The organism is Sporosarcina jeotgali (assembly GCF_033304595.1).
Taxonomy (GTDB): Bacteria; Bacillota; Bacilli; order Bacillales_A; family Planococcaceae; genus Sporosarcina; species Sporosarcina jeotgali.
Map to the genome: position 1 here is coordinate 278,014 of NZ_CP116341.1, position 57,671 is coordinate 335,684.

Below are 57,671 nucleotides of genomic sequence, written 5' to 3' on the forward strand. Positions count from 1 at the left end.
ACGGGGCAACAACTCGAATGACGAACAGAAACTGAAAGAAATCGAGAAATTACTGAAAGAGTTAAAAGCATCGGACAAGGAAAGTGCAGTTACGGTGGAAGAAGCCTATGGCCGCCCCAGAAAGAAGCGCAGAAGTTTATGGAACATTCTTACACTGTTCTTTTCACTTTGGCGCAAATCCTTTCTTATTATCGCGTTAATCGTGATCCTGCTCGTCGCTTCACTGCCGTTCATTGCGTTCTATCTATTGAAGCAAGGAAGCACATATACGGAACAGAAAACTAGTTTCCTTGAGCAAATCCAGGATTTGAACGAAATGGCAACTGCGGAAGCGTACACGAAAGTTATTATCGAACGCCAGGATAACCAGTTGTTTGGACAAAGCATCGGCCTCAATCTGCCGGGTACTAAGCGCCAGCTGCTCGTCGTCATTCCGGGAGCTATCAAAGCCGGCGTGGATTTATCGACACTAAGCAAGAAAGACCTGGATATTAATGAGGCCAATAAAACTGCAACGCTTACTTTGCCGAAACCGGAATTCCTGGGCGGTGCTGAAATCTTCTTTGACCAAGTAAAAGTATATTCGTTTGAAGGGGTATTCAGAGAGAAAGCCGATATCGAAGAAGCATACGACCTCGCAGAAGAAGCGAAGAAACTAATTCGTGAAGAAAGCGCAGGGCAAGGTGTATTGGAAACCGCAGAAAAAAATGCAGAACAGACGCTGCGTGAAATGTTTTCACTGGCAGGATACGATGTGACCATCCAGTTTGAGGAGTGATAAGTTGAAACCGCAGTTTGGAAGTCAATGGGATGAAGTGCTTCAGGACGCATTTAAAGCGCCATCCTATGTGCAATTACGTGAATTCTTAAAGAAAGAATACGGCGAGCAGGTCATTTATCCTAAAATGGATTATATATGGAATGCTTTTAGACAGACCCCTTATGAATCGGTGAAAGTGGTGATTTTAGGCCAAGACCCTTACCACGGTCCTGGACAAGCCCATGGATTGAGTTTCTCGGTTCAACCAGGAGTGAAAATACCGCCGAGTCTGCGGAACATATTTAAAGAACTTGTCAGTGATATCGGCTGTTCTATTCCTGAATCAGGCTCATTGCTGGGCTGGGCAGAGCAGGGCGTGCTTCTGATGAACACCGTGTTGACGGTTCGTGAGGGAGAAGCGCACTCTCATCGCAAGCAAGGATGGGAGACGTTCACAGATGAAGTGATTCGCAAGCTTTCAGACCGCGACGAGCCGATTGTGTTCATTCTCTGGGGGCGTCCGGCACAGGAGAAAAAGCGACTCATCGATTTGACAAAGCATGTTACCATTGAGTCAGTGCATCCAAGTCCGCTCAGTGCAAATCGCGGATTCTTCGGCTCGCGTCCGTTTTCGAAGACGAACGAACAGCTATTATCTTGGGGAGAATCTGAAATTGACTGGTGCAAGACCGGACAGCAGGGATTAAGTTAACATTAAATGAAGGAAGGTGGCCGCTGTTATGGCTGTGAATTGTTTTCAATGCTGTCATTTCTACGTGACGTGGGATCCAAAGCATCCGCGTGGCTGCAAAGCGTACGGATTTAAAACGCGTGAGCTGCCTTCTGCAGTGGTTTTACGTTCTTCAGGTATGGAATGCATGAAGTTCGAACCGAAGAAAGGAAGCGGTGGCGCATGATTACAACGAATCGTGTTCTGGAAGAAATGCAACGGCAGCTGACAAATGCGATAACGACATCAGATGAAGCGAAGATGCGCGAGTCCATTTCAGCTATGCAGTCGCTGTGCGGGTTAATTCTCGAAGAGACGCCCCAGCAGGTGCCATCTTCTGAAGGCAAGCTGCAGTTCTTGTCTGGAAATTCAGCAGTAACGGCAGCTTCTCCAATGGAACTGTCTCCAGCGAAAGAAACATTTTCCACTCCAGTTCAAACTGGGCTTGAAGGCAAGGTATTAGATGAAAAAGATGCAAATGGCGGTTCGCTGTTTGACTTTTAATGTAAATCACTCGGAAAGAAGGAAGAAAACATGCCATTTTTCATTATCGCAGGTGCAGTAAACGGTGCGATTGCGGTCGCGCTTGGAGCTTTCGGCGCGCACGCGTTAGCTGACAGATTATCTGCACATTACTTAGACATTTGGGAGAAGGCTGTTCACTATCAGATGTTCCATGCGGTTGCATTACTCGCAATCGGAATTTTGATGAGTCCTGCACTCTTTGGCTCATCGACAGCCTTATCATGGGCAGGCTATCTCTTGTTAGCGGGAATCATCATTTTCTCCGGCAGTCTGTATGTGTTGAGCTTATCTGGAATCGGAATATTGGGTGCAATCACACCGATTGGCGGCGTTGCATTCATCGCTGGGTGGATTATGCTCATTGTAGCGGCTTCGAAGTTTGGGAATTAATCAACTAAAAACAGCTGCACCGTCTCTCAAATAGAGGCGGTGCAGCTGTTTTTTTCACGGGCGCTGCGGGAAGTAATTGAGCTCTTCGTTGAACTCGGCATAATCAAAGTAAATCATTGGGAAGAGGAACCGTTTTCCAGTACTTTGCTCACTCAAAATCACATGGTCACGACCGGCAGCTTCGACCATGCCTGTTACAGCTTTTACATTCGTGCCGGCCTCCATTGCATTTTCAAACGAAAAGTGGAACGTCCCGACTTTCCCGCGGTTAAGCCGTAAAATATTCTCGATGTAGGATTCTTCACGAAATGCGCCAGCGGGTGCACGCCCGCTCGGAATGGTGACTGGGGGCGGAACGTTTTGTTGTTGTTGCTGAGGTGGAAAGGCAAATTGCGGTTGCTGCTGGTAGTTCGGTGACCATTGATATTGAACCATGCTGTCATCCTTTCAAAGTTAGATGGTTGGGCAGTCTTGTTCGGTTGGCGAGAAGAAACAGTGTGATTTGTAACGTCCGGTATTGTATTGACCGTACCATTGCTCCGGACAATCCCCGGCAGGCATGAAAAACCAGAGAGACCGTTCGGCGGGGCTGAACCGTTCGCCGTTTACCGCGCGCCGTGCCAATTTGCGATCAACTTCGCGTGCGCGTTGATAAAAGTAGCCTTTCGTCGTCGCTTCAAAGCCGCCGGGACGTTGAAATACCATATCGTCCAAGTTTCGAATATCCGTAAAATCAAGGCAGTCCGCTCGCACTCGATTCACGCCGACATTGCCGACCATCAGCATACCGAGCTGACCTTCGCCTTCCGCTTCCGCGCGCATCAAGCGCGCCAGCAAATCGATATGCTTATTCGTCGTCTTAATCACCGCCACACGATAACCCCCTCACACGTATCCTATGAACGAGCAGAAGGAAACATACCAAGTCTTGTGAGAGGGGAGTGAATATCTTAGAGCTGCTTACTGCTCCTGTGGATCGCTCATAAAGTGTGGAAAAGTGATCATAACCCAGGGGAAGCGCTCATAAAGTGTGGAAAGTGATCATAACCCAGGAGAAGCGCTCATAAAGTGTGGAAAGTGATCATAACCCAGGGGAAGCGCTCATAAAGTGTGGAAAGTGATCATAACCCAGGGAAAGCGCTCATAAAGTGAGGAAAGTGATCATAACCCTGGAGAAGCGCTCATAAAGTGAGGAAAGTGATCATAACCCAGGGAAAGCGCTCATAAAGTGTGGAAAATGATCATAACCCAGGGGAAGCGCTCATAAAGTGTGGAAAGTGATCATAACCCAGGGGAAGCGCTCATAAAGTGTGGAAAGTGATCATAACCCAGGGGAAGCGCTCATAAAGTGTGGAAAGTGATCATAACCCAGGGGAAGCGCTCATAAAGTGTGGAAAGTGATCATAACCCAGGGAAAGCGCTCATAAAGTGTGGAAAGTGATCATAACCCTGGAGAAGCGCTCATAAAGTGTGGAAAGTGATCATAACCCAGGGGAAGCGCTCATAAAGTGAGGAAAGTGATCATAACCCAGGGAAAGCGCTCATAAAGTGAGAAAAATAATCATAAATCACAAAAAGTCCTCAAAATAAACCACCTATTTCTCAGACATGAACCCATTCCAACAAGACCCAGCAAAAAATAAGCGAAGCGCCAACAAATCAAGCCCTTACAAGGTTTCAAGCACAACGCATTATAGTTTACAAAAGCTGTGAAGCAGGAAATGTGCCAATCAAACTTCAAGTTTGCCCCATGAAAATAGCCCAAAATGCGAACTTGGCAAAATCTATTCCAATTACTATGTAAACTAGCTATACTCAATGAAAATGAAGGGAAGGTTGCCAATGCTTTATAAACAACGGACAAAACCGAAGCAGTTAGAGGGACTTCAATCACTCGCAAGGAGATTGTCTCCCGCGCACGAAAAGTATCGATTCATCCAAGAAGAATTATATAAAATACGTGCTGGATTCGGGGGCGAACAGGAATACGACCGCTGCATGAAAGAAGTCCATACCGACTTCCCGCATGCAATCCTGCATGACATCAGTCTTCAGCAAAATGGAGTGCAATTTCAAATTGATTCATTATTCATTGCTCCCGATCGAATCATTATTACTGAAGTTAAGAATGTTGCGGATAAAATCATAGTCAAAGCGAATCCGACACAATTTCTAAAAGAATCGCAAACGGGCTCGCGTGCTGTTTTTAGAAATCCAATTGCCGAAGTTGAACGCAAAATCCATTTTTTAAAAGGTTGGTTACACGAAAAGAACATTCAATTACCAGTAACTGGACTCATCACATTTGCCCACAACAACGAAATCCTCATTGAAGAACCACTAACAATGCCAATCCTGCCGAATTACGAAGCACCTGCCTTTTTCAGGGAATTACCTCTTGAGTCACCCATACTATCCAAACAAGATATCTACAAACTTGCACACACATTCCTATCCAGTCATCAAGAATACAATCCATTTCCATTAACTTCACGGTATGGAATTCATCCAGCTGAATTAAAAAATGGAGTCTTATGTGACAATTGCTCCAATGAACAGGCAATCGTGCGTGAAGGAAACACATGGAGCTGTCCTTTTTGCGGACATAGAAGCCGGGCACCTTATGAGCAAGCCATTAAGGAGTATTTCATGCTGATCGGGAAATCGCTGACCAATCGCGAGTTTTGCGGATTTACGGGGTTGACGTGCCGCCATACAGCAAAACGGCTGCTGTCCAGTCCGATACTTCAGAAGGCAGGGACACGAAAAGCAACAACTTATACGCTCGCCAGGGAAAACCAAGATTGATTTGCTGCGCTTCGCATTGCGAAGCGTTTTTTGGTGCGGTTACTTGCTTGAATGTAGAGTTTGTATGGATAAATCTATGTGTCTGTTGGTGGCTTTATTGCAGTGGGAGTCGATAGTGATCATAAATCCCAGAATGTGATCATAACCATGAGGAAGCGCTCATAACACAGGAAAAACGATCATAACCCAAGCAAATCGCTCATAACTCAGGAAAAGTGATCATAACCCAAGCAAATCGCTCATAACTCAGGAAAAGTGATCATAACCCAAGCCACCCGCTCCCTCATAACTCACGAAAAAGTGATTCTACTCCCAGCAACCCCTCCACAAATCACCAAACTACTCCAAAACACAAAAAAGCCGCACCCAGGATCACTCCCGGGTACAGCTAAAACGAACTTCTGCATCACACCGTGAAGAAATCGGCGCGTGTCTCGTCCTGTAAAATGGTTCCTACGAAGAACTCGCCAAACTCGCTGTAGCGCGCGCTCACTTCGTCAAAACGCATTTCATAGATTAACTTCTTGAACTGAAGCACGTCATCTGCGAACAGAGTAACGCCCCATTCGTGGTCGTCGAAACCGACTGAACCAGAGATGATTTGCTTCACTTTTCCAGCATAGCTGCGGCCGATTAAACCGTGGCTGCGCATCATTTCTTTACGTACATCCATGTCGAGCATGTACCAGTTGACATCGCCTTCGCGCTTCTTGTCCATAGGGTAGAAGCAAACGTATTGGCTGCGTGGAAGTTCAGGATACAAACGTCCGCGAACGTATGGGTTTTGATATGGATCTTCATCTGAATCCCCACCCGCCAAGTAGTTGGAAAGTTCCACTACTGATACGTAAGAATACGCAGGAAGCGTGAAGTCTGCGATCGAAAGTTTGTTGAATTCCGCTTCAAGCTGTTGCAATTCGTCCATCGTTGGACGCAACGTCATGAGCATGAAATCCGCCTTTTGACCGACGATTGTATAAAATGCATGGCTGCCTGTTTTGTTTTCATCCGCTTTATTCAGCTTATCTAGGAACGCGACGAACTCGTCAACCGCGTGCTGGCGCTCTTCTTTGGAAATGAGTTTCCAAGAGGTCCAGTCCATTGTGCGGAAGTCGTGTAATACATACCAGCCATCCAGCGTCTGTGCTGCTTCAATCATGTGAAATCGAACTCCTTTAAATTGAGATTCGTACGGGTGGACGAAGAATTATCTCCGAGGCAGCCGTTCTTTTCTCAGTGTACCATAATGGACAACTTCAATTCAGCCGTGACACCGGTTGTCACGAATTCGACACCCGGAAGCGAGTGGAAGAGGAACGGCTTGTAGTGTAAACTGAGTGTAATCAAACCTAAAACTTTTACACACAGGAGTCTGCTTATGTCAGCAATTGAATCGTATTTATCCATCCCGACTTGGCGTTATATAGATGAATCCCTATCGGGCAAAAGTCGTTCCGCATTAGAATCCTTCGCAGCAGACGATACCCTTTGTCAGCTGGTCGGCCAGCAGCAAAGTGCTCCTGCTGTCAGAACATGGGTCCACGACAACACCATCGTACTCGGTGTCCAGGATCATCGGCTTCCGCATTTAGAACGTGCCTTACCGGCAATTCACAATGCAGGATACAAAACCATCGTCCGAAATTCGGGCGGGCTTGCCGTCGTACTCGACAGCGGAGTGCTCAATATTTCTATCGTATTATCCGAACAGAGCGGTTCCATCGATATCTCCGTCGGGTATGACGTCATGCTGGAATTTATCCGCATGCTGTTTCCTGAAGCCGGTGACCGTATCGAAGCCTACGAAATCGCAGGATCGTATTGTCCGGGAAGCTATGATCTTAGCATCGGCGGGAAAAAGTTCGCGGGCATTTCCCAGCGCAGATTAAGACAAGGCGTCGCCGTGCAAGTCTATCTATGTATCGAAGGCAGCGGCAGCGAACGGGCAGCACTCGTCCAAGGCTTATATGAAACGGGCCTTGGCGGAGAGGCAACGAAATTTGCTTATCCTGTCATTCAACCAGAAACGATGGCTTCCTTATCCGAACTGCTCGACCATCCGCTTACTGTCCAAGACGTCAATCTCCGGATCCAAAAGCAATTGCACGTACTTGCAGAAAATGTGCAGTCTGGCGGCTTCCGCGAAGAGGAAATGGAACTTTATGCGTTCTATTTAAATCGTGTGGTTGAACGGAATGCGAAAATGATAGTTAAAGTGTAATGAAAACATAAAAAAGCCGCCTATTAGTGAATAGGCGGTTCTTTTGAGATTAAATTTCCGTTTTGCTCCATTTTGAAAGCCGGTGCAGTATGCTTGCCCTCTTCGTTTAATGTGACCAAGCGGCGTGCGCGGTTCATGATTTCAACAAATTGCTCATAATCATCCCGGATTGTCCTGTTATCTTTTTTCAGACGCTCTATCATATTTTCAAGCTCAGCCACGCGGGCTTGGGCAGTTTTTGCGGTTTGCTGCCAACGAAGCGCATCATTATTTGTACCGCCTGAGTGATGCATGCGAATGAGGAATGCGATCACCGTGTCCATGGAAAGGGCAGACAGCGGGACGGATGCTGCGCGTTGTTCTTCTTCATTCGTCTGGACGGAATAAAGCGGAGTCGCACGACGTTTGAAATCTGAACCTAGCACTCGCAATGCTTGTTTGCGTTCTTTCTTCGCTTGTGATAATTCTTTCTCGTAGTCTTGTCTTACCACAGCGTTCCAGCGAAACCCGCATGCCGCTGCAGTTCGATTCAGCGCATCTCCAACTTCTTCAAATGCACTCAACTGTGTGCTGCCCTCACGAACGTGACGGAGTACCGTCTCTGCCAATAGTGTATCGTTTTCTTCTAACCATGCATCTTGTCTAATTTTAACCATCTCCAATGCCTCCCATAATTCGTTCTCTCTTTCTACTGACATTATGGACAGCTCGTAAGATTTTTATACAGAACAAAAGATTGATACTTTCATTCTTTTTTTGAATGTGCCATTTGCCGCTGTCGAACGTGCTGATTTTTGGTATACTGGAGAAACGTTGAACGGAGGTGCGATATGCCGTACGAGCATGAGAAACTGACAGAAGAAAAGGTGTTTAAAGACCCGGTACACCGCTATATTCACGTGAGAGATCGCGTCATCTGGGATGTCATCGGCACCCGGGAATTTCAGCGGCTGCGCAGAATCCGGCAGCTCGGCACAACGTATCTCGTATTTCACGGAGCGGAGCACAGCCGATTCCAGCACTCGCTCGGCGTCTATGAAATTGTCCGCCGCATCATCGACAGCGGTTTCGGAGGGCGTCCTGAATGGAATGAGGATGAACGACTGGTTGCGCTGTGCGCAGCACTCCTTCATGACCTCGGCCATGGACCGTTTTCACATGCATTTGAGAAAGTTTTCGACTTGGACCACGAAAAGTTCACCCAAGCGATTTTATTAGGAGACACGGAAGTGAATGCCGTGCTCAGCCGCGTAAGCCCGGAGTTTCCGCAGCGTGTCGCGGATGTCGTAGGCAAAACATACAAGGACAAGCTCGTGATCAGCCTGATCTCCAGCCAAATTGACGCAGACCGTATGGATTACTTACAGCGAGACGCTTATTATACAGGCGTTCAGTACGGTCACTTCGACATGGAGCGGATTTTGCGCGTCATGCGTCCTGCTGAAGAACAAGTCGTCATCAAGTCGAGCGGCATGCACGCCGTCGAAGACTACATCATGAGCCGCTACCAAATGTACTGGCAAGTGTATTTCCACCCCGTTTCGCGCAGTGCAGAAGTGATCCTCATCAAGATCCTGCATCGCGCAAAAGCACTGTATAAGGATGGCTATCGCTTCCAGCAAGAACCTGTACCATTCAGTTCTTTTTTCGATAAAACCATCACGCTTGAAGACTATATTTCTCTAGACGAAGGCGTCCTATTTACATATTTCCAGCTTTGGATGAAAGAGAAGGACCCGATTCTATCTGATTTATGCCGCCGGTTCATTAATCGTAAGCTATTTCAATATGCCGAGTTCGATCCTGCGAAAGAGTATCGTAAAATCGGACAGCTCGATGCATTGTTCAAAGAAGCAGGCATTGATCCCGAGTATTATTTAGTCACGGACTCTTCTTCCGATTTGCCGTACGATTTTTATCGTCCGGGAGAAGAAAACGAACGCGTTCCAATCTATTTACAACTTCCAAATGGGGAGTTGAGCGAACTGTCCCGGTCATCCGATATCGTCGATGCCATTTCCGGCAAACGCCGTACGGACCACAAAATCTATTTCCCTGAAGACATACTTGAAGCAGGACAAAAGGACAATCCTCTATATAAAGAAATTTTACAGCTGGTAAGAGGCTAGAAAGGAGCGTGCGCAATGCTTGCGGAACACGCGAAAATCGTTCAAATGATTTCCCTGGCGGATGAAGTGAATGGCAGAAAAAAGCTGCAGAAGATGGTCTATATATTAAAAAAGATGGCATTTCCTTTCGTAGAAAAATACGAACTGCACATGTACGGCCCCTATTCAGAGGAGCTGACGCTGCGCGTTGAAGAGCTGTGTGAAATGGGCTTTTTGGATGAAACCTGCACGGACAAAGGGTCATACGTCCAATATACGTACCACGCAACCGAAGACGGGCTTAAGTTTTCAGAGACAGGGGATGCCCCTAAGCAATCACTTGCACCATGCATCAGCAAGTTAAACGGCCAGAGTTCACGCTTTTTGGAACTCGTATCCACGTTACTCTATTTCGACCATTTAGAGCGTGCCGAACAAATTGAAAAGGTGCGCATCGTTAAAAATAAATTGAACTTTTCGGATGAAGAGATGGATGCTGCCTTTGAATTCATCACAGAAATGGCAGCGTGTGCTGCCGCATAATCCATTCCGCAAAAAAGCCGGATGCACAAGGGAATTCCTTGATGCATCCGGCTTATTGTTATTGATCGCTTAATCGTTTTCCGCCCACCGCGTAATGATTCTTCGGCATTTCTTCAATGAACACAACAATGTTTTCCCGAGGTGCATTCGCTGTTTCCATAACAGCTTCCGTCACTTTTTCGACCATCGCACGCTTTTGTTCTTCCGTGCGCCCCTCCAGCATTTTAACAGTTACATACGGCATACAATTTCCACCTTTCGAATAACTTCGGTATAGTAGATATACTACCAGATAGAAAGGGGTTTGCGGAAATGCCAGACGAACAGCAACCGAAACCAAAGCAAAAGTTAGGGTTTACCATTATAAAGAATGATCCAACGGACGGGCACAAAGGATTCGGCATCGGATCATTATCTTTGGAAAACATTACACCTGTCATGGTGGACACGGAAGAAGGACTGGCGTCTATCGAAATTGGCGCCATGCATGCGAAAAGCGACATCGAGCGGGGCATCAAGTTCACAACAAACCGTGAAGACTCCGAGGGCGGCAAGCTGTATTGGCTCGTATGGGTTACGATTGATTTCAACCAAAACGGACCGTACTATGCAGGAGTCACGTCATGCGAAATGATCGTCAATCGCGAAAAAAGACGCGGCTACAAGCTGCTCGCAGATCACGTGAATTTGATGGACAAATCCATGAAGCGCCGCATTATCGTCGACAATATGGATGAAAAATCGAAAAAGATTTTAGCGGATTTCCTGAAAGAGCACAATGAAGAAATGTGGAACAACAGCGAACCCAAACTGCACATCGATCTCAGTGAATCATCCCCGCATTTATGAAATGATTCGAAAAATCACGGAAAGTCGACAATCGATGGTTGTATGTCGCGACAAAACGAAGTAAACTAAGGATAGCTTGCAATTGCTAAGCTAGGACACTCGGGCTCGCCCGACACAAAAAGCTTCCCGCCCGTTAGACCCAACAGGCAGGAAGCTTTTTTGTTGTAATAAAATCTGCTGGGCAACCCGCTCGTTTGGGCGCTGACCCGCCCGTTCCGTCACTGAACCCGCTCGTTCTGGCGCTCGACCCGCTCATTCTGGCGCTGAACCCGCTCGTTCCGCCATCCGACCCGCTCATTCCGGCGCTGAACCCGCCCGTTCCGCCATCCGACCCGCTCATTCCGACTCAGAACCCGCTCGTTTCGCCGTCCGACCCGCTCGTTACCACGCCCAAACCGCTCATTCCAGCCAAAAACCCGCTCCATCCCGAAATCCAACCTGCCAGCCTCACTCAAAAAACGAAAATGGGAACAACTCGAACTCCTTTTCCTTCTTCGAACCTTTCAATCGCGACTCGCGCAGCGTCTTATCCGTGCACAGCTGCTTCGGAACGTCCTTCTCTTTCAGATATACAAGCCGCTGCTTGCTGCAGCCTTCAACTGCTAATCCGCCCGTCTCGATATCCACCGTTACGCCTTTCACGCCCTTTGGCGGCAGGAACGGCTCAGGACTCAACCCTTCATGCGCTCCTTCCATGAATTCAATCCAAATTTGCTTCGACACCGATTTATCGATTGCATTTTCCAGCTGTTTCCCGACGTCATAGCCTGTCCAAATACCCGCAGTCAGCGTCGGGGAGTAGCCAATCAAATATTGATCGGAAATCGTCGTTCCGGACTTCGCTGCATATGGACGCGACTGTTTCGCGCGCATCGAAATGCCTGTCGAAGTTAAATAATCATTGAATACAGGGTCAAACATGCCAGTCAATAAATGCGTTAACACAGAAGCATTCTGCTCCGTCATTGCGCGTTTCTTGGTTTGCTCGGGATGCTCATACACAAGCTTTCCTCGAGAATCCTCAATGGATAAAATCATCACAGGTTCAATTTTCTTCCCGCCGGACGCAATCCGATTATACGCACTCGTCATTTCAAAGAGTGTCACGGAAGACGTCCCAAGTGCAACCGCTGGAGACTCTGGGAATTTCACGTTGATCCCCAACTTTTCGGCCATCGCATTATACTTTTTATAGCCAACCTCCTCCAGCGTTTTCACCGCGTAAATGTTATCCGACACGGCAACTGCCTGCGCAAGTGAAATTGGGTGGTCCCCGAATTTCCCATTCACATTACTCGGTTCATACGAAGAACGACCATCGTCGTACGTGAAAATCGTCTGCTCCGTCGAAATATAAGTGAGTGGATTAAACCCGTCCTCTAACGCCGCTGCATACAAAATGGGTTTCATCGCAGAACCAGGCTGACGTTTTGCCTGGGTCACCCGGTTGAACGGACTGCCTGCATAACTGCGCCCGCCGACCATTGCCGTCACTTCACCGGTCTCAGGTTTCATCGCAACGAACCCAAGCTGCAGTTCATTTTTCGGCATCCGGTCCGCAATCACATCTTCTGCCGTCTTTTGGTGCTTCAAGTCGAGCGTCGTCTTAATGGTCCAGCCGCCTTCAGCAGGGTATCGGCCTTTATCCGTCAAAATCTTTTCAGCCTCCTGCCACACCTCATTTAAAAAATAGGGAGCGACATCTTTAGTGCTGGACCAATCCTCAGTTTTCAATGCGATCGTCTGCTCAGCCGCACGTTCTTTCTGCTCGGAGGATATGAAACCTTGTTCTTCCATCAGCCGCAGCACGATTTTTTTCCGATACGTTGATTTCTCCATATTGGCAGCAGGGGAATAAATCGAAGGGCCTTTTGGAATCGCAGCGATCGTAGCCGCCTCTTCTAGTGTCAGTTCGCCCACCGGCTTTCCGAAGAAATACCGGCTCGCCGCTTCCACGCCATACATTCCATGTCCAAAATAGACAGTATTCAAATAGCCTTCTAAGATTTTTTCTTTATCGTAAAATATCTCCATCCGGTAGGCGTAAAGCGCTTCGTTGGCCTTGCGGGTCCAAGACTTTTCGTTGGATAAATACAAATTCCGTGCGTATTGCTGCGTAATTGTACTCGCACCTTCCACTTTTCGACGTGCCTTCACGTCTTTCAGCACAGCGCCGCCAATCCGTTTGTAGTCAAATCCGTTATGCTTGTAAAAGTTTCGATCCTCAACAGCGACAAACGCATCGATCAAAGAAGGGGACATTTTGTCAATATCGACCCAATAACGCCGCTCGCCTGAAAAACGATCACCGATTTGCCGATCATTCCGGTCCATAAAAACGGATGCTTCAGGGACGCTCAACGAAGGAGGACCCGCGATTTGTGCATACACTCTTAGACAGACAAGCACTGTAAACAGCGCAGTGGCCGCAGTAATCGCAAGCAGCCCGGCGAACCGGAACCGTGCTCTGCGTTTATTCTTCTTTACATAGTCCGTTCGCCGCATATCATCCCATCCTTCTCGACACTCTTTTAAGAGTAGTATGCGAAAGGTCTAGTCAAATTAAACGGAAGACTTGGAAAAAACGCACCTCATCAAGCAATGATTGAAAAAAGGACAGTGGAACGGCTATAATAGAGAGATATATGAATTTAAAGGCGGTGAGCGGATGGGAACGCAAAACTCGGCGATGCCGGTAACGATTAAGCTAAAGTCGGCAATCCAACATCCCGGACAGGAAACCGATAAATACGAGCTCGAAGTAGAAGGAACCATCATTGAAAAATCAGGCAATCGTTATTTGCGCTATGAAGAAGAGCAAAACCGTGAAATCATAAAAACGATGATCAAGCTTGACCCGGAAGATGCGCTTGTCATGCGGACGGGCGCCATAAGAATGCGGCTGCCGTTTGAATTGCACGGCAAACGTGTCGGGACATACGCTAACGGACCACTCGCGATGGACCTGCTCGTCGTAACAAAAGCACTTTCCATTAAAAATGAACAAACAACAGGAGAATTCCATGTGCATTACGACATGCACTCCGAACAATCCTTGCTTGGCACGTACCAACTAACTATTCACTATGCGGAGGGAAACTTATGAATGCAGTAGAACAGATTCAGCACGAAGTTAAAACCGCGTTGCACAACGCAGTTCTAGCAACAGGCTTAGTAGAAGAGACAGACGTACCGGCCATTAAGCTGGAAACCTCGAGAAGTAAAGAAAACGGCGATTACGCAACGAACATTGCCATGCAGCTTACGAAATTAGCGAAAAAGCCTCCGCGTGCGATTGCAGAAGCAATTCTTGAAAAGTTGGATAAAACCGGAACATCTATCGAATCGATCGACATTGCAGGACCAGGATTCATGAACATCGTCTTGAAAAAGGATTACTTGGATGACGTGGTGAAAACAGTAGTCGAGCAATCGGCGAAATACGGCCGCAATGATTCAGGTAAAAACGAGAAAATCCAAGTCGAGTTTGTATCAGCAAACCCAACAGGAGATTTGCACTTAGGACATGCTCGCGGTGCATCACTCGGCGATTCCCTGTGCAACATCCTCGACTTTGCCGGTTACGACGTATCCCGCGAATACTACATTAACGATGCGGGAAAACAAGTGGAAAACTTGGCGTATTCAGTAGAAGCACGTTACTTTGGCGAACTGGGACTTGAAAAGGAAATGCCGGAAGACGGCTATCAAGGTCCTGACATCATTGAAATCGCTAAACAGCTAGTAGAAGAATACGGCGACAAATTCGTGCACGTGTCTGATGAAGAGCGTTACGCATTTTTCCGCGAATATGGCTTGAAAATCGAGCTTGGCAAACTGCAGCAAGATTTAGCAGACTTCCGTGTGCCATTTGATGTCTGGTTCTCAGAGACTTCATTGTACAAAGACGGCAAAATCGACGTTGCGCTGAACAAGCTTCGCGAAAATGGCCACGTATTTGAAGAAGAAGGCGCGACATGGTTCCGTTCGACTGAATTCGGCGACGACAAAGACCGTGTGCTCATTAAGAACGATGGTTCATACACATATTTAATGCCGGATATCGCGTATCACGAAGACAAATTGAATCGAGGATTTGATAAACTCATCAACATTTGGGGTGCTGATCACCACGGCTACATTCCTCGTATGAAAGCAGCTATCCAAGCGCTTGGCTATGACCGCGACACGCTGGAAGTGGAAGTCGCGCAAATGGTGCAGCTTTATAAAGATGGCGAAAAGTTCAAGATGAGTAAACGTACAGGTAAAGCCGTTACACTTCGCGAACTCGTTGAACTCGTTGGATTAGACGCAACGCGCTACTTCTTTGCAATGCGTTCCGGCGATGCGCAGATGGACTTCGACTTGGACCTGGCTGTTTCGAAATCAAATGAAAACCCGGTGTACTACGCACAATACGCGTACGCTCGAATTTCATCGATTTTACGTGCAGCTGAAGAAAAAGGCGTATCCGCATCTGTTGCGAATGTTTCCTTGCTGAAAGCGGAAAAAGAGATTGATTTGATCAAAAAAATCGGGGACTTCCCGCAACTCGTCAGTGACGCTGCACGCCTCCGCGCACCGCACCGCATCACGACGTACATTCAGGAACTCGCATCCACATTCCACAGTTTCTACAACGCGGAAAAAGTATTGGATGATGACAACCGCGAGCTATCTGAAGCACGCCTGGCGCTAATCACAGCAGCCCGCACAACGATTGCCAATGCATTGAAACTCGTTGGCGTCGCAGCACTAGAACGTATGTAATTTATATTTTTAGGCCCTCCACTCCACGTGGAGGGCTTTTTTCGTATTAAGATAGAAGCGAAGCGCTACCAATTAATCTCTCAAACCGGGCTGAATTGTGTCCCGTTATCGAGAAACTTCGCTAAGTGATGGAGAAATGCCCGTATGTGTCGGAGAAACTTCCGTGAATGTAGAACAAATCTCCCAAGTGTCCGACACCCCAAACCTTCCATCTCCCATCCCCATGACAATATTCACCAGCAGCTCTCGACATTTGCAGACACTTCTGTATAATAGGAATGTAGCAAATTACATAACAAACGCGAAAAAGGTGCCTCGAACGATCGGGGTTAAAAGGGAAGCCGGTTAGAGTCCGGCGCGGTCCCGCCACTGTACGTGCGAGCTTATTTGAGAATGCCAGCGAAAACCCTTCGCAGCCGGCACAAAATAAGCATTGATGCACAAGCCAGGATACCTGCCTATTTTCGATAATCACCCGAGATCTACGAGGATAGACATGGTGAAATTTGGCGAAGTCTGCCTCATTTCCAATGCGCTCATCCTCCGAAAACAGTACGGGGGATTTTTGTTTGGACAAAACAGGAGGAACTTTCCATGAAAAAAATGTGGCAACTGTGGCTGACAGCCGTACTTGCTGTCTTGCTTTTAACCGCTTGTGGCGGAGCAGACGACAACAAAGACAAAGGAACAGATAACAACGCAGCAACAACTGAGCAATCCGACAAAGATAACGGATCCGATTCAGAAGCAAGTGAAGATGCCGACGCCGCAACTTACCCAATGACACTAAAAGATGCAACTGGTGTAGAAATCACACTTGAAAAAGCACCAGAAACCATCATTTCTACACTTCCAAGCAACACGGAAATTCTATTTGCACTCGGACTCGACGACGAAATCGTTGCAGTCGATGACTATTCCGACTACCCGGAAGACGCATTAGAGAAAGAAAAAATAGGTGACATGAACCTCAACATTGAAAAAATCATTTCCATGAATCCCGAAATGGTATTCGGACACGAAATGTCACTTCCTGGTTCTGAAGCGGGCTACCAACAAATCCGTGATGCTGGAATTCCCGTTTACATCGTGAAGAATGCGATGAACTTCGACGAAACGTACAGCACAATCGAAGCAATTGGCGAAGCAACTGGCAAATCAGAAGAAGCGGCAAAAGTCGTGGAAGACATGAAAGCGAAAGTGGAAGAAGTCGTAGCAAAAACTGACGACATCGAAACTCCTAAACGTGTCATCGTAGAAACATCAGACGTACCTGAAATTTACGTGCCTGGTAAAAACACATTCATGCAAGAAATCCTCGACAAGATCGGCGCTGAAAACGTCGTAACCGAAGATGGATGGATCATGATCAGCCCTGAAGAAATCGTAAAACAAAATCCGGACGTCATGGTCATCATGCACGACTACACACCTGACGTGATCAACAGCGTCAAAAAGCGTGACGGCTTCGCTGACATTACAGCTGTCAAAGAAGATCAAGTTGTTCAAGTCGACTCAAACTTAACTAGCCGAACAGGTCCGCGTCTTGCTGAAGGACTTGAAGAAGTCGCAAAAGCAGTCTACCCAGAGGCATTTAAGTGAGAAACCCGCTGATCGCCTACATCGTTTCAGCTGCCGTTCTTTTAACGGCAGTTGGCCTCGGTGTATCTATCGGATCTGTCCACGTGCCGATCAGCACGTTATGGAACCAAGGAGCAGATACGACGGCGACCAATATTTTATGGAAAATCAGAATGCCGCGCGTTATCCTAGCTGGACTCGTCGGCGCCTCTCTTGCCATTGCTGGTGCTGCATTTCAAGGGTTACTTAAAAACCCGCTTGCAGATCCATACACCCTCGGAGTGTCATCCGGCGCCTCTGTAGGTGCTGTGATGACACTCTTTTTTGGCATTAGCATTCCATTCCTTGGTCTCTACACACTCCCAGTTTTCAGTATGGTGGGAGCCGCCATCACGATGTTTGTCGTCCTCGGCTTCGCCAAACTCGTCGACCGCGGTCTCAACATGGAAACGATCATATTAACTGGAATCATTTTCGGCTCGTTCCTCGGCTCAGTGCTTTCACTGATGATTGCGCTTACAGGTGAAGAACTGCGTCAAATCATCGGCTGGCTTCTCGGAAGCGTCTCAATGCGCGGCTGGAATTACATCAACATGATTCTCCCATTCACCATCATTGGTTCATTTTTATTGTGGATGAACCGCAGAGAACTGAACGCAATGCTATTCGGAGAAGACCGGGCGAAGCACTTAGGCGTCGACGTCAAACGACGCAAGCTCGTCATCTTAATCGGCGGCTCCATCCTGACCGGGGCAGCTGTCTCTGTTTCCGGCACCATCGGTTTCGTCGGACTCGTCGTCCCGCACATGACACGCCTGCTTTGGGGGTCGGATCATCGTCACCTGCTGACGCTGTCGTTCATGAACGGGGCAACGCTGCTCATCATTTGTGACCTTCTTGCACGCACAATTATTTCGCCGACGGAACTGCCTGTAGGCGTCATCACTGCATTAATCGGAGCACCCGTGTTTGCATTCATCTTTTATCGGCAACGGAAAGGAGGGACAGCGTAATGTTACAAGTAACGGGAGTAACAGGCGGATATGGCAAGGAACCGATTGTCAAAAACGTATCGTTCAACGTGCAGCCTGGAGAAATTCTGGGCATTCTCGGTCCGAACGGCAGCGGGAAATCGACGCTTCTGAAAATGATTTCGGGCATTTTACCAAAACAAGAGGGATCGGTTGAAATCGGTGGAAAAGATGCAGACAGGTACTCACCGAAAGAGTTCGCACGCAACGTTGCGGTTCTTCCTCAAATGCACGCACACGCATTTTCACACACGGTCCGTGCAACCGTTGAACTCGGACGCTATCCCTACCAGACGGGACTTTTCTCTTCGTGGACTGCTGAAGATGAGGCAGCCGTAACTCACGCAATGGAACGGACAGGGGTAACGCGCTATGAAAATACGTTGATCGAATCGTTATCAGGCGGAGAACAGCAGCGAGTTTTTGTCGCACAAGCCTTAGCCCAGCAAGCCCCGCTTTTGTTATTGGATGAACCCACAAACCATCTGGACATCGCGTACCAGCAGCAATTGCTCGACACCGTCAGAAGTCTCGCAATAGACGAAGGCAAAACAGTCGTATCCGTTTTCCATGACATAAATTTGGCGGCACTCTATTGCGATCGGTTATTGCTCATGGAAAAAGGGGGAATCGCAAAAATCGGCTTGCCGCAAGACGTTGTACGGGAACCCATTATTCATTCCGTCTACAAAGCAGCAGTCAAAACGCAAGCACATCCGGAATTGCCAAAACCGCAAATGACGCTGCTGCCGTCCCTGAATAACACCCCAACAAAACCTTTCGTTGTGGATGAAACCCAGTTCACCGTTACCGCAGACAGTGTTCAATTTCACGCACCTCAATCACTCAAAACGGTTTCATCTGCCGTCCATAATCCTGGAACTGGCTGGTATACAACGTTCGTCAATCGTCATGTAGACGCAGCTTATGATTGCGACGATGTGAAAAAGGAAATGGAAGAGTACCTTGAAAAGGGAGGTCATCATCTGACCGATACAGTCGGCATGATGACCGCTGTCCAAACGCTGCATGCTGAAATTGCGACGTATGCAGATGAAGGCCTTTCTATCATTATCGCAGTGACGGCGGGGGTAGGGAATGCAGTCGATGTCTCAAAAGCCATTGAAAGAGAAGCGCATGTCGGCACCATTAACACGTGGATGATTGTCAACGGAAGGCTTTCTGATGAAGCATTCATCCAAGCAATGATCACCGCAACGGAAGCGAAAACACGTGCGCTTCAAACGGAAAACATCCTGGATCCGTTAACTAGGACTCAAGCAACAGGCACTTCCACGGATAGTTTACTTGTCGCAGCAACGCAAACAGGTCCAGAACTTCCTTACGCAGGACCCATCACACCGCTCGGAAAATTGATTGGGACAGGCGTTTATGAATGCACGATCCGCGCAATCCAGACATATAAGGAGGCAAAAGGATGGGAGTCTTGATAGGTTCCCATCTGCTCGCTGTAACACTCGGGTTTTTCCTAGATAAGCTTATTGGAGATCCGCCCCATTGGCCGCATCCTGTGCGTTGGATTGGTACGTACATTTCTAAACTGACAAACGGCTTGAACAAAGGAAGCAAGCGCACTGCCAAAGGATTCATCTTGCTGCTCTTAGTTGTCCTGCCAACATTCCTAGTAGCGGCGCTATTATCATTCACAGCCTATTGGTGGAATCCGGCAGCTGGAGTTGCAGTCGAAACGGTTCTGATTGCAATCGGACTGGCACAAAAAAGTTTACGCACCGCAGCGCTAGACGTCGCGAAACCGCTCATGGCAAAGGATATGAAAGAAGCGCGTGTGAAACTTTCGTGGATTGTCGGACGTGATACGGACAGGCTGGACGAATCTGAAATCACCCGCGGTGTGGTAGAAACGGTATCGGAAAACATTTCAGACGGCGTCACGGCGCCCCTTTTCTTCGCATTCATTCTCGGGGCTCCGGGGTTGTGGCTGTACAAAGCTGTGAACACATTGGACTCGATGGTCGGCTATAAGGATGACCGGTATCGTCAATTCGGAACGGCCTCCGCACGCGCAGACGACGTACTGAATTTCATTCCAGCGAGAATTACAGGATTCTTTATCCTCATTCTGTCGAAAAATGAAGGAGGCATCCCGCTTCGGAAGCGACTCGAAGGATGGCGGACAGATGCGAAAAAACACCCGAGTCCGAACAGCGGCTACCTGGAAGCGGCTACCGCCTGGCAGCTTGGCGTCCAGCTTGGCGGAACAAATAGTTATAAAGGTGTCGCATCCCGCCGACCAAAGTTTGGTCCGAACTTACAAAAACTCACTGCCATTCATATCGATCAAACACTCGTCCAATTGAAACGCGCTGCCTCAGGCGTTTGGGCGCTCGGCATCATCATCGGAGGGATCATCTATGCCATTGCCTGACCATGGTGCGAACCCGCACAAATTATACGAAACATTGAACCTCAAGCGACCGCCAAAGATCCTCGATTTCAGCGAGAATTGTAATCCGATAGGTCCGCCTGTAGCGATTCAAACTAGCTGGATCGAACTTCTGCCGGCCATTGCCCGTTATCCAGATCCGACCGGTGAACCGTTCCGCTCAGCGGTCGCAGCGTTTCATAGAATCGAAGCTGCTCAACTCATTCTCGGCAATGGAGCAGCAGAAATTCTATCGCTCATTGCCAATCAATATCGGGGGAAACGAGCAATTCTCGTTCACCCGACGTTCTCGGAATACGAAGCGACGTTAACCGCTGCGGGGGCACACTTCACTCATGTCCAAGCACGCGAAGAAAACGGATTCGCACTGCCAGTCGACGAACTCAAAAGCACAATGGAAACAGCGGACGTCCTATACATATGTACACCCAACAATCCGACCGGTGTATTGCCGGGCCGATCTGAATTAGTCTCTCTTATTCAGCATGCAGCAACGGTTTCCTGCGATGTTGTTCTGGACGAAGCATTCATTGATTGGGTCGATGAAACCTTGTCGTTCATTCCGGAAATCGAGCACTATCCGAATGTGATTGTCGTCCGTTCGATGACGAAATTATACGCGATTCCAGGAATCCGCCTTGGATATGCGGTTGCACATCCTGATCGAATTGACTCGCTCAAGCAAAGTGCCCCCCATTGGAACATCAACGCGATTGCAGCGCAGCTCGGCGCGATTTGCTTGCAGCAAGCGGACTACCGCGAGCATTCCATTCAACAAGCAGTTGAAGAACGACTTAAAATGACCGGCTTTTTAACCGCACATGGCTGCAAAGTAATCGACTCTGTTGCGAACTTCATTCTATTCCAGCCGCCTGTAGATCGTGCTGCAAGTGACATATTCATTCAACTTCTTAACCAAGGAATCGTCGTTCGTCATACCGAGAACTTCAAAGGGCTCGACGGTCAATGGCTCCGAATCGGCATGAAATCTGCCGCTGAAATGGATCTCTTACGGAATGCATTAGCTCCTCTTTTGGATAAAACCTGCGGCACATTGACATTCATAAGCGGTGGGGTGCGAAGCGGTAAAAGTGCCTGCGCAGAACAACTTGTCCGAAAAGAAGCAAAACAGACTGGCGGCCGTCTCGTTTACATCGCTTCCGGTACCTCAACTGACGACGAAATGGCAGCAAGGATTGCGCGCCATCAATCAGATCGGGCGAACGACGGCTGGATGACGATTGAACAGCCAACTCATTTGGAGGATGTGCTGCTGCACTTGCTGCCAGGCGACCATGTCCTTTGGGACTGCGTCACGACATGGCTTGGAAACGAAGCATTTGAAGGCTGGGAGTCAGGGACACCTTGTATTTTGCAGAAGGACTGCATCGAGCAAAAGGTGAATACATTGCTGAAGACAATCGAGCAGATTCAACAACGTTCGAATCAATTCGTCATTGTTTCAAACGAAGTGTTTGATGAACCATTGAAAACGGAAGAAATCACACGTACGTACACACAGGTACTCGGAAACATCCATCAAGCAATTGTTGCGCTAGCGGATACTGCGATTGAAATGGACAGCGGATTGCCGATTGTCCATAAACAAGGAGGGATGCACGGATGAAAGGAATCATGGTCATGGGAACCGCCTCGGACGTAGGAAAAAGCCTAGTCTGCACAGCGCTATGCCGGCTGCTCGCGAATGACGGAATACGCGTGGCGCCGTTCAAATCCCAGAATTTATCCCCATATACTGAACTCGCAATGGACGGGACACCAATCAGCCGTGCGCAATTCATCCAAGCCGAAGCTGCACGGGTCGAGCCGGCTGCGGACATGAACCCAATCATCTTGCAGCCTGCGTCTGATGGAACATTGACTGGTACGTTTTGCGGCAAACGACTCGAACCTGTAAGTGGAATGGCGTATCGCGATGTCTATTATGAGCAGGCAATAAAAGCAATTGGACATTCACTCGAATCGTTAAACGAGTCATTTGAAGCGATTGTTATCGAAGGTGCCGGGAGCCCTGTTGAGATGAATTTACTCGCACGCGACATCGTAAACATGCGAGTCGCTGAACTGGCGGACGTTCCTGTCATACTTGTTGCGGACATCGACCGGGGCGGTGTGTTTGCATCCATCATAGGGACACTGGAATTGCTGAAGCCAACGGAGCGAAACCGTGTAAAAGCGATTATTGTCAATAAATTCAAAGGGGACCCCGCGGGATTCCAAGAGGGGATTGAATTCATCGAATCGTATACGGGGATTCCAGTAGCTGGCGTGCTGCCATTCAAAAGCGATCACGGAATCGCGGAAGAAGATACCGAACGACCGGAAACGCAAGCGCCGAGCGGAGTGGATCCTTATGATGCGTGGTCTGAACACGTACAGAATCATATCGACTGGACTTTGCTGAAAGAGATTATGGGAGTAGCCAGCCGATGAATGGCATATTGCTAGCGCTGCAGTTTTTCACAAGCATTCCCATCCGGAAAGAGCTGCCGATGGAAAAGCGGCATGTCACGGCGATGTATGGCGCGCTGCCGTTTGTCGGAATATTGATTGGCCTGGGGATGACTGCAAGTATTCTGTTAAGTGACTGGCTTGGATTCGGGTCAATTCTTGCTGCAGTCTTGACGCTGATTGTCGGGATTGCTCTCACGGGAGGCTTGCATTTGGACGGAGTGGCAGACACCAGTGATGCGTATTTTTCGTATCGTGATCAGACAAGGCGCCATGAAATTCTCGCGGATCCCCGAATCGGCGCATTCGGCACACTGGGACTCATCGTGTTCATCCTATTGAAATTCGCTTTGCTTCAAGAATTGATTGCAGCGAATCATGCAAGCGTCAGTGTCCTGATCGCAGTTCCGTTTTTTGCCCGTGGTGCTATGGTGATTTACTTTGTTACAGCGAAACCTGCGAAAGCAAGCGGCATGGCGTACTTTTTTCTGGAAAAGCTGAATCGCGGACCGCTTATTTGCTGGACGATTGTATGCTTGGCAGCAGGATTAATGGCCATCGGAATTGTTTTGGATACTGTTATTCTGCCGTTAGTCATTGCGGGTGTGACGGGTCTTTCACTTCTGCTCTATCGGTCGTGGACCATTCGTAATTTTGGAGGCGTCACGGGAGATTTAAGCGGGGCGTTCATTGAAGGAATGGAGGTCGTGTTATGGATCACGGTGTTGAGTTTGTTGTAATTCGGCATTTGCCGACTGCGGGGAATGGCAAACGGCAATACGTTGGCTGGACGGATGAACCCATCATTCCGTCTGACGCGGAGCCATATGATCGTACGATTCGGACGGTTCACGGCAGTGATTTGCTGCGGGCGAGACAAACTGCGGCATTGCTGTTTCCGAACGCGGCCTATGTTGCGGATCGCCGTTTTCGAGAATGTAATTTTGGTCAATTTGAAGGGAAAACGTATACTCAGCTTGAAAGGTATTCACATTACCGAAATTGGGTGGACGATCCGTCGGCGATTTCACCGCCTGACGGCGAATCACTGCAACAAGTAGAAACGCGCGTTTTGAAGGCGTTCCAGGAATTGCCTGCAGGGGCACATGTCGTGACACATGGCGGGCCGATTCGATTGCTTTTAGCGCGATTTGCTCCTGAACAACGTGAATTCTGGTCCTGGAATGTCCCGCACGGTTCAATCTGCCGGTTTCACTGGGAGTCAGAAGAACAGTGGAAGGAGGGACAGCGATGCACATCGTTATCGGTGGAAATGCGAACGGAAAACGGAAATTCGTCCGAGAAAGAATGCTAGAAGAAACCTGCTGGCTGGGGGATGAAACCTTGCTCGATTTAGCGGAAGTGTCTAAGCTGTCCAGCGATCAGCAGGCGGTTCTATGCAATATAGAAGAGTGGATGGAGACGCAGCTGGACGATGAAGACAAAGCGATTCAAGACTTCTTGTATGCTGTATCAGGGAAAAGCATAACGATCATTTTAACAGATATCGGAAGAGGGATTGTGCCAATGGATGCGAGTGAACGCGCGCTTCGCGATGCATGCGGACGGCTGAACCAGCATTTATTGAAAGAGGCTGCAGAAGTCACAAGGATTTGGTACGGCATTCCACAAAAATTGAAGTAAAGGGGAGAGTTTACATGAAAATCTATACAAAAACAGGGGACAAAGGGCAAACGAGTTTAATTGGAGGACGTGTCGACAAAGACAGCTTGCGCGTAGAAGCGTATGGCACGATTGATGAACTGAATTCATTCATCGGAAAAGCGATGGCAGAACTGGACTTAGAAACGTGCCGTGACATTTTTGACGACCTTGAAGCAGTTCAGAACGAATTGTTCGATGGCGGCGGAGACCTCGCGAATGTCATGAAAGAGCGTCATTACAAATTGTCCGATGAACCAATCGAAGTGCTGGAGCAGCGCATTGACGAACTGATGGAAGAAGCGCCGCCACTGGAGAAATTCATCCTGCCGGGCGGATCACATGCCGCTGCGTCCCTTCACATCTGCAGAACAGTTACGCGCCGTGCAGAACGAATTACGGTAACACTCATGAAGAATGAAGAAGACGTACCAGGTACTGTTCAGCGCTACTTGAACCGTCTATCGGACTATTTGTTCGTCGCAGCTCGTATTGTGAACAAGCGTGCAACTGTTTCAGACAACGAATACGTCCGCAGCGCGAAAGTGTTCCGTACGGGAGCGAAAGACAAAAAGGATAACGCAAGCGAATGACCGCATACCGGAACGCGATGCAGCTCGGTGACTGGATTGTCACGACGGACAATTCAGGAGGGATCGGGGAGAAGATGGATGATCTCGTCGCCGTTCCTGACCAGATTACTGCTCGTTTCGCAGCCCGCGTCGCACTGCTTGAACAGTGGGCAGCGGGAGCGGAACCTGCAGCTGTATTGCTCCATAACTTCAGCGGGGACGCGAGTTGGGATCGGTATTGCGAAGGAATCCGTGATGTATTCGATGAAATCGGAGCCGCGATGCCCCCCATCAGCGGCAGCAGTGAAACGAATATGTCAATGCGCCAATCCGCTGTTGCGGTGACGCTGCTGGGGAAGCAGACAGTCGAATCCAGCGAGTCAACCGGAGATTGGTATACATATGGAACCCCCCTCTCAGGTGAAGAGGTGCTTACAAAGGGTTCTGAAATTGCGTCGCTGACGGTCTTGGACGAAGCACGCCGCAGCGGACTGATTCAGCGCCTCTGGCCAGTCGGATCCAGCGGAATTTTGGCGGAATGGCGAGCAATCACGGAGGATCCGAATCGTTTAGTCACAAGTCCGCTCGACGGTACTTGCTCTGCAGGCCCATCGACCGTAGTGCTGCTCCAAATGGATTCGGAAAAACGAGCAGAGGCAAAACACCACTTTGGATCGTTACTGCATCCTTTGAAATGAAACTGTAAGCGCTGCTTCATCACAATCCTGAAGTTCAAAGGATTGATTGGCAGCGCTTCGCTTTTTCGTGCGGGTTTGTAGGGGAGTGAGCGGATTCTCTGAGCGTTGAAATCTAAGGGTGTGATCAAAAATAGAGGGATTTGATCATAAATCACGAATTATGCTCATAAATATGGGGAAGTGCTCATAAAGCTTGGAAAGTGATCATAACCATGTGAAAGTGATCATAACCATGTGGAAGTGATCATAAACATGGAGCAGTGATCATAACCATGTGGAAGTGCTTATAAAACTGGAGAAGTGCTCATAAACATGGGGAAATGCTTATAAAACTGGAGAAGTGCTCATAAACATGGGGAAATGCTCATAAACATGGGGAAATGCTCATAAACCAGGAGAAGTGATCATAAACCTGGGAAAGCGCTCATAAAGCAGGAGAAGTGATCATAAACCTGGGGAAATGCTCATAAAACTGGAGAAGCGCTCATAAACATGGGGAAATGCTCATAAACCAGCAGAAGTGATCATAACCATGTGGAAGTGCTCATAAAACTGTAGAAGTGCTCATAAACATGGAAAAGTGCTCATAAACCAGGAGAAGTGATCATAAACCTGGGAAAGCGCTCATAAAGCTTGGAAAGTGATCATAAACCTCTTAAACCTCAGAAACCACTCAAAACTTCAACCCCCCAATCAAACACTCGCGCGGCAATCTGGCTGCAACTAGTCAACTTGATTCGCGACCAGCCTGCACTTCATCAGAATTCACCGTTATTTCAAAATTTTCATTGACTGAATGCTCATTCATATCTTAAACTAGTAAGGAACGCATCGACAAACTGCCTCAATTCATCTAGACTAGTAAGAACATTCATTACATACACACAAAGGGGAGGACATCATGACACCTTTATTAATCGCCAACTGGGTTTTATTCCTGGGCGTTGTCGCATATGGACTGGCGCTGTTTACTTATTTAATTAAAACACGCACACAATTTATCCGACTCGGGCAAAAAGAGGACTTTGATAACAATGTACAGAAACGCCTCAAAGAAGTTTGGGTTAACGTATTCGGACAAAAGAAACTATTGAAAGATAAAAAGAGCGGTTCCATTCACGTGATGTTTTTCTATGGGTTCCTGCTCGTGCAATTTGGTGCAATCGATCTCATTTGGAAAGGATTAAAACCGGATTCACACTTACCGTTCGGACCGGTCTATCCCTTCTTCACATTCTTCCAGGAGATTGTTGTAGCAGTCATCCTTGTAGCGGTTGTTTGGGCATTCTACCGCCGTTACATGGAAAAACTTGTCCGCTTGAAACGCGGCTGGAAATCAGGACTTGTCCTCATCTTCATCGGTTCACTGATGATTTCGACGCTCGTTGCAAACGGTATGAACATGATTTGGCATAACCATGCAACGACTTGGACGGAGCCTATGGCGTCAGGAATTGCAAGCGTTTTCAGTTTCCTGTCCCCAACCGCTGCAGCAGCGATCTTCTTCGTAGCATGGTGGGTTCACTTGCTTACATTGCTCACATTCCTCGTGTATGTGCCGCAATCGAAGCACGCGCACTTGATTGCCGGACCTGTCAATACGTATATGATGCGTTTCGACCGCCGCGGAAAACTTGCGCCGATCGATTTTGAAGCACTAGAAGAAATTGAAGACGAAGATGAAATGCCGACACTTGGCGTCGGCAAAATCACGGACTTCACTCAGCTGCAGATGATTGACTTGTATGCGTGTGTGGAATGCGGCCGCTGTACGAATATGTGTCCGGCTACGGGAACAGGGAAAATGCTGTCCCCGATGGACTTGATCACAAAACTGCGCGATAACTTGACGAACACAGGCGCATTGACAACAAAACAAAAGCCTTGGGTGCCAAGTTTCATGTTCAGCAACACAAAAGGGAACCAAATCGCACTTGCCGCTGGTCTTGAAGGCGCAACGATGGACGACATTTACAATCCATCTTTGATTGGCGATGTCATCACTGAAGAAGAAATTTGGGCATGTACGACGTGCCGTAACTGTGAAGACCAATGTCCGGTAATGAACGAGCATGTTGATAAAATCATCGACCTTCGCCGTTATCTTGTCATGACAGAAGGTAAAATGGATGCAGATGCACAGCGCGCGATGACAAACATCGAACGCCAAGGAAATCCATGGGGACTGAACCGTAAAGAGAAAGAGAACTGGCGTGACGCACGTCCGGATCTTAAGATTCCAACGGTGAAAGAACTGAAAAAAGCTGACGAATCCTTCGAATACTTACTATGGGTCGGCTCAATGGGGGCATTCGACAACCGTTCACAAAAAATCGCGTTGTCCTTCGCGCACTTGCTGAACGAAGCAGGGGTTTCATTCGCCATCCTTGGAAATAAGGAGAAGAACTCCGGTGACACACCGCGCCGTCTTGGAAATGAATTCTTATTCCAAGAGCTTGCGACGGCTAACATCGCTGAATTCGAAAAAGCGGAAGTGAAAAAGATTGTCACGATTGACCCGCACGCATTCAACATTTTCAAAAACGAATATCCTGACTTTGGCTTCACTGCCGAAGTGTATCACCATACCGAGCTTTTACACGAACTTGTCCAACAAGGCCGTTTGAAGCCACAGCATGCAATCGAAGAAACGATTACATTCCACGATTCGTGTTACCTGGGCCGTTACAACGATGTGTACGACGCACCGCGTGAAATTTTGAAATCTATCCCAGGTGTCAACTTGGTAGAGATGAAACGAAACCGTCAAGACGGCATGTGCTGTGGCGCTGGCGGAGGTCTCATGTGGATGGAAGAAGACGCAGGTCACCGCATCAACGTCGCTCGTACAGAGCAGGCCATGGAAGTGACACCGGGTATTATTTCTTCCGGATGTCCGTATTGCTTAACGATGCTGTCGGACGGAACGAAAGCAATTGAAGTGGAAGAAACGGTCGGAACGTACGACATCGCTGAGCTTCTTGAACGTTCCGTATTTGGAGAAGGAATCGCAGACGGATCTGAATCTGAATTAGAACCAGTACTTCAGTAAAAAGGATTTGCCAGAATACCAGATTTGTCCTACAATTGAGACAGTCGAACAGAACAGAATTGTGAATTAAATTAACCGAGGGGGAGCACCAGTGCTTCCCCTTTCTGATGAAACCTAACCGAGCGAGCGTTCAGTCGCTCCTTGCACACCGAAATGTAAACGTTATCAAAAAACTGGAGGATGATGAAAATGGTTAAGACAGTATTGATTGACGGCGCACGAACTGCTTTTGGAAAAATGGGTGGCGCACTGCAAACCCTTACTGCAAGTGATTTAGGCGGAGCGGCGATTAAATCCGCGCTGGAACGCTCGGGAGTGGAAGCGGCAGACGTCGACGAAGTGATTTTTGGAACGGTGCTGCAAGCGGGGCAAGGACAAATTCCATCGAGACAAGCGGCGACAAAAGCCGGCCTTCCATGGAAAGTGAAAACAGAAACGATAAATAAAGTATGTGCATCCGGTATGCGCAGTGTAACGCTTGGCGATCAGCTGATTCGACTGGGGGATGAAGAAGTCATCGTTGCAGGCGGCATGGAGTCCATGTCGAACGCACCGTACTACTTGCCGAAAGGTCGTTTCGGATTACGCATGGGTGACGCAACCCTCGTCGATGGCATGATCTACGATGGGCTTTCCGATTCGTTTTCACCAGGAAATGTTCACATGGGGACATTCGGAAACTCAACAGCTGAAGCGTTTAATGTGACACGTGAACGTCAAGATGAGTGGGCATTGCGCAGTCATCAGCTTGCCGTAGCTGCGATGGAGAAAGGGCTGTTTGCTGAAGAAATCACACCAGTTGAAATTCCTCAGCGTAAAGGCGACCCCATCGTCGTTAATACAGACGAAGCGCCGCGGAAAGATACGTCACTCGAAGTGCTGGCGAAACTTCGCCCGGCATTCGGTAAAGATGGATCCGTCACTGCAGGGAACGCGCCTGGTGTAAACGACGGTGCATGTGCACTCGTATTAATGAGTGACGAGCGGGCAGACCGCGAAGGCAAAAACGTTCTCGCAACGGTGATCGGTCACGCAGAAGTTGCAGTGGAGCCTGAAAACTTCCCGCAAACTCCAGGGCTGGTGATCAATGAAATCCTTAAGAAAACAGGGAAATCGATTGAAGAGATCGACCTATTTGAAATCAATGAAGCATTCGCAGTCGTTGCACTCGCGAGTTCAGAAATTGCAAAACTCGATCCGGAAAAAGTGAACGTCAACGGCGGCGCAGTCGCACTCGGTCATCCCATCGGCGCGAGCGGTGCGCGGATCATTTTGACACTTGCGTACGAACTGAAGCGCCGCGGCGGCGGAATCGGCGTTGCAGCAATCTGCTCCGGCGGAGGTCAGGGCGACGCAATCATGATTGAAGTTCCGAAACAATAACCAGCTGGGCTGTTGTTTGGGAAGTTTATGGGCAGAAAACAAGATTTATGGTCAAAGTCAGAGGGGAAGGAAAGGGCTGGATTCAATGAAAGAGCCAAATGCCCCCTCCTCCCTGCAGAAAATGCTTCGCGAAGCGGAGCACACCAATTAATCTTGGTTTTGATTGGTAAAGTGCACTTGGCGCGGCAGGTGAAGGCATTTGTAATATGTGATTCTGCCGCGTGCGATTGGTTATGAGCGTAATTCACAAGTTTATGATCACTTTTTGCTGCTTATGAGCGGAAATTTGAGTTTATGATCACAATTCTAGTTTTATGATCGTAATCACAAGTTTATGAGCATATTTCAAGGTTTATGATCGTAATCGCGAGTTTATGATCATTTCTAGATTATGAAATTGGCAACATCCATCAACACGACTCTGAAAGGATGAATCGATATGAACATTCAAAACGTAATGGTAATCGGCGCTGGTCAAATGGGCGGCGGCATCGCGCAAGTCTGCGCGCAGGCTGGATTCAATGTAACGCTCAATGATGTGAAAGAAGAATCGTATGCAAAAGGGATCGCAGTCATCGAGAAAAACTTAGCACGCAACGTTGAAAAACAGCGAATGACTGAAGACGAAAAACAAGCTGTCCTTGGACGCATTACGAAATCACTCGACATCAATGATGCGAAAAACGTTGATATCGTGATTGAGGCAGCTGTTGAAAACATGGATATCAAAAAATCCATATTCAAACAACTGGATGAAATTGCACCTTCCCATACGATTCTCGCGACGAACACATCATCATTGCCCATTACTGAAATCGCAGCGGCAACGAAACGGCCGGAACACGTCATCGGCATGCATTATATGAACCCGGTGCCTGTTATGAAACTTGTCGAAATCATTCGCGGTTTATCCACATCAGATGACGTGTATCAAGCGGTGGAAGAGATGACGAACAAACTTGGTAAAGTACCTGTGGAAGTGAACGACTATCCAGGATTTGTCGCAAACCGCGTGCTTATGCCGATGATCAACGAAGCGATTTTCACACTGCAAGAAGGAGTAGCAACGAAAGAAGCAATCGACGAAGTGATGAAACTTGGAATGAACCACCCAATGGGGCCGCTTCAACTCGCAGATTTCATCGGACTCGACACATGCTTGTACATTTTAGAAACGCTGCAAGAGGGTTATGGCGATCCGAAATACCGTCCGTGTGCATTGCTTCGTAAATACGTAAACGCTGGATGGCTTGGCAAAAAATCAGGGCGGGGCTTCTACTCGTACTCATAAAAGGGGACTAACATATGGATTTCCATTTCACCGAAGAACAACAGATGATGCGCAAACTGGTCAAGGACTTTGCCAAAGCGGAAATCGAACCATTCATTCCTAATTTGGAAGCAGATGAATTCCCGGCGGAAATCGTTAAAAAGATGGGTGAACTCGGGCTTATGGGGATCACCGTTCCTGAAGAGTACGGGGGCGCCGGTATGGATTTCGTCTCGTACATCAGTGCAATCCACGAACTTTCAAAAGTACACGCAACGGTGGGAGTCATTTTGTCTGTACATACATCGGTCGGAACGAATCCGATTCTTTACTTCGGAACAGAGGAGCAGAAAGAACGCTACTTGAAGAGAATGGCGGCCGGCGAATTACTGGGTGCATTCTGTCTGACAGAACCTGCATCGGGCTCAGACGCAGGCTCCCTTAAAACGCGCGCTGTGAAAAAAGACGGCGGTTATGTGTTGAACGGTTCGAAAGTATTCATCACTAATGGCGGGGAAGCGGACGTATATATCGTCTTCGCCGCAACGGATCCATCAAAAGGTTCGTATGGAATATCAGCGTTCATCGTGGACGGCGACACTCCAGGATTAATTATCGGAAAGAACGAAGAGAAGATGGGTATGCATGGCTCACGTACCGTCCAGCTCACGTTCGAAGACATGTTTGTACCTGAAGCCAACTTGCTGGGTGAAGAAAATGCCGGTTTCAAAATCGCAATGGCCAACCTAGACGTCGGCCGAATCGGAATCGCCGCACAAGCGCTCGGCATTTCAGAAGCTGCGCTTGAAGCAGCTGTTGATTATTCAAAAGAACGTGTCCAATTCGGCAAACCAATTGCTGCGAACCAAGGAATCGGCTTCAAGATTGCTGACATGGCGACCGCTGCAGAAGCGGCGCGATTACTCGTATACAGAGCAGCTCAACTGCGCGCTGAAGGCAAACCATGCGCACAAGAAGCTTCAATGGCGAAATTATTCGCTTCCCAAACGGCAATGGACAACGCCATCGAAGCTGTCCAAGTATTCGGCGGCTATGGCTACACGAAAGACTATCCCGTCGAGCGCTACTTCCGTGACGCGAAAGTCACTCAAATCTACGAGGGCACAAGCGAAATCCAACGCATCGTAATTTCTAAGAATCTGACGAAGTAATTTATAGATTAGTATTGGAATAAACCCCGCTGGGCGATGTGATCAAGCAGGCAGTGAATCCGCTCAAGCCAGCGGGAAAGTGATCAAGCAAGACACGAAACCGCTCAAGCAACCAACGAATCCAATAGAAAAGAGGAACTCACTATGAACTTTACACTTTCTGAAGAACACGAAATGATCCGCAAGATGGTCCGCGACTTTGCAGAAAAAGATGTCGCGCCGACAGCAGCTGAACGCGATGAAGAAGAACGCTTCGACATGGATATTTTTAAAAAGATGGCAGAACTCGGACTAACGGGGATTCCTTGGCCGGAAGAATACGGCGGCATTGGCGGCGATTATCTCGCATACGTGATCGCAGTCGAAGAATTGTCACGCGTTTGTGCATCAACTGGCGTTACACTTTCCGCGCACACATCTCTCGCTGGATGGCCTGTTTTCAAATACGGAACGGAAGAACAGAAGCAAAAATACCTCCGTCCAATGGCTGAAGGATCTAAAATCGGTGCGTATGGGCTGACAGAACCTCAATCAGGATCGGACGCGGGCGGCATGAAAACAACGGCTAAGCTCGACGGTGACGACTATATCCTGAACGGATCGAAAATCTTCATCACAAACGGCGGCATCGCGGATATTTACATCGTCTTCGCTGTCACAGATGCAGACTCGAAACATAAAGGGACGACTGCATTTATTGTGGAAGCAGACTACCCAGGCTTCTCTGTTGGGAAAAAAGAGAAAAAGCTTGGCATTCGTTCATCACCAACTACGGAAATCATCTTTGACAACTGCCGTGTGCCGAAAGAAAACATGCTCGGTGAAGAAGGTCAAGGTTTCATTATCGCAATGAAAACGCTCGATGGCGGACGCAACGGAATCGCTGCACAAGCGGTCGGAATTGCTCAAGGTGCACTGGATGCTGCAACAGGTTACGCAAAAGAGCGCGTGCAATTCGGGAAGCCGATTGCTGCGAACCAGGGAATCGGGTTCAAACTCGCTGATATGGCGACTGCAACGGAAGCGTCTCGTCTATTGACTTACCAGGCTGCATGGCTCGAGTCCAACAATCTGCCATACGGAAAAGCATCTGCAATGGCGAAACTCATGGCGGGTGACACAGCGATGAAAGTTACAACAGAAGCGGTTCAAGTCTATGGCGGATACGGATATACGAAAGACTATCCAGTTGAGCGCTTCATGCGTGATGCGAAAATCACACAAATCTATGAAGGCACGCAAGAAGTGCAGCGCCTCGTCATCTCCCGTATGCTGACGAAGTAAAAAGGGGGTCAGATGATGGAACTGAAGCACCAAGTAAAGTCGTCTGTAAAAGATGGCGAGTTAATCGAAAAAAGACGCGAGCAAATCATTCATGGCGCCGTCCGATTGTTCAAGCAAAAAGGGTTTCATCGGTCAACGACGCGTGAAATCGCAAAAGAAGCAGGCTTTAGTATCGGGACACTTTACGAATACATCCGTACGAAAGAAGACGTACTGTACCTCGTTTGTGACACGATTTACGATGAAGTGCAGCACCGGCTTTCAGGAATCGCCGACGAAGAAGCAACAATTGGCGGCCTGACCCGCGCAATCGACGTCTACTATCGGCTGGTCGATGATTTATCGGATGAATTCGTCGTCATGTACCAGGAATCGAAATCATTGCCAAAAGGCGCACTTGATTATGTACTGAAAAAAGAACGCGCAATGACGGGATTATTTGAATCGCTGCTTAGTGCGTGTGCTGCAGCCGGGGAGCTTCGCATTGCGGATAGCAGCGTTAAGCTCGCTGCCCATCACATTGTCATCCAAGGACAAATGTGGGCATTCCGCAGATGGGAACTGCAGCAAATGTATCAGTTAGATGGCTATATAGAATTTCAAACCGATCAGTTACTGAACGGATTAGTGAAGCCAGCGAGCAATTAATGATTGGGGAAATGGAATACAACGCAAAAGGGGTGCACGAATATGGCAACAGCAGAAACGCAGCAGGAAATTTATAAACCGACACATCACGTGCGATTTGTTACGGCATCGAGTCTATTTGACGGACATGATGCGAGCATTAATATTATGCGCCGCATTTTACAGTCAACAGGCGCTGAAGTAATTCACCTCGGACACAACCGCTCTGTCGAAGAGGTCGTGAACGCGGCAATCCAGGAAGACGTCCAGGGAATCGCGATTTCATCGTACCAAGGCGGACACGTTGAGTACTTCAAATACATGTACGACTTATTGAAAGAACGCGGCGCAGGTCATATTAAAATCTATGGCGGCGGGGGCGGAGTCATTATCCCGAAAGAAATCAAAGAGCTGCACCAATACGGTATTGCTTGGATTTTCTCTCCTGAAGACGGCCGTAAACTCGGCCTGCAAGGGATGATTAACCGCATGGTCGAAGAGTGTGATTACGCAACGGAAGTGAAGGACGAAATGGCTTATTTGGAGCAAGTCGAAACGACAAAGCCCGAACTGCTTGCGAACCTCATCACGTATGCTGAAGAGCATTATGCCGATCAAGACGAGAAAGCTACAACGCTATTAAATCGTGCGCGCGAAATGTCGAAAGGGACACCAGTTCTCGGGATAACGGGAACAGGCGGAGCCGGAAAGAGTTCATTAACAGATGAATTGATTCGCAGATTCCTTCATGAACTGCCCGATCGGAAAGTCGCGATTCTATCCATCGACCCGACGAAACAAAAAACGGGCGGTGCGCTTCTCGGTGACCGGATCCGGATGAATGCGATCTTCAACAAACGTGTATTCATGCGCAGTCTCGCAACTCGCGGGTCTCGTACGGAACTTTCAGGTGCGTTAAAAGATGTACTCGATATCGTCAAAGTGGCGGGGTATGATCTGATCATCGTGGAAACGAGCGGAATCGGGCAAGGGGACGCAGAAATCGACGAAGTTTCAGACGTTTCGATGTACGTCATGACGAGTGAATTCGGTGCGCCATCTCAACTTGAGAAAATTGACATGATCGACTTTGCAGATTTGATCGCCATCAATAAATTCGAGCGTAAAGGTTCGGAAGACGCTTTGAGTCAAGTCCAAAAGCAATATCAGCGCAGTCGACTGCTTTTTGATCAGCCTTTGGAGTCGATGCCAGTTTATGGCACAATCGCTAGTCAGTTCAATGACAAAGGAACGAACACGTTATTTGCTGCAATTGTGGATACGCTCAACAAAAAGTGCGGCAGTGACTGGACGACTTCTTACACGGAATTCGTGAAAACACAGAAACAAAACGTCATCATTCCGAACGACCGTCTGCAATATTTGCGTGAAATTGCGAACACGGTCCGCGGCTACCATAAACATGCAGAACAGCAAGCACACCTCGCAACACGGTTGTATCAGCTCGAAGGAGCGCTCGCAGAAGTACGTGAGAAAACGCCAGATGATGCACTCGTGAAATCACTTGAAACGCTTCATGATAATGTGCGCGATGAAATGACAGCGGAATCCCGCCGTATTCTCGATAACTGGAACACGTTGAAAGATTCGTATGCACAAGACGAATTCGTGACGAAAATTCGGGATAAAGAACTTCGGACGGCACTTACAACAACGAGTTTATCCGGATTAAAAATTCCTAAAGTCGCGCTGCCGAAGTTTAAAGACTACGGCGAAATCATTCGTTGGGTCTACAAAGAAAATGTTCCTGGATCGTATCCGTACACAGCGGGCGTATTCCCGTTCAAACGCGAAGGGGAAGATCCGAAGCGTCAGTTCGCGGGAGAAGGAACACCGGAACGCACCAATCGCCGGTTCCATTACTTGTCGAAAGACGACGATGCCAAACGTTTGTCGACTGCCTTTGACTCTGTGACACTTTACGGAGAAGACCCGGATGAGCGTCCGGATATTTACGGAAAAGTAGGAGAGTCTGGCGTCAATATCTGTACATTAGAGGATATGAAGAAACTCTATGATGGATTTGACTTATGCGCGCCTGCCACATCCGTTTCGATGACAATCAATGGCCCAGCGCCGATTATCCTCGCGATGTTCATGAACACTGCGATTGATCAGCAAGTGAAGAAACAGGAAGAAGAACTTGGCCGCACGTTATCTGTAGATGAATTCACGGAAGTCCGGGAAGCAACGCTGAAAGTCGTACGCGGGACGGTGCAAGCCGATATTTTGAAAGAAGACCAAGGGCAAAATACATGTATCTTCTCGACAGAATTTGCGCTTCGTATGATGGGGGATATCCAGCAGTATTTCATCAATAAAAAGGTAAGAAACTATTATTCTGTTTCCATTTCGGGCTATCACATTGCAGAAGCCGGTGCGAATCCGATTTCACAGCTCGCATTCACACTCGCGAACGGCTTCACGTACGTTGAATACTACTTGAGCCGCGGGATGAACATCGATGACTTCGCACCGAACTTATCGTTCTTCTTCTCGAACGGTCTCGATCCCGAGTACACAGTGATTGGCCGCGTGGCACGCCGCATCTGGGCGGTCGCGATGCGCGAGAAATACGGCGCAAACGACCGCAGCCAGAAGCTGAAGTATCACGTCCAGACATCCGGCCGTTCGCTTCATGCACAAGAAATCGATTTCAATGATATCCGGACAACATTGCAAGCGCTTATGGCATTGCAGGATAACTGCAACTCGCTCCACACCAATGCGTATGATGAAGCGATCACGACACCAACGGAGGAATCCGTTCGCCGCGCAATGGCAATCCAGATGATCATTACAAAAGAGCACGGTCTTTCGAAGAACGAAAACCCGCTCCAAGGATCATTCATCGCAGAAGAATTGACAGACCTTGTCGAAGAAGCAGTCCTTCAGGAATTCGACAAACTGAACGACCGCGGAGGCGTTCTCGGCTCAATGGAAACGCAGTACCAACGCGGGAAAATTCAAGAAGAATCCATGCTGTATGAGATGAAAAAGCATTCAGGCGAACTCCCGATCATCGGAGTCAATACGTATTTGAACCCGAACCCGCCATCTGAAGAAGACATCGACAGCATGGAACTGGCACGCGCCACTCAAGAAGAAAAAGAAACACAAATCAAAAACTTGCGCGCTTTCCAATCCGCGCACAGCAGCGAAGCAGAACAAGCCCTAACAGATCTGAAACAACTCGCCATCTCTGGCGGCAACATCTTCGAGGCCCTCATGGACACCGTAAAAGTCGCAAGCCTCGGCCAAATCACCAACGCCCTATACGAAGTAGGCGGCCAATACCGCCGCAACATGTAACAAAAAAGAGCGGGGGGAAACCCCTCGCTCTATTTAGTGCTTATTTGTATGTTACTTGTAGAATTGGAATAGGACTTGCTTACTATTATCCATCTAAGTAATGTGAAAGGTAGTTATGATTTTCGGTTTCTAAGTTTATCAATACTTTCAAAGAAATCTCCTTCGACTCAAAAGTCTCAAAGTATACTCAGTATAGCTAGATTATCCGTTGATCGAAACGAAAGGCGGCGACTCCTGGGGGATAAGCGAAGAATGAAGACCCCGCAAGAAGCGAAGCGAACTGAGGAGGCTGAATTCAAGCCCCCCGGAAAGCGTCCGCCTGAAGTGCAGATCAACACCGTCCTACTACCCCACCCGAATTTATTCACAAACAAAATGAATTTCAGTGGATTTTAAACCCAATACCCGAGTATACTATATAGAATGGCCGAAAAGGGGTGCGGAAGTTGAAGATAGCACTTCATCTTGTTATCATAATCACACTAATCGTACTGACATATCTCCTCTACGGAGAAGGATTCGGTGCAATTCCCTTCCTGCTCGCGGCCGTCTACTTACTCGTGATCAGCTGGAAAGAATTCAAGCGATTCCGTAGAACTAGAAAAACTCAGTAACAAAGCACCAGTCGAATACATGAAAAAGGCTTCAGAAAGGGCGTGCAACTCATGGACTACAAAAACATGACAAAAGAACAACTACTTGAGGAATCAATGATCGACATCAGCTTTGCAATTTTTGAAGAGCGTCGCGAACCCATTGCATTTCAAAAACTATTGGACGAAATCCGCAGTCTTACAGGACGCAGCAAAAAAGAAATAGAAGAACGCCTTCCACAATTCTATACTGACATCAACGTCGATGGCCGTTTCATGGCAATGAACGATGGCGGCTGGGCACTTCGTGAATGGTATCCAGTTGACCAAATCGAAGAAGAAACAGCGCCTGTCGTTAAAACTCGTAAGAAAAAGAAAAAAGCTACAGACGATGACGACGAAGAATTGGAAGACCTGGATGACTTGGACGAGGATGAAATCTTCGAAGAAGACTATGAAGAACTAGGTGACGAAAAAGACCTCGATGACGAAGAAGAAACAGATCCGGACGAGGATGAAGTCGAAGATCCTGCCGAAGGTCTTGAAATCATTCCAGATGAAGATATCGAATTGGACGAAGAAGATGAGGAAGAAGAGGACGACGAAGAAGAGGAAATATAATCTTTTCTTGACTTATAAAGTCCTCCGCTATACAATCTAATTGGGCTCCTTTTTAAAGGACAAACGAACGGATGTTTAAGCGCTCCTTCTGCAGTGAAGACTGCAGCAGGGGCGTTTTTTCGTTATTGAACCGGTTGAAAATCAGCTTTTCCCGACTATAAAACACATTGGAGGAATCATTCATGACGAAATATATATTCATTACAGGCGGTGTCGTTTCCTCACTCGGAAAAGGCATAAATGCAGCATCCCTAGGAAGACTTCTTAAAAATCGCGGCTTACAAGTGACGATGCAAAAGTTCGATCCATACATCAATATCGACCCGACGATGATGAGCCCGCTTCAGCACGGTGAAGTGTTCGTCACTCAAGATGGTGCAGAGACGGATCTTGACATTGGTCACTATGAGCGCTTCATCGACATCGATTTAAACCAGTATTCTAATATTACGATGGGTAAAGTGTACTCGCTTGTTCTTCAAAAAGAACGGAACGGAGAGTATAACGGAGCGACTGTTCAAGTCATTCCGCACATCACAAACGAAATTAAAACACTCATCAAGCGCGCAGGACAAGAAATGCACGCAGATGTTGTTATAACTGAAATCGGCGGAAGTGTCGGCGACTTCGAATCATTGCCGTACCTTGAAGCAATCCGTCAAATGAAAACGGACTTAGGCAAAAACGATGTGATGTACATTCACAATACACTCGTTCCTTATTTGAAAGCTGCAGGCGAATTGAAAACAAAACCGACACAACACAGTGTAAAAGAGCTCCGCAGCCTGGGCATCCAGCCAAACATGATTGTATTGCGCAGTGAATATCCGGTTCCACAAGAAATGAAAGACAAGATTTCATTGTTCTGTAACATCAAGCCTGAAGAAGTAATCGAAGCAAGAGACGCAGAAACGTTATACGAAGTACCGCTTCGCTTGCACGAACAAAAAATGGACGATATTGTCGTCGATTTCCTCGGTTTAGAAGTGAAGCAGCCTGAAATGGACGAAGTGAAAAAACTTGTCAGCCTTGTGAAAAACCTATCGAAAACGGTACGTGTAGCACTTGTAGGTAAATACGTGGAGCTGCAAGATGCATACATTTCACTCGTTGAAGCGATGTATCATGCAGGGTATGCATTTGATGCAGATATTGACATTAAGTGGATTAATTCTGAAGAGATCACTTCGGCAAATGTTGCAGAATTACTGTCAGACGTTGACGGCTTGCTGGTACCGGCTGGTTTCGGAGAGCGCGGCGTAGATGGCATGATTCATGCAATTGCGTATGCACGTAAAAACGATCTTCCGTTCCTCGGAACAGGTCTAGGTATGCAACTCTCTGCAGTTGAATATGCACGCGATGTTATGGGACTTGGACAAGCGCATTCTGTTGAATTCGATGCACATACGAAGGATCCAATCTTCTTATTGCACCCGGACTTCCGCAACGGCCGCGAAGACGAAAGCGAATTGCGCCTGGGAAGCTATCCATGTGAAGTGAAAAAAGGTTCAAAAGCTCACGAAGCATATGGCTCAGAGCTTGTGGAAGAACGTCACCGTCACCGTTATGAGTTCAATACTGCGTATAAAAAGCAGTTTGAAGAAGCAGGCATGGTGATTTCAGGCATTAGCCCGGATGAGCGTCTAGTTGAAATTATCGAAGTGCCAAGTCATCCATTCTTCATCGGATGTCAGTTCCATCCGGAATTCGTTTCACGTCCAACGCGTCCGCAACCTCTTATTAAGAGCTTTGTGGAAGCGGCACTTGCACACCAAAAATAATAGTTAAAACCCCTCAATTCCGCTTCGCTGCGGAATTGAGGGGTTTTTCTTTGTATAAGCTGGGATTTTGCAGATTTATTTATTCCGTGCCGGAATCGGCTGGCTCACCTCGTGAACCGGCTCGTTTGGGGTGGCAACCCGCTCGTTCCGGGCGAACCCGCTCATTCCGGGCGTGAACCCGCTCGTTCCGGGCGTGAACCCGCCCGTTCCCGGTGGCAACCCGCTCGTTCTCGGGGACAACCCGCTCGTTCCCGCGAGAAACCCGCTCATTCCGGGGGGCAACCCGCTCGTTCCGGGCGTGAACCCGCTCGTTCCGGGCGTGAACCCGCTCGTTCCGGGCGTGAACCCGCTCGTTTGGGGTGGCAACCCGCTCGTTCCCGGTGGCAACCCGCTCGTTCCCGCTAGCAACCCGCTCATTCCACCCCCACAACGCAAGCCTTACCAATCTGCAATCCCTTAAAAATCCGCCAGCATTTCATCATAAGAAAGCTTAGCGGCCTCATAAACAAACAAGGATGCCAGCAAATGGGGCTGTACAACCCGTTGGCCTTCATCATTCGGGAGCAATCCTTTTGAAATTCCTGTTGAAATGTACACATCTGCAAGCTCGGAAAGTTCATTCTCTTCAGATGCTTTTTCTGAAGACACCACCGCAAACAAGACCTCCTGTGCTGCCAAATTCCGGGCAAGTTCAAGAGCCGCTGAATCCGCGGACTTCCTTGTGAATAACCAAACTCGATCCATGGAGCCTAACTTAAGATCACTAGAATAACGAGCCGCGTTTGAAAAAGGTTCAGCACCTTCAATTGCATTTGTGACAACGCCATTCAATTCGTTTATCCCAACCAGCACTACACGCCCGTCACCAACCGCTGCCTGGGCAAGAAGCCGAGCCGTATCTTCAATCGCTTCTTCATGGTTCGTTCCAATGCGCTGCAAAAGACCAGCAACTTGTGTTGTTAACATTTTCATAACTGCACCTCCGTAAGTAGTAGTATAGTGAAAACGAAAACATTTCGCGATAAAAGAAGGATTATTTGGGTTTTTGTCTAATAACTATTAATATTCGCAATAGTTTCGTAGAACTTACAGAAGGACAATTTAAAAGGAGTGGACAGTTTGAAAAAGTTGTTGATTGTAGATGACCAGGCTGGCATACGCCTGTTGCTTGATGAAGTTTTTAAAAAAGAAGGGTATGAAACCGTCCTCGCCTCAAATGGCAAAGAGGCGTTGCTTCGTGTGGAGAACGATCATCCGGATTGTATTCTGCTGGACATGAAAATGCCCGGGATGAACGGATCTGAAGTGCTTCAGGAAGTGAAAAACGACAGACCGGATATCCCAGTGGTCATGATGACGGCATACGACGAAATCGAATCTGCAAATCAAAAAACAACACATCAAGCTGACCACTATTTTACGAAACCATTTGATATCCATGAAGTGCGGCAGACAATTGAACAGTTATTGCGAGAACGATAGTGCCTGTTCCCTTAAGTGGAAGTGAATCGGTTTTTTTGATATGATGAAGTAGGAATACATCTGAAAAATGAATCGAGCACAATCCGTTTCCATATTCGAAGGAGGAACTGCACATGGCACTCGTATCAATGAAAGAAATGATGATTAAAGGTAAGCGGGAAGGATATGCAATCGGGCAATTCAACTTGAACAACTTGGAGTACACGCAAGCGATTTTACAAGCAGCTCAAGCTGAACAATCCCCAGTCATCCTAGGCGTATCTGAAGGCGCAGCACGTTACATGGGTGGTTTTACTACGGTCGTTCACATGGTAAAAGGACTTATGCACGATTATAAAATCACAGTACCAGTAGCAATTCACCTAGATCATGGATCGAGTCTTGAAAAGTGTAAAGAAGCGATTGACGCTGGATTTACATCCGTCATGATTGATGCTTCTGCAAAACCTATCGAAGAAAATATTGCGATTACAAAGCAAGTTGTAGATTATGCACATCCTAAAAATGTTTCCGTTGAAGCGGAACTTGGTCTAGTCGGCGGTCAGGAAGACGATACAATTGCTGAAGGCGTTATGTACGCGGATCCTGCAGAATGTAAACGTCTGGTCGATGAAACAAATATCGATTGTCTTGCGCCGGCACTGGGTTCTGTACACGGTCCTTATAAAGGTGAACCGAATCTTGGATTCAAAGAAATGGAAGAGATTTCGAACCAATCGGATCTTCCACTCGTCTTACATGGCGGCACTGGAATTCCAACAAAAGATATCCAGCGTTCCATTTCACTTGGCACTGCAAAAATTAATGTGAATACAGAAAATCAGATTCAAGGAACGAAAAAAGTACGTGAAGTGCTTGCAGCTGATTCAGAAGTTTACGATCCTCGTAAATTCCTTACACCAATGCGCGAAGCGATTCAAGCAACTGTTGTTGGGAAAATGCGTGAATTCGGCAGCTCTCAAAAAGCGTAACGTACACAGTGTTTCTTGCATGAACGTTTAGACTAAACCTATAGGGGGAGACATCCCGTAATCGGATGAATCTCCTCCTTTTCAATTTTAAGGAGGAACACGGACTATGAAATTTTTCATTGACACAGCGAATTTTGAAGAAATTAAAGAAGCCCACAGCTGGGGGATTTTGTCTGGAGTCACAACAAATCCTTCACTCGTAGCGAAAGAGAATATCTCATTCCACGACCGGTTAAAAGAAATCACGGCACTCGTTCCAGGTTCAGTCAGTGCTGAAGTCATTGCACTCGATGCTGAAGGAATGATCAAAGAAGGCCGTGAACTTGCAGCGCTCGCGCCGAATATTACGGTAAAATTACCAATGACTCCTGAAGGCTTGAAAGCTTGTTCAGTTTTCGCAGCTGAAGGTATTAAAACCAACGTAACGCTTATTTTCAGTGCAAACCAAGCATTGATGGCAGCGCGTGCCGGAGCTACATACGTGTCTCCGTTCATCGGCAGACTCGATGATATCGGTCAAGACGGGTTAGCGTTGATTGAGACAATTGCAGATATCTTTACCATCCACAACATTGACACGGAAATTATTGCAGCATCGATTCGCAGCCCGCAGCAAATTACAAACGGGGCACTTGCAGGCGCTCATATTTCAACAGTGCCATTCAAAGTATTACAGCAGCTGTTCAGCCATCCACTGACAGATAAAGGGATTGAACAATTCTTAAAGGATTGGGAAGCCCGCGACAACAAGTGATTGTGTAAAGGAGATTGAAATGAAAGTATATAAAATACAAGGCGGCACCCCTCTAAAGGGAAACATTAAAGTTAGCGGAGCGAAAAACAGTGCGGTTGCATTGATTCCTGCGTCCATTTTAGCGGATTCCCCAGTTACGATAGAAGGATTGCCCGAAATTTCCGATGTCCATACGCTGCAGAACTTGCTGGAAGATATCGGAGGAAACGTTGATTTTCAAGATGGAACCATGACTATCGATCCGTCCGAAATGATTTCCATGCCGCTTCCGAATGGCAACGTGAAAAAGTTGCGTGCCTCTTACTACTTAATGGGTGCAATGCTCGGGAAGTTCAAAAAAGCTGTCATCGGATTACCTGGCGGCTGTCATTTAGGACCGCGTCCGATTGATCAGCATATTAAAGGATTCGAAGCACTTGGAGCTAAAGTCACGAACGAACATGGCGCAATCTATCTGCGTGCTGACGAACTGAAAGGTGCTAAAATCTACCTGGATATCGTCAGTGTCGGGGCGACAATCAATATTATGCTCGCTGCGGTTCTTGCAAAAGGTAAAACAGTCATTGAAAACGCTGCTAAAGAGCCGGAAATCATTGACGTAGCTACGTTGCTGTCCAACATGGGCGCAAACATTAAAGGTGCGGGGACGAATGTGATTCGTATCGAGGGCGTCGAAAGTTTAAGCGGAACCCGTCATACGATTATTCCTGACCGCATTGAAGCTGGGACATTCATGATTATGGCAGCAGTTGCAGGAGATGGCGTTACAATTGATAACGTTATCCCGTTACACGTAGAAGCGGTAACCGCGAAACTCCGTGAAATGGGTGTTGTGGTTGAAGAGGATGAAGAGAGGCTTTTCATTCCGAAAACGAAATCGCTTAAAGCAGTTGATGTGAAAACACTGGTTTATCCAGGATTCCCAACAGACTTGCAGCAACCGTTTTGCGTACTGTCTACTCAGGCTGAAGGTGCATCTATGCTTACAGATACAATTTATTCTGCCAGATTCAAACAAATTGATGAGCTGCGCAGAATGAATGCAAGCAGCAAAGTTGAAGGACGATCAGCAATCATTCATGGTCCGACACCGCTTCACGCGGCAAAAGTGAAAGCAAGTGATTTGCGTGCAGGCGCTTCGCTTGTCATCGCAGGGCTAATTGCTGAAGGGGAAACTGAAATTCAAGGCATCTCCCATATTGAACGGGGCTATGGCGGATTAATCGAAAAACTGCGCGGTCTCGGCGCTTCCATTCAAAAAGTGGAAGTTCCTGATGAAGATGAAGCTCAAAGCAATTCATAAAACAGTTTAGTGCTTATTCAATCGTGTGCTATAATAGAGCGAACGATTGAGACAGTTACACAATCTGCAACTAGCAGAAAACGGGAGGAATTCTAGAGATGGAACGCAGTTTATCGATGGAACTTGTACGTGTGACAGAGGCAGCGGCAGTTGCCGCATCGCACTGGATGGGACGAGGTTTGAAAAACGAAGCGGATGACGCAGCAACAACAGCAATGCGCACGGTGTTTGATACAATTCCGATGCAAGGTGTCGTTGTGATTGGTGAAGGTGAAATGGACGAAGCGCCAATGTTGTACATTGGAGAAGAGCTTGGAACAGGTACTGGACCTTTCGTAGACGTTGCGGTCGATCCGCTTGAAGGGACAAACATCGTAGCATCGGGCGGTTGGAACGCACTTGCTGTTCTCGCTATCGCGGACAAAGGAAATCTCCTGAATGCTCCTGATATGTATATGGACAAAATTGCAGTGGGCCCTGAGTGTGTCGGTAAAATTGACATCAATGCGTCAGTAACAGACAACTTGAATGCTGTTGCAAAAGCAAAAAACATGAAATTGAATGAAATCACAGCAACCGTATTAAATCGCGAACGTCATGCAGACATCATCGCTGAAATTCGTGCTGCGGGTGCCCGCATCAAGCTTATTAACGATGGAGACGTAGCGGGTGCGATCAACACAGCATTCGAAGGTACCGGCGTCGACATTCTTTTCGGACTTGGCGGAGCGCCAGAAGGTGTTATTGCAGCGGTAGGATTGAAATGTCTTGGCGGAGAAATTCAAGGAAAACTTATTCCTATGAATGATGCTGAACGTGAGCGCTGCGTTAAGATGGGCATCGATGTGGACAAAGTTCTTTACATGGACGACCTCGTGAAAGGGGACGACGCAATCTTTGCAGCAACTGGTGTGACAGATGGCGAGCTCCTTCGCGGCGTGCAATTCACAGGCGGCCATTCTAAAACACATTCACTTGTAATGCGTTCGAAGTCCGGTACGATCCGTTTTGTTGAAGGACGTCATAGCATGGACAAAAAACCTCATCTTGTGATGAAAGACTGAGTAACCTCTAAATTGCCCGGCGCTTCAGCCGGGCAATTCTTTTGTACCCCGGCAGCATTCGCTGCACCCCCAAAACATAGAAATCCTAAACTTTAAAAGAGTGGTGCCAATAATGACAATGATAACCCTAGCTGACTTGGAAAACATGACGCTCAAAGAGCTTTATGCACTGGCCAAGCAGTTCAAAATCAGCTATTACAGCAAACTGACTAAAAAAGAACTGATCTTTTCCATACTGAAATCACGCGCTGAACAAGAAGGCTTCTTCTTCATGGAAGGTGTTCTCGAAATCATTCAATCCGAAGGGTATGGTTTCTTACGGCCGATCAACTACTCCTCAAGTTCTGAAGACATCTACATTTCAGCTTCCCAAATCCGTCGATTCGACTTGCGCAACGGCGATAAAGTAACAGGAAAAGTGCGCCCGCCAAAAGAAAACGAACGATATTACGGACTTTTACAAGTAGAAGCGGTTAACGGACAAAACCCAGAAGTTGCAAGAGAGCGTGTGCATTTCCCGGCATTGACGCCGCTTTATCCGACGCGGCATATTAAGCTGGAAACGGTGTCAAGCAATCTATCCACGAGAATCATGGACTTAGTATCACCAGTCGGATTCGGGCAGCGCGGTTTGATCGTGGCACCGCCTAAAGCAGGTAAAACGATGCTCTTGAAAGAGATTGCAAATGCTATCACTACGAACCATCCGGATGCAGAACTCATCGTCCTGCTCATCGACGAACGTCCCGAGGAAGTAACGGACATCGAGCGTTCGGTGAATGCGGATGTCGTCAGTTCGACTTTTGATGAAGTCCCTGAAAACCACGTGAAAGTGGCAGAATTAGTGCTGGAGCGGGCAATGCGACTCGTTGAACACAAACGCGATGTCGTCATTCTCATGGACTCGATCACTCGTTTAGCACGAGCGTACAACCTCATTATTCCGCCAAGCGGACGCACATTATCCGGAGGAATCGATCCAGCGGCATTCCACCGTCCGAAACGATTCTTCGGTGCAGCCCGAAACTTGGAAGAAGGCGGCAGTTTGACCATTCTCGCAACAGCCCTCATCGACACGGGCTCAAGAATGGACGAAGTCATCTACGAGGAATTCAAAGGTACTGGCAACATGGAACTGCACTTAGATCGTACACTCGCAGAACGCAGAATCTTCCCAGCCATCGACATCCGTCGCTCAGGTACACGGAAAGAAGAACTCCTCGTCCCTGCAAACCAGCTTGAAAAACTATGGGCGATCCGAAAAACCTTCTCCGACGCACATGACTTCGGGGAGCGGTTCCTAAAGAAACTCCGTCAATCCAAATCCAACGCCGAATTCTTTGATAAACTAAACGGCGACATGAAAAACCAAACAAACGGTAAAGGGTTACTCTAAAGCGAAGGCGGCTCGGGAGTCCCGACAGGCGTTGGAGGACTTGAAGAAAAGGCGAACTTTGCCTTTACTAAAAGACCGAAACGACCCCGAGGGACTAGCCGCCGGAGCTGGATGAAATGAAAGCGAAGGCGGCTAGATGATAACCCCAAAAGCAGGCGGCCAACAAATGGCTGCCTGCTTTTCGTTTCTAAACAGGGAAATTAAATAGGAATTCGACGATTAGAACTTTCGTCAGCAAGTTTATGAGCGTTTTAGAAGATTTATGAGCGCCATTTTTAGGTTATGATCACTTTTCTGAAGTTATGAGCGGAATTCGGGATTTATGATCACATTCACGCGTTTATGAGCGAAATAACGTTTTTATGATCATTTTCCGGGATTTATGAGCGAAATCCCCATGCTCAAGAACTTTTTCTTTAGCAGAAACTAATCCCCAAACTGTGTCGTTCAAAAACAATAAGCAATCACCAAATTTCTCAAACAAAAACCTTGCACACATCCACACAATTTGCTAAAATTAACTCATATGATTCATATACGGCTGACATACACGGGCCGTGTAAGGCATCTGTCTTTTACTGGAAAGGCGAAAGCCGACCAGAATAAAAACTCTGTACCAGATGGTCCAGGGCGAGAGGAGAGAGACCGATGAAAGCAGGAATTCACCCGGATTACAAACTATCAACTGTTTCATGTTCATGTGGTAACACATTCGAAACAGGTTCTGTCAAAGAAGACATTAAAGTAGAAGTTTGTTCAGAATGCCACCCATTCTACACTGGACGTCAGAAATTTGCTGCAGCGGACGGCCGTGTCGACCGCTTCAACAAGAAATATGGCATCAAAGAAGAAGGCAAGTAAGAACAGCTTTCGAGTTCCCGTCCGGTGCATTGCGCCGGGCGGGAATTTTAGTTTAACGAGCATTTATCCTTATTTTTCAGATAGACGAAAGGGGATTCACCATGTACGTTTCCATGCAAGGCGGATGGGTTGAAGTCATTTGTGGGAGTATGTTCTCCGGGAAATCGGAAGAACTCATTCGCAGAATCCGCCGCTCTCAATTTGCCAAGCAAAAAATTGCTGTCTTCAAACCCGAACTCGACAACCGGTACAGTGAAGAAGCGGTCGTCAGCCATAATGGGACAACCGTGATCGCCATGCCTGTTGCATGTTCAGCCGACATTGCTGCACAAGTGACCGATGACTGTGACGTCATCGCGATTGACGAAGCACAGTTTTTTGATGACGGAATTGTCGATACGGTTATGGACTTGGCAAACCACGGATTCCGTGTCATCGTGGCGGGTCTGGACCAAGACTTCCGCGGTGAGCCCTTCGGCCCGATGCCTAGATTGATGGCGATTGCAGAAATCGTCACGAAACTTCAAGCGGTCTGTACGATTTGCGGTTCCCCTTCAAGTCGGACACAGCGGCTCATCAACGGGAAACCCGCGGGCTTTGACGATCCGATTATTCTGGTCGGCGCCTCTGAAGCGTACGAACCGAGATGCCGTATGCATCATGACGTTCCAAAAGGTGTTTCCATCCAGCCGAACGCAAAATAACAACATGCTGAAGAGACAAGCTGCCTGGCAGATTGTCTCTTTATTGCTTTATCCAAAAGAAAATTTTCCGCGGTCTTGGATAGCAGCGCATGCACTGTATATTTGCGCGCCCCAATACCGTACAATAATACTAAGACCAAACTAATTAGAGGTGAATCGATTATGTATGACAGACTCCAAGCCGTTGAAGACAGATACGATAAGCTAAACGAGTTGCTGAGTGACCCTGACGTTGTCAGCGACTTAAACAAACTTCGTACGTATTCCAAAGAACAATCGGATCTGCAGGAAACTGTGGATGCTTATCGTGAATATAAACAAGCAACGGAAGCAAAACGTGATGCGAAAGAAATGCTCGAAGAATCTGCAGATGCTGAGATGGAAGAATTAATCAAAGCTGAGCTCTCTGAACTTTCGGCAACAATTGAAACGCTGGAAGACCGTCTTAAATTATTGCTTGTACCGAAAGACCCGAACGACAGCAAAAACGTGATTATGGAAATCCGAGGTGCCGCAGGCGGGGATGAAGCGGCATTATTTGCTGCAAAACTTTACCGCATGTATAGCCGGTTCGCAGAATTGAATCACTGGAAAATTGAAGTGATGGACGCTGCGCCAACTGAACTGGGCGGTTTCAAGGAAATCATTTTCATGGTCAGCGGAAATGGAGCATTCTCCAAACTGAAATTTGAAAATGGCGCTCACCGCGTTCAGCGAGTGCCGGAAACGGAGTCAGGCGGCCGCATCCATACATCTACCGCTACAGTCGCGGTCTTGCCTGAAACGGAAGAAGTCGAAATTGAGCTGCACGACAAAGATATCAGAACCGATACCTTCGCATCATCAGGTCCGGGCGGTCAATCTGTCAACACGACGATGTCAGCGGTCCGGCTCACGCACTTGCCTACAGGCATTACAGTCTCAATTCAGGATGAAAAATCACAAATCAAAAACAAAGAGAAAGCGATGAAAGTCTTGCGTGCCCGGGTGTATGATAAATTCCATTCCGAAGCACAAGCGGAATACGATGAAAAACGTAAATCCGCAGTCGGTACAGGTGATCGCTCTGAACGGATTCGTACGTACAACTTCCCGCAAAACCGTGTCACGGATCACCGCATTGGATTCACCATTCAAAAGCTGGATCAGATCATCGAAGGGAAAATGGATGAATTAATCGAGGCGCTCACGCTGGAAGACCAGGCACGCCGGTTAGAAAGTGTGGAAGCCAATGACTAATACGATCCACCACGCGTTAAAATCTTTAGAGGCGCAGCTTGCGGAACAACAACTGGACGTCAACGCAGCGTTTTTACTGCTCGAGCATGTGACGCAAAAATCCCGTGCGTCGCTGCTTGCGGACCTGCGAGAACCGCTTACCGAGCATCAGTCACTTCAATTCGATGATCTGTCAGCGGAGTTGTTAACAGGAAAACCGATTCAGCACATCATTGGAGAAGAATGGTTTTACGGCAGATCGTTCATTGTATCAAAAGATGTACTGATCCCGAGGCCTGAAACGGAAGAACTTGTTCAAGGCGCTTTGCATCGTACCGTCAAGTTATTTGGAAATAATCCAATTCAAGTTGCGGATATCGGGACAGGAAGCGGTGCAATTGCAGTGACGTTCCAGCTCGAATCTCCTGAAGCGAACGTGACTGCAACTGATATTAGCGAAGCGGCACTTAACGTTGCGCGAAGAAATGCAGAGCGGAACCATGCGAGAATCACTTTTTTGCAAGGGGATTTAGCGCAGCCGTTAGCAAACGGCAAGTGGGATGTTGTTTTATCCAACCCTCCTTATATTGGACTGGACGAAGCGTCTTCCATGTCTTCAACAGTACTCGATCACGAACCCCACAACGCGCTTTTTGCAGATGAAAACGGTCTCGTACTCTATCGAAAGCTTGCTGAAACACTTCCTGCACTCATGAAGAAACCGGGTTTGATAGGCTTGGAAATAGGCTATCTGCAAGGCGAAGCTGTGAAACGACTCTTCCAAAATGCTTTTCCGACAAGCGAGGTTGAAGTCGTTCAAGATATGAATGGGAAAGACCGAATGATATTTTGTGAGATTCAGTGAATAAACTCTTTCGAACCTGTCAACAATGAAGGTTAGGAGGGGATGACATGTTACCAGATTATCCACAGTTCGCACAACAGCCGATATTGACAACTGCACCGACCCATAAATGGAGAAAAAAAGCGATAGCTCTCATAGAATTTCTATTAATACTAGTTATGCTTCAAGCAATTCTTACACTCTTTCAAGAACACACGAGTGAGGAACCGATTCGCTATCGTATCCTCGCACACTCAGATGCTCCAGCCGATCAAGCCGTTAAAATCCGTATTCAGCAGGCAATTGAACCGATGATTGCGGGTGCAATTGCGCGTTCAGCTACTGAAGAGCAATTGCTAAGCGAGCTGGAAGGTCTGGAAGCGGAGATGCTTGCAGCTGCTGCCTTGCATGCATCAGATCGTACAGTTACTCTTGAGCGGAAAAATGCACTGTTTCCAGCGAAGCGCGTTGGATTCGAAATTTATCCGCAAGACGTATATGAAGCGTATGTATTAACAATCGGAAGCGGGCGTGGAGCAAACTGGTGGTGTTCCATTTTTCCGAAAGTATGTTACCCGGAAGAAGAGACAGTAGAGAGTGAAGAAGAAGTGAAATTCTTCGTCTGGGAGTGGATAACTTCTTGGTTCGAATGAGGATATCCACTGGATTCTGTGGATAACTTTACTGAAAGCGGTGAAAAGGAGGATGAGATTATGAACACTCAGACGTTGGAAGTGGATAAAGGTGTGGATAACGATTATAGTTATCAACAAACTGTGGATTGTTTGCGAAATGGAGGTCTTGTAGCATTTCCGACAGAAACGGTATATGGACTTGGTGCACTCGCAACCGATCCAGATGCGACCAAACAAATTTTTGAAGCAAAAGGACGCCCCTCAGACAATCCATTGATTGTACATATAGGAACGAAAGAAGAAGTGAACACGTATGCAGCAGAAATCCCTGAAACTGCGCATAAATTGATGGATGCATTTTGGCCGGGTCCGTTAACGTTGATTTTCAATGAAAAGCCTGGCGTCATTGCGGAAAATGTGACGGTTGGGAGAGGGACTGTCGGACTGCGTATGCCGGATCATCCCGTTGCGCTGAAATTGCTGCGTCTGCTGGGCGGACCTCTTGCAGCGCCGAGTGCAAACCGAAGCGGCAAACCGAGTCCGACGAAAGCGAGTCACGTCGCACGCGACTTAGATGGAAGAATTCCATTCATTTTAGATGGCGGTGCAACAGGCGTAGGAGTGGAGTCGACGGTCATCGATATGACCTCAACGCCTCCTGCTATTTTGCGTCCTGGCGGCATCACTGTTGAAATGATCGAGTCTGTCATCGGTCCTGTTCGATCGGAAACTCGTGTGGAAGAATCGGAAGCTCCGCGTGCGCCGGGCATGAAATACAAGCATTACTCTCCAGATGCTCCAGTGTGGCTCATTGAACCGGACCAGAATCAGATTGAACGAGCTGTGCAACATCTTATGAATGAAGGGAAGAAAGTTGCAATCATTGGACCGGATGAATTGAAAACGGACAAGCCTGCCTGGTATTTTGCAACAGGTGCGCATGCCGATCCCAGTCAGCTGGCGGCACATCTATATGATGCCCTTCGCAATTGCGATGAAACCGATGCGGATGTAATTTTGGCGGTGGAAACTCCTTCAGAAGGAATGGGGATCGCTGTCATGAACCGTTTAAAAAAAGCGGCGGACGGAAAACAGTTTACGGACTATACAATCGAATCATCCAATATGAAAACAGATTAACGAACTTTCATGAATGGCCTTCCCGGGCGCCGCATAAGATGGACTGGCGCAAAAATCGGGGAGGTTCTTCTATTGGTGGAAATCATTGCGGCTGGCGTGACGACAATCGATATCCTCGTCATCTACACATTGCTGCACGTTCGAAAAAGGAAATGGCTGATTGCCTTGTGGACAGCGTTCTTAAATGTAGCGTTTCCGCTGCTTGGATTTATGGCAGGAGAATTTTCTGCACAACTATTCTCGGAATGGAGCGGGATCCTCTCCAGTATATTGCTGGGACTGATTGGCTTACATATGGTACTGCAAGAGGATGACTCAGGAGAATCCAAAGTAACCGGTCCCCTCCTGATTGCTGTTGCAGTCAGTTTAGATGGATTTTCAGTAAGCATGTCTTTTGGATTAATGCATTTAGATAAATGGCTGTTTATTGTCTCAACCGGATTGATGTCTTTAGTTCTTTCCTACTTTGCTCTGCGCGCAAACTTAACAATGACGCCGCGTTCTAGATTAGTTTTGAGACGATTTGCGGGTCTTGTCTTAATTGGCATGGGGATATTGTCATGGATTTCTTAAAATAACTGTTTCGATTTCAGGACGAATCGGTTATGATGAAGATAGGTGATCGTGATGAATATTTGCTTTATTTGTACAGGAAATACATGTAGAAGTCCGCTTGCGGAAGGAATTTTAAAATCGAAGCAGCTAGAAGGCGTTTCGGTACGCTCTGCGGGTCTTTATGCAACAGATGGCGCACCCATTTCCAGTTATTCCTTTAATTTATTACAGGAACATGGAATGCCGGTAACGCCAGTGTCCCGGCGCTTTACAGAAGAAGATTTAGAGTGGGCGGATCTTATTCTTACAATGACAGCAGCCCACCGGGAAATGCTGCGAATTGCTGCTCCAAAGGAATCCGGCAAGATCATGACCTTAAAAGAGTACACAGGAGCGGCGCAATACGATGTGCAGGATCCGTATGGTGGAAATCTTGAAGTTTATCAACAGACGTTTGAAGAGTTGTCCGATCAGATTGATGTGCTAGCGCGCAAGTTAATGGGGGAACAGTGATGACAGAGACAAAGAAAAAGTTCGGATTGAAGTGGAAACTCGTCATATTCGTTACAATTCTAGCGATTGTAACGTATTCGACAAGTGCGGTGTTCATCAACATTTTACAGCCTCAATTTTTCCCGGATGCAAATACGATGTGGTTCGGAATTATGACATATGGGATGGGGATTTTTTGGTCTGCTGTACTCGCAGCGCTTTTCAGCACAATTTTAACGAAACCGCTTCAGCGGCTTGAATCAGAAGCGATGCGAATCGCGGATGGGAAAATCGGGACGGACATCGAATTGCCGAATTCGTCTGATGAAATCCGCTCGGTTGCAGAAGCGTTCCAGCAAGTCGTTGTCAATTTGCGCGGCATTGTCGGGCAGATTGAAACCAACTTTGAAAAAACATCACGCTCTGTAGATATATTGCACAACGAAACAGGATCCGCTTCCAGTCAAGCGGATGCAATTGCTTCAACAATTATTGAAATTTCATCGGGGGCAGAAGCGTCAGCGATTGCAATCCAGGAAACGGCAGAAGCGATGGAAGACATTCGTTCCCTTGCTTCAGATGTGAATGATCGCGCAGACCAGTCGTCCAAGCAGTCGAACGACATGCTCGCTGAATTGAAACGGACAACGGATGCATACCGGACACTTGTAGGCGGTATCCGTGAAATGTCCACACAAAGCGAAGAGTCCCTTACAACCATCCGGGATCTCGATCGAAACGCGCAAAAGATTGGTGAAATCGTTCAGCTCGTTGGCAACATTGCAGATCAGACGAACTTGCTTGCACTGAATGCTTCCATTGAGGCAGCGCGAGCAGGAGAACACGGAAAAGGGTTCGCAGTCGTAGCTGAAGAAGTGCGTGTTCTTGCAGATGAAAGTGCGAAGTCGGTTCAAATGATTGGCGGACTCGTAAGTACAATCCAATCAGACGTCACGAAAGTCGTGAAAGAAATGGAAGCGCAAGTGAAAACCGCAGCTCAAGAAGCTGGACGAGCAGATGAAACCAACAAAAGTATCATTGCGATGGCGACGACAGTTACCGGTATGGCAGGTTCCATCACGGGTATCACGGAGCTAGTGGAACATCAGCTCAGCAAAATTGAACAAACCGCTCATCAGTCGCAAGAAGTCGCAGCGATTGCAGAGGAAACTTCAGCAGGTGCAGAAGAAGTACAAGCAGCGACTGAAGAACAAGCGCATTCAATTGAACAAACAAGCGTCTTGGCAAGCGAACTCAAAGGGCAGTCAGAAGCTCTTTATGATGTGATCCGCCAATTTGATACGTCTCAATGAAAAAGTCGGCCATGTGCCGGCTTTTTGTATGGAATAAATGCCTGTTTACACAGGAAATCGATCTTAGCTGCTCTTCGAAAAATAGAACAATCTCTCACATTACTTCGCACTGTGTTTTTCTGGGGAACAATGATAGAATTAGTTGTAAGTATATTAAGAAAAGAGGGACGCACATGAAAGTCGCGATTTCTTCCGATCATGGCGGGAACAACTTGCGCCATGAAATTAAACAGCTATTAACAGAACTGACAATTGAATTTGAAGACTTTGGCCCGGAATCTGGTCAGTCTGTCGATTACCCGGATTACGCTGCACCTGTAACAAAAGGCGTCGCTTCCGGTGAATTCGATAAAGGCATCCTAATTTGCGGTACCGGTATCGGCATGTCGATAGCGGCCAATAAAGTAAATGGAATTCGCTGTGCACTCGTTCATGACGTATTCAGCGCGAAAGCGACGAGAGGCCATAACGATTCGAACGTTTTGGCGATGGGGGAACGAGTAATCGGTCCCGGCCTCGCACGCGAGATTGTCCAAACGTGGCTGGAAACACCTTTCGAAGGCGGCCGTCATGAGCGCCGGATTGAAAAACTGATGGAACTCGAAAACAACTAAGAAAGTGAGGGTGTGACATGGATGCGTATATCTTATGGAGATTGCAGCTGGAACAAACACTTGCAGAATTTGCCGAGCAAGCCACGCCGGTACCAGGAACTTTATTTGTCGTAGGCTGTTCCACTTCTGAAGTGGCAGGCAAGCGAATTGGTACAGCGGGTGCGCTCGAAGTAGCGGAATCACTCTATGGACCCCTCGCTCAATTTGCGAAAACGCATCAGTTGCATCTTGCTTTTCAAGGGTGCGAGCACATTAACCGTGCTCTCACAATCGAGCGGAAAACGGCGGAAAAGTTTGCACTTGAACCCGTTTCTGTCGTACCCGTCCGGACTGCAGGCGGTTCAATGTCCGCGTATGCATTCGAACATCTAGAGGATGCAGTCGTCGTTGAGTCCGTCCGTGCAAACGCCGGCATCGACATCGGACAAACGTTAATCGGCATGCAATTGAAACCGGTTGCAGTCCCGATCCGCACATCCGTTAAACAGATTGGTGAAGCTGTCGTTACCTGCGCAACCACTCGCCCGAAACTGATCGGCGGTGTTCGAGCGCAGTACGAATAACTCAAAGCATCAAGCTTTGAGGGTAGTAAGACTAATAGACGCTAAAGGGGAAATGAACATGGATTTGAGCAATGTGAAACGCGAAGATAGTGCTGTTTATGAAGCAATAATGGCAGAAAAGAATCGACAGAACGCTAACATCGAATTGATTGCATCAGAAAACTTTGTCTCTGAAGCGGTCATGGAAGCACAAGGTTCCTACTTGACGAACAAATACGCTGAAGGCTATCCGGGCAAGCGCTACTATGGCGGCTGCGAACACGTCGATGTCGTTGAAAATATCGCACGCGACCGGGCAAAAGAGCTATTTGGCGCAGCGTATGCAAACGTTCAAGCTCACTCAGGAGCACAAGCAAACATGGCAGTCTACTTCACAGTGTTAGAGCCAGGCGATACGGTTCTTGGAATGAACCTTTCTCACGGCGGTCACTTGACACACGGCAGCCCAGTGAACTTCTCGGGTAAGCTGTACAACTTTGTAGACTACGGCGTGAGTGA

The 57,671-nt window shown here is 47.6% G+C and carries 60 protein-coding genes and 1 riboswitch (2 of these 61 only partly in view); of the genes, 51 read left to right on the top strand and 9 right to left on the bottom strand.

What is annotated here, in order from left to right; translation table 11 throughout:
• The 5 genes in view from PGH26_RS01405 to PGH26_RS01425 are tightly spaced (at most 30 nt apart) and all read left to right on the top strand, a layout consistent with a single transcriptional unit that may run on beyond the window.
• Positions 1–778, top strand: the 3' portion of a protein-coding gene (locus tag PGH26_RS01405) for a DUF4230 domain-containing protein (RefSeq protein WP_323692255.1). It extends 5 nt beyond the left edge of the window; 778 of the gene's 783 nt are visible here — the last part of the coding sequence; its start codon lies off the left edge, out of view; it ends in the stop codon at positions 776–778.
• Between the two features lie 4 nt (positions 779–782).
• Positions 783–1,472, top strand: coding sequence for a uracil-DNA glycosylase (locus PGH26_RS01410; RefSeq protein WP_323692256.1), 690 nt, complete (start codon positions 783–785; stop codon positions 1,470–1,472).
• Positions 1,473–1,500: 28 nt separating this feature from the next.
• On the top strand, positions 1,501–1,677 hold the full coding sequence (locus tag PGH26_RS01415) for a hypothetical protein (RefSeq protein WP_025785538.1): 177 nt from the start codon (positions 1,501–1,503) through the stop codon (positions 1,675–1,677).
• Positions 1,674–1,994 (top strand): YwdI family protein, encoded by a 321-nt coding sequence (locus PGH26_RS01420; RefSeq protein WP_323692257.1) that lies wholly within the window; start codon positions 1,674–1,676, stop codon positions 1,992–1,994. The genes PGH26_RS01415 and PGH26_RS01420 overlap by 4 nt, the downstream gene beginning before the upstream one ends.
• Before the next feature lie 30 nt (positions 1,995–2,024).
• Positions 2,025–2,405, top strand: a complete 381-nt coding sequence (locus tag PGH26_RS01425; protein WP_323692258.1) for a DUF423 domain-containing protein — start codon at positions 2,025–2,027, stop codon at positions 2,403–2,405.
• Between the two features lie 54 nt (positions 2,406–2,459).
• Here PGH26_RS01425 and gerQ read toward each other — a convergent pair whose 3' ends face one another.
• Positions 2,460–2,840 (bottom strand): spore coat protein GerQ, encoded by a 381-nt coding sequence (gene gerQ / locus PGH26_RS01430; RefSeq protein WP_323692259.1) that lies wholly within the window; start codon positions 2,838–2,840, stop codon positions 2,460–2,462.
• A gap of 18 nt (positions 2,841–2,858) precedes the next feature.
• On the bottom strand, positions 2,859–3,278 hold the full coding sequence (locus PGH26_RS01435; RefSeq protein ID WP_323692260.1) for a cell wall hydrolase: 420 nt from the start codon (positions 3,276–3,278) through the stop codon (positions 2,859–2,861).
• A gap of 969 nt (positions 3,279–4,247) precedes the next feature.
• Between PGH26_RS01435 and PGH26_RS01440 the strand changes: the two genes are divergently transcribed.
• Complete coding sequence (locus PGH26_RS01440; RefSeq protein WP_323692261.1) at positions 4,248–5,213, top strand: nuclease-related domain-containing protein; 966 nt, start codon at positions 4,248–4,250, stop codon at positions 5,211–5,213.
• A gap of 406 nt (positions 5,214–5,619) precedes the next feature.
• On the opposite strand, the gene hemQ is transcribed toward PGH26_RS01440, so the two are convergent.
• Complete coding sequence (hemQ, locus tag PGH26_RS01445; protein ID WP_323692262.1) at positions 5,620–6,372, bottom strand: hydrogen peroxide-dependent heme synthase; 753 nt, start codon at positions 6,370–6,372, stop codon at positions 5,620–5,622.
• 219 nt (positions 6,373–6,591) lie between these two features.
• Here hemQ and lipL point away from each other — a divergent pair, with 219 nt between their 5' ends.
• Positions 6,592–7,434 (top strand): octanoyl-[GcvH]:protein N-octanoyltransferase, encoded by an 843-nt coding sequence (gene lipL, locus PGH26_RS01450; RefSeq protein ID WP_323692263.1) that lies wholly within the window; start codon positions 6,592–6,594, stop codon positions 7,432–7,434.
• Between the two features lie 23 nt (positions 7,435–7,457).
• Here lipL and PGH26_RS01455 read toward each other — a convergent pair whose 3' ends face one another.
• Positions 7,458–8,090, bottom strand: coding sequence for an RsfA family transcriptional regulator (locus PGH26_RS01455; protein ID WP_323692264.1), 633 nt, complete (start codon positions 8,088–8,090; stop codon positions 7,458–7,460).
• A gap of 174 nt (positions 8,091–8,264) precedes the next feature.
• On the opposite strand from PGH26_RS01455, the gene PGH26_RS01460 reads away from it, so the two are divergent.
• Both PGH26_RS01460 and PGH26_RS01465 read left to right on the top strand, forming a co-directional pair.
• A complete protein-coding gene (locus PGH26_RS01460; protein ID WP_323692265.1) occupies positions 8,265–9,563 on the top strand; it encodes an HD domain-containing protein in 1,299 nt (432 codons plus the stop codon).
• A gap of 15 nt (positions 9,564–9,578) precedes the next feature.
• Entirely contained in the window at positions 9,579–10,085 is a 507-nt protein-coding gene (locus tag PGH26_RS01465) for a YwgA family protein (protein ID WP_323692266.1), read from the top strand.
• A gap of 58 nt (positions 10,086–10,143) precedes the next feature.
• On the opposite strand, the gene thmT is transcribed toward PGH26_RS01465, so the two are convergent.
• Complete coding sequence (thmT, locus tag PGH26_RS01470; protein ID WP_025785549.1) at positions 10,144–10,329, bottom strand: 2-hydroxymuconate tautomerase; 186 nt, start codon at positions 10,327–10,329, stop codon at positions 10,144–10,146.
• A 68-nt stretch (positions 10,330–10,397) separates the two neighbouring features.
• Between thmT and PGH26_RS01475 the strand changes: the two genes are divergently transcribed.
• Positions 10,398–10,934, top strand: a complete 537-nt coding sequence (locus PGH26_RS01475; protein ID WP_323692267.1) for a YwhD family protein — start codon at positions 10,398–10,400, stop codon at positions 10,932–10,934.
• A 133-nt stretch (positions 10,935–11,067) separates the two neighbouring features.
• On the opposite strand, the gene PGH26_RS01480 is transcribed toward PGH26_RS01475, so the two are convergent.
• Positions 11,068–11,274 (bottom strand): hypothetical protein, encoded by a 207-nt coding sequence (locus tag PGH26_RS01480; RefSeq protein WP_323692268.1) that lies wholly within the window; start codon positions 11,272–11,274, stop codon positions 11,068–11,070.
• A 107-nt stretch (positions 11,275–11,381) separates the two neighbouring features.
• Complete coding sequence (locus PGH26_RS01485; protein WP_323692269.1) at positions 11,382–13,439, bottom strand: transglycosylase domain-containing protein; 2,058 nt, start codon at positions 13,437–13,439, stop codon at positions 11,382–11,384.
• A 163-nt stretch (positions 13,440–13,602) separates the two neighbouring features.
• On the opposite strand from PGH26_RS01485, the gene PGH26_RS01490 reads away from it, so the two are divergent.
• The 23 genes from PGH26_RS01490 to pyrG all read left to right on the top strand — a co-directional run bounded on the left by PGH26_RS01490 (position 13,603) and on the right by pyrG (position 41,264).
• A complete protein-coding gene (locus PGH26_RS01490; RefSeq protein WP_323692270.1) occupies positions 13,603–14,040 on the top strand; it encodes a YwiB family protein in 438 nt (145 codons plus the stop codon).
• On the top strand, positions 14,037–15,704 hold the full coding sequence (gene argS, locus PGH26_RS01495; protein ID WP_323692271.1) for an arginine--tRNA ligase: 1,668 nt from the start codon (positions 14,037–14,039) through the stop codon (positions 15,702–15,704). Before PGH26_RS01490 ends, argS begins: the two co-directional genes overlap by 4 nt.
• A gap of 291 nt (positions 15,705–15,995) precedes the next feature.
• A riboswitch (cobalamin riboswitch) is annotated at positions 15,996–16,180 on the top strand.
• A 118-nt stretch (positions 16,181–16,298) separates the two neighbouring features.
• A complete protein-coding gene (locus tag PGH26_RS01500) occupies positions 16,299–17,306 on the top strand; it encodes an ABC transporter substrate-binding protein (RefSeq protein ID WP_323692272.1) in 1,008 nt (335 codons plus the stop codon).
• A gap of 11 nt (positions 17,307–17,317) precedes the next feature.
• A complete protein-coding gene (locus PGH26_RS01505; RefSeq protein ID WP_431312527.1) occupies positions 17,318–18,298 on the top strand; it encodes a FecCD family ABC transporter permease in 981 nt (326 codons plus the stop codon).
• Entirely contained in the window at positions 18,298–19,767 is a 1,470-nt protein-coding gene (locus PGH26_RS01510; RefSeq protein ID WP_323692274.1) for an adenosylcobinamide amidohydrolase, read from the top strand. Before PGH26_RS01505 ends, PGH26_RS01510 begins: the two co-directional genes overlap by 1 nt.
• Positions 19,755–20,723: an adenosylcobinamide-phosphate synthase CbiB gene (cbiB, locus tag PGH26_RS01515; protein ID WP_431312511.1), complete on the top strand. Its 969-nt coding sequence runs from the start codon at positions 19,755–19,757 to the stop codon at positions 20,721–20,723. The genes PGH26_RS01510 and cbiB overlap by 13 nt, the downstream gene beginning before the upstream one ends.
• The gene (gene cobD, locus PGH26_RS01520) at positions 20,710–22,368 is read left to right on the top strand and encodes a threonine-phosphate decarboxylase CobD (RefSeq protein WP_323692275.1); all 1,659 of its coding nucleotides are present in this window, start codon (positions 20,710–20,712) and stop codon (positions 22,366–22,368) included. Before cbiB ends, cobD begins: the two co-directional genes overlap by 14 nt.
• Entirely contained in the window at positions 22,365–23,195 is an 831-nt protein-coding gene (locus PGH26_RS01525; RefSeq protein WP_323692276.1) for a cobyric acid synthase, read from the top strand. The genes cobD and PGH26_RS01525 overlap by 4 nt, the downstream gene beginning before the upstream one ends.
• A complete protein-coding gene (gene cobS / locus PGH26_RS01530; RefSeq protein ID WP_323692277.1) occupies positions 23,192–23,953 on the top strand; it encodes an adenosylcobinamide-GDP ribazoletransferase in 762 nt (253 codons plus the stop codon). Before PGH26_RS01525 ends, cobS begins: the two co-directional genes overlap by 4 nt.
• Entirely contained in the window at positions 23,926–24,528 is a 603-nt protein-coding gene (locus PGH26_RS01535; protein ID WP_323692278.1) for a histidine phosphatase family protein, read from the top strand. Before cobS ends, PGH26_RS01535 begins: the two co-directional genes overlap by 28 nt.
• On the top strand, positions 24,465–24,857 hold the full coding sequence (locus PGH26_RS01540; protein WP_323692279.1) for a bifunctional adenosylcobinamide kinase/adenosylcobinamide-phosphate guanylyltransferase: 393 nt from the start codon (positions 24,465–24,467) through the stop codon (positions 24,855–24,857). The genes PGH26_RS01535 and PGH26_RS01540 overlap by 64 nt, the downstream gene beginning before the upstream one ends.
• Before the next feature lie 14 nt (positions 24,858–24,871).
• Positions 24,872–25,468 carry a cob(I)yrinic acid a,c-diamide adenosyltransferase gene (locus tag PGH26_RS01545; RefSeq protein WP_323692280.1) on the top strand — a complete coding sequence of 199 codons (597 nt, stop codon included), beginning with the start codon at positions 24,872–24,874 and terminating at the stop codon, positions 25,466–25,468.
• The gene (locus PGH26_RS01550) at positions 25,465–26,145 is read left to right on the top strand and encodes an alpha-ribazole-5-phosphate synthase (protein WP_323692281.1); all 681 of its coding nucleotides are present in this window, start codon (positions 25,465–25,467) and stop codon (positions 26,143–26,145) included. Before PGH26_RS01545 ends, PGH26_RS01550 begins: the two co-directional genes overlap by 4 nt.
• Before the next feature lie 901 nt (positions 26,146–27,046).
• Positions 27,047–29,197, top strand: a complete 2,151-nt coding sequence (locus tag PGH26_RS01555; protein WP_323692282.1) for a heterodisulfide reductase-related iron-sulfur binding cluster — start codon at positions 27,047–27,049, stop codon at positions 29,195–29,197.
• 189 nt (positions 29,198–29,386) lie between these two features.
• Positions 29,387–30,580 (top strand): acetyl-CoA C-acetyltransferase, encoded by a 1,194-nt coding sequence (locus PGH26_RS01560; RefSeq protein ID WP_323692283.1) that lies wholly within the window; start codon positions 29,387–29,389, stop codon positions 30,578–30,580.
• 439 nt (positions 30,581–31,019) lie between these two features.
• A complete protein-coding gene (locus PGH26_RS01565) occupies positions 31,020–31,871 on the top strand; it encodes a 3-hydroxybutyryl-CoA dehydrogenase (RefSeq protein ID WP_323692284.1) in 852 nt (283 codons plus the stop codon).
• Between the two features lie 14 nt (positions 31,872–31,885).
• A complete protein-coding gene (locus PGH26_RS01570; protein ID WP_323692285.1) occupies positions 31,886–33,022 on the top strand; it encodes an acyl-CoA dehydrogenase in 1,137 nt (378 codons plus the stop codon).
• 144 nt (positions 33,023–33,166) lie between these two features.
• On the top strand, positions 33,167–34,306 hold the full coding sequence (locus PGH26_RS01575; protein ID WP_323692286.1) for an acyl-CoA dehydrogenase: 1,140 nt from the start codon (positions 33,167–33,169) through the stop codon (positions 34,304–34,306).
• Between the two features lie 15 nt (positions 34,307–34,321).
• Positions 34,322–34,954: a TetR/AcrR family transcriptional regulator gene (locus PGH26_RS01580; protein WP_323692287.1), complete on the top strand. Its 633-nt coding sequence runs from the start codon at positions 34,322–34,324 to the stop codon at positions 34,952–34,954.
• A 42-nt stretch (positions 34,955–34,996) separates the two neighbouring features.
• Positions 34,997–38,266, top strand: a complete 3,270-nt coding sequence (gene icmF / locus PGH26_RS01585) for a fused isobutyryl-CoA mutase/GTPase IcmF (protein WP_323692288.1) — start codon at positions 34,997–34,999, stop codon at positions 38,264–38,266.
• Between the two features lie 446 nt (positions 38,267–38,712).
• Positions 38,713–38,880 (top strand): hypothetical protein, encoded by a 168-nt coding sequence (locus PGH26_RS01590; protein ID WP_323692289.1) that lies wholly within the window; start codon positions 38,713–38,715, stop codon positions 38,878–38,880.
• A gap of 51 nt (positions 38,881–38,931) precedes the next feature.
• On the top strand, positions 38,932–39,480 hold the full coding sequence (gene rpoE, locus PGH26_RS01595) for a DNA-directed RNA polymerase subunit delta (protein WP_323692290.1): 549 nt from the start codon (positions 38,932–38,934) through the stop codon (positions 39,478–39,480).
• A gap of 182 nt (positions 39,481–39,662) precedes the next feature.
• Positions 39,663–41,264 (top strand): CTP synthase, encoded by a 1,602-nt coding sequence (pyrG, locus tag PGH26_RS01600; protein ID WP_323692291.1) that lies wholly within the window; start codon positions 39,663–39,665, stop codon positions 41,262–41,264.
• Between the two features lie 75 nt (positions 41,265–41,339).
• Here pyrG and PGH26_RS01605 read toward each other — a convergent pair whose 3' ends face one another.
• Together PGH26_RS01605 and PGH26_RS01610 are read right to left on the bottom strand one after the other, a co-directional pair.
• Complete coding sequence (locus PGH26_RS01605; protein WP_323692292.1) at positions 41,340–41,681, bottom strand: ribosomal eL19 family protein; 342 nt, start codon at positions 41,679–41,681, stop codon at positions 41,340–41,342.
• Positions 41,682–41,720: 39 nt separating this feature from the next.
• Positions 41,721–42,236 carry a DUF2529 family protein gene (locus PGH26_RS01610; protein WP_323692293.1) on the bottom strand — a complete coding sequence of 172 codons (516 nt, stop codon included), beginning with the start codon at positions 42,234–42,236 and terminating at the stop codon, positions 41,721–41,723.
• A 147-nt stretch (positions 42,237–42,383) separates the two neighbouring features.
• On the opposite strand from PGH26_RS01610, the gene PGH26_RS01615 reads away from it, so the two are divergent.
• The 18 genes from PGH26_RS01615 to glyA form a co-directional block, all read left to right on the top strand.
• Positions 42,384–42,746, top strand: a complete 363-nt coding sequence (locus tag PGH26_RS01615; RefSeq protein WP_323692294.1) for a response regulator — start codon at positions 42,384–42,386, stop codon at positions 42,744–42,746.
• 113 nt (positions 42,747–42,859) lie between these two features.
• The gene (locus PGH26_RS01620) at positions 42,860–43,717 is read left to right on the top strand and encodes a class II fructose-bisphosphate aldolase (protein WP_323692295.1); all 858 of its coding nucleotides are present in this window, start codon (positions 42,860–42,862) and stop codon (positions 43,715–43,717) included.
• Between the two features lie 106 nt (positions 43,718–43,823).
• On the top strand, positions 43,824–44,471 hold the full coding sequence (gene fsa / locus PGH26_RS01625) for a fructose-6-phosphate aldolase (protein ID WP_323692296.1): 648 nt from the start codon (positions 43,824–43,826) through the stop codon (positions 44,469–44,471).
• Positions 44,472–44,490: 19 nt separating this feature from the next.
• Positions 44,491–45,774: a UDP-N-acetylglucosamine 1-carboxyvinyltransferase gene (murA, locus tag PGH26_RS01630; RefSeq protein WP_323692297.1), complete on the top strand. Its 1,284-nt coding sequence runs from the start codon at positions 44,491–44,493 to the stop codon at positions 45,772–45,774.
• A 98-nt stretch (positions 45,775–45,872) separates the two neighbouring features.
• Positions 45,873–46,838, top strand: coding sequence for a class II fructose-bisphosphatase (gene glpX / locus PGH26_RS01635; RefSeq protein ID WP_323692298.1), 966 nt, complete (start codon positions 45,873–45,875; stop codon positions 46,836–46,838).
• A 112-nt stretch (positions 46,839–46,950) separates the two neighbouring features.
• Positions 46,951–48,234: a transcription termination factor Rho gene (rho, locus tag PGH26_RS01640; RefSeq protein WP_323692299.1), complete on the top strand. Its 1,284-nt coding sequence runs from the start codon at positions 46,951–46,953 to the stop codon at positions 48,232–48,234.
• A gap of 648 nt (positions 48,235–48,882) precedes the next feature.
• A complete protein-coding gene (gene rpmE / locus PGH26_RS01645; RefSeq protein ID WP_323692300.1) occupies positions 48,883–49,095 on the top strand; it encodes a 50S ribosomal protein L31 in 213 nt (70 codons plus the stop codon).
• 101 nt (positions 49,096–49,196) lie between these two features.
• Positions 49,197–49,799 carry a thymidine kinase gene (locus PGH26_RS01650; protein WP_323692301.1) on the top strand — a complete coding sequence of 201 codons (603 nt, stop codon included), beginning with the start codon at positions 49,197–49,199 and terminating at the stop codon, positions 49,797–49,799.
• 162 nt (positions 49,800–49,961) lie between these two features.
• A complete protein-coding gene (prfA, locus tag PGH26_RS01655; protein ID WP_323692302.1) occupies positions 49,962–51,038 on the top strand; it encodes a peptide chain release factor 1 in 1,077 nt (358 codons plus the stop codon).
• Positions 51,031–51,882, top strand: coding sequence for a peptide chain release factor N(5)-glutamine methyltransferase (gene prmC / locus PGH26_RS01660; protein ID WP_323692303.1), 852 nt, complete (start codon positions 51,031–51,033; stop codon positions 51,880–51,882). Before prfA ends, prmC begins: the two co-directional genes overlap by 8 nt.
• 47 nt (positions 51,883–51,929) lie before the next feature.
• Positions 51,930–52,514 carry a stage II sporulation protein R gene (locus PGH26_RS01665; RefSeq protein WP_323692304.1) on the top strand — a complete coding sequence of 195 codons (585 nt, stop codon included), beginning with the start codon at positions 51,930–51,932 and terminating at the stop codon, positions 52,512–52,514.
• A gap of 60 nt (positions 52,515–52,574) precedes the next feature.
• Positions 52,575–53,636, top strand: a complete 1,062-nt coding sequence (locus PGH26_RS01670) for an L-threonylcarbamoyladenylate synthase (RefSeq protein WP_323692305.1) — start codon at positions 52,575–52,577, stop codon at positions 53,634–53,636.
• 75 nt (positions 53,637–53,711) lie between these two features.
• Positions 53,712–54,209 carry a manganese efflux pump MntP gene (locus PGH26_RS01675; RefSeq protein WP_323693445.1) on the top strand — a complete coding sequence of 166 codons (498 nt, stop codon included), beginning with the start codon at positions 53,712–53,714 and terminating at the stop codon, positions 54,207–54,209.
• A 54-nt stretch (positions 54,210–54,263) separates the two neighbouring features.
• Positions 54,264–54,704: a low molecular weight protein arginine phosphatase gene (locus tag PGH26_RS01680; RefSeq protein ID WP_323692306.1), complete on the top strand. Its 441-nt coding sequence runs from the start codon at positions 54,264–54,266 to the stop codon at positions 54,702–54,704.
• On the top strand, positions 54,704–55,996 hold the full coding sequence (locus tag PGH26_RS01685; protein ID WP_323692307.1) for a methyl-accepting chemotaxis protein: 1,293 nt from the start codon (positions 54,704–54,706) through the stop codon (positions 55,994–55,996). The genes PGH26_RS01680 and PGH26_RS01685 overlap by 1 nt, the downstream gene beginning before the upstream one ends.
• Before the next feature lie 173 nt (positions 55,997–56,169).
• Complete coding sequence (gene rpiB / locus PGH26_RS01690) at positions 56,170–56,610, top strand: ribose 5-phosphate isomerase B (RefSeq protein ID WP_323692308.1); 441 nt, start codon at positions 56,170–56,172, stop codon at positions 56,608–56,610.
• A gap of 17 nt (positions 56,611–56,627) precedes the next feature.
• Complete coding sequence (locus tag PGH26_RS01695; protein ID WP_323692309.1) at positions 56,628–57,173, top strand: TIGR01440 family protein; 546 nt, start codon at positions 56,628–56,630, stop codon at positions 57,171–57,173.
• A 58-nt stretch (positions 57,174–57,231) separates the two neighbouring features.
• Positions 57,232–57,671, top strand: partial view of a serine hydroxymethyltransferase gene (glyA, locus tag PGH26_RS01700; RefSeq protein ID WP_323692310.1) — the beginning only. 814 nt of this gene lie beyond the right edge of the window; only the first 440 of its 1,254 coding nucleotides appear in the window; its start codon is at positions 57,232–57,234; the stop codon falls past the right edge of the window.

Coding starts and splice junctions, on each gene's coding strand:
- hemQ (WP_323692262.1), bottom strand. CDS start 6,372: ATGATTGAAGCAGCACAGACGCTGGATGGCTGGTATGTATTACACGAC.
- PGH26_RS01415 (WP_025785538.1), top strand. CDS start 1,501: ATGGCTGTGAATTGTTTTCAATGCTGTCATTTCTACGTGACGTGGGAT.
- PGH26_RS01525 (WP_323692276.1), top strand. CDS start 22,365: ATGAAAGGAATCATGGTCATGGGAACCGCCTCGGACGTAGGAAAAAGC.
- fsa (WP_323692296.1), top strand. CDS start 43,824: ATGAAATTTTTCATTGACACAGCGAATTTTGAAGAAATTAAAGAAGCC.
- PGH26_RS01425 (WP_323692258.1), top strand. CDS start 2,025: ATGCCATTTTTCATTATCGCAGGTGCAGTAAACGGTGCGATTGCGGTC.
- icmF (WP_323692288.1), top strand. CDS start 34,997: ATGGCAACAGCAGAAACGCAGCAGGAAATTTATAAACCGACACATCAC.
- PGH26_RS01420 (WP_323692257.1), top strand. CDS start 1,674: ATGATTACAACGAATCGTGTTCTGGAAGAAATGCAACGGCAGCTGACA.
- PGH26_RS01670 (WP_323692305.1), top strand. CDS start 52,575: ATGAACACTCAGACGTTGGAAGTGGATAAAGGTGTGGATAACGATTAT.
- PGH26_RS01465 (WP_323692266.1), top strand. CDS start 9,579: ATGCTTGCGGAACACGCGAAAATCGTTCAAATGATTTCCCTGGCGGAT.
- murA (WP_323692297.1), top strand. CDS start 44,491: ATGAAAGTATATAAAATACAAGGCGGCACCCCTCTAAAGGGAAACATT.
- cbiB (WP_431312511.1), top strand. CDS start 19,755: ATGGGAGTCTTGATAGGTTCCCATCTGCTCGCTGTAACACTCGGGTTT.
- rpmE (WP_323692300.1), top strand. CDS start 48,883: ATGAAAGCAGGAATTCACCCGGATTACAAACTATCAACTGTTTCATGT.
- PGH26_RS01545 (WP_323692280.1), top strand. CDS start 24,872: ATGAAAATCTATACAAAAACAGGGGACAAAGGGCAAACGAGTTTAATT.
- PGH26_RS01680 (WP_323692306.1), top strand. CDS start 54,264: ATGAATATTTGCTTTATTTGTACAGGAAATACATGTAGAAGTCCGCTT.
- prfA (WP_323692302.1), top strand. CDS start 49,962: ATGTATGACAGACTCCAAGCCGTTGAAGACAGATACGATAAGCTAAAC.
- PGH26_RS01580 (WP_323692287.1), top strand. CDS start 34,322: ATGGAACTGAAGCACCAAGTAAAGTCGTCTGTAAAAGATGGCGAGTTA.
- prmC (WP_323692303.1), top strand. CDS start 51,031: ATGACTAATACGATCCACCACGCGTTAAAATCTTTAGAGGCGCAGCTT.
- argS (WP_323692271.1), top strand. CDS start 14,037: ATGAATGCAGTAGAACAGATTCAGCACGAAGTTAAAACCGCGTTGCAC.
- PGH26_RS01555 (WP_323692282.1), top strand. CDS start 27,047: ATGACACCTTTATTAATCGCCAACTGGGTTTTATTCCTGGGCGTTGTC.
- glpX (WP_323692298.1), top strand. CDS start 45,873: ATGGAACGCAGTTTATCGATGGAACTTGTACGTGTGACAGAGGCAGCG.
- PGH26_RS01500 (WP_323692272.1), top strand. CDS start 16,299: ATGAAAAAAATGTGGCAACTGTGGCTGACAGCCGTACTTGCTGTCTTG.
- cobD (WP_323692275.1), top strand. CDS start 20,710: ATGCCATTGCCTGACCATGGTGCGAACCCGCACAAATTATACGAAACA.
- PGH26_RS01485 (WP_323692269.1), bottom strand. CDS start 13,439: ATGCGGCGAACGGACTATGTAAAGAAGAATAAACGCAGAGCACGGTTC.
- PGH26_RS01510 (WP_323692274.1), top strand. CDS start 18,298: ATGTTACAAGTAACGGGAGTAACAGGCGGATATGGCAAGGAACCGATT.
- PGH26_RS01480 (WP_323692268.1), bottom strand. CDS start 11,274: ATGAGCGGGTCGGATGGCGGAACGGGCGGGTTCAGCGCCGGAATGAGC.
- PGH26_RS01535 (WP_323692278.1), top strand. CDS start 23,926: ATGGATCACGGTGTTGAGTTTGTTGTAATTCGGCATTTGCCGACTGCG.
- PGH26_RS01650 (WP_323692301.1), top strand. CDS start 49,197: ATGTACGTTTCCATGCAAGGCGGATGGGTTGAAGTCATTTGTGGGAGT.
- pyrG (WP_323692291.1), top strand. CDS start 39,663: ATGACGAAATATATATTCATTACAGGCGGTGTCGTTTCCTCACTCGGA.
- thmT (WP_025785549.1), bottom strand. CDS start 10,329: ATGCCGTATGTAACTGTTAAAATGCTGGAGGGGCGCACGGAAGAACAA.
- PGH26_RS01570 (WP_323692285.1), top strand. CDS start 31,886: ATGGATTTCCATTTCACCGAAGAACAACAGATGATGCGCAAACTGGTC.
- PGH26_RS01455 (WP_323692264.1), bottom strand. CDS start 8,090: ATGGTTAAAATTAGACAAGATGCATGGTTAGAAGAAAACGATACACTA.
- PGH26_RS01560 (WP_323692283.1), top strand. CDS start 29,387: ATGGTTAAGACAGTATTGATTGACGGCGCACGAACTGCTTTTGGAAAA.
- rho (WP_323692299.1), top strand. CDS start 46,951: ATGACAATGATAACCCTAGCTGACTTGGAAAACATGACGCTCAAAGAG.
- PGH26_RS01490 (WP_323692270.1), top strand. CDS start 13,603: ATGGGAACGCAAAACTCGGCGATGCCGGTAACGATTAAGCTAAAGTCG.
- PGH26_RS01565 (WP_323692284.1), top strand. CDS start 31,020: ATGAACATTCAAAACGTAATGGTAATCGGCGCTGGTCAAATGGGCGGC.
- lipL (WP_323692263.1), top strand. CDS start 6,592: ATGTCAGCAATTGAATCGTATTTATCCATCCCGACTTGGCGTTATATA.
- PGH26_RS01475 (WP_323692267.1), top strand. CDS start 10,398: ATGCCAGACGAACAGCAACCGAAACCAAAGCAAAAGTTAGGGTTTACC.
- gerQ (WP_323692259.1), bottom strand. CDS start 2,840: ATGGTTCAATATCAATGGTCACCGAACTACCAGCAGCAACCGCAATTT.
- PGH26_RS01610 (WP_323692293.1), bottom strand. CDS start 42,236: ATGAAAATGTTAACAACACAAGTTGCTGGTCTTTTGCAGCGCATTGGA.
- rpiB (WP_323692308.1), top strand. CDS start 56,170: ATGAAAGTCGCGATTTCTTCCGATCATGGCGGGAACAACTTGCGCCAT.
- PGH26_RS01440 (WP_323692261.1), top strand. CDS start 4,248: ATGCTTTATAAACAACGGACAAAACCGAAGCAGTTAGAGGGACTTCAA.
- PGH26_RS01605 (WP_323692292.1), bottom strand. CDS start 41,681: ATGAGCGGGTTGCTAGCGGGAACGAGCGGGTTGCCACCGGGAACGAGC.
- PGH26_RS01460 (WP_323692265.1), top strand. CDS start 8,265: ATGCCGTACGAGCATGAGAAACTGACAGAAGAAAAGGTGTTTAAAGAC.
- cobS (WP_323692277.1), top strand. CDS start 23,192: ATGAATGGCATATTGCTAGCGCTGCAGTTTTTCACAAGCATTCCCATC.
- PGH26_RS01540 (WP_323692279.1), top strand. CDS start 24,465: ATGCACATCGTTATCGGTGGAAATGCGAACGGAAAACGGAAATTCGTC.
- PGH26_RS01665 (WP_323692304.1), top strand. CDS start 51,930: ATGTTACCAGATTATCCACAGTTCGCACAACAGCCGATATTGACAACT.
- rpoE (WP_323692290.1), top strand. CDS start 38,932: ATGGACTACAAAAACATGACAAAAGAACAACTACTTGAGGAATCAATG.
- PGH26_RS01620 (WP_323692295.1), top strand. CDS start 42,860: ATGGCACTCGTATCAATGAAAGAAATGATGATTAAAGGTAAGCGGGAA.
- PGH26_RS01685 (WP_323692307.1), top strand. CDS start 54,704: ATGACAGAGACAAAGAAAAAGTTCGGATTGAAGTGGAAACTCGTCATA.
- PGH26_RS01695 (WP_323692309.1), top strand. CDS start 56,628: ATGGATGCGTATATCTTATGGAGATTGCAGCTGGAACAAACACTTGCA.
- PGH26_RS01575 (WP_323692286.1), top strand. CDS start 33,167: ATGAACTTTACACTTTCTGAAGAACACGAAATGATCCGCAAGATGGTC.
- PGH26_RS01550 (WP_323692281.1), top strand. CDS start 25,465: ATGACCGCATACCGGAACGCGATGCAGCTCGGTGACTGGATTGTCACG.